Source organism: Bradyrhizobium frederickii (genome assembly GCF_004570865.1).
GTDB classification, from domain to species: Bacteria; Pseudomonadota; Alphaproteobacteria; order Rhizobiales; family Xanthobacteraceae; genus Bradyrhizobium; species Bradyrhizobium frederickii.
Map to the genome: position 1 here is coordinate 1 of NZ_SPQS01000038.1, position 46,957 is coordinate 46,957.

General features: G+C 65.4%; 34 protein-coding genes and 3 pseudogenes. 24 read left to right on the plus strand and 13 right to left on the minus strand.

All coding sequences use genetic code 11. The annotated features are described in order from the left end of the window. Positions 1-373, plus strand: a pseudogene (locus E4K64_RS36050) (methyl-accepting chemotaxis protein); the annotation flags it as partial. 67 nt (positions 374-440) lie between these two features. Here E4K64_RS36050 and E4K64_RS36055 read toward each other — a convergent pair. Beyond that, complete coding sequence (locus E4K64_RS36055) at positions 441-4,259, minus strand: DUF3971 domain-containing protein (RefSeq protein WP_167772430.1); 3,819 nt, start codon at positions 4,257-4,259, stop codon at positions 441-443. Positions 4,260-4,282: 23 nt separating this feature from the next. After that, positions 4,283-4,486: a hypothetical protein gene (locus E4K64_RS40735; RefSeq protein ID WP_167772429.1), complete on the minus strand. Its 204-nt coding sequence runs from the start codon at positions 4,484-4,486 to the stop codon at positions 4,283-4,285. On the opposite strand from E4K64_RS40735, the gene E4K64_RS36060 reads away from it, so the two are divergent. Beyond that, positions 4,455-5,144, plus strand: a complete 690-nt coding sequence (locus E4K64_RS36060) for a peroxiredoxin (RefSeq protein ID WP_135167475.1) — start codon at positions 4,455-4,457, stop codon at positions 5,142-5,144. The two genes, E4K64_RS40735 and E4K64_RS36060, sit on opposite strands and share 32 nt — an antisense overlap. 111 nt (positions 5,145-5,255) lie before the next feature. After that, positions 5,256-6,608: a M23 family metallopeptidase gene (locus E4K64_RS36065; RefSeq protein ID WP_209312013.1), complete on the plus strand. Its 1,353-nt coding sequence runs from the start codon at positions 5,256-5,258 to the stop codon at positions 6,606-6,608. Positions 6,609-6,618: 10 nt separating this feature from the next. On the opposite strand, the gene E4K64_RS36070 is transcribed toward E4K64_RS36065, so the two are convergent. After that, positions 6,619-7,530 carry a DMT family transporter gene (locus tag E4K64_RS36070; protein ID WP_135167449.1) on the minus strand — a complete coding sequence of 304 codons (912 nt, stop codon included), beginning with the start codon at positions 7,528-7,530 and terminating at the stop codon, positions 6,619-6,621. Positions 7,531-7,886: 356 nt separating this feature from the next. On the opposite strand from E4K64_RS36070, the gene E4K64_RS36075 reads away from it, so the two are divergent. The 3 genes from E4K64_RS36075 to E4K64_RS36085 all read left to right on the plus strand — a co-directional run bounded on the left by E4K64_RS36075 (position 7,887) and on the right by E4K64_RS36085 (position 14,319). Continuing rightward, the gene (locus E4K64_RS36075) at positions 7,887-11,300 is read left to right on the plus strand and encodes an adenylate/guanylate cyclase domain-containing protein (protein WP_135167450.1); all 3,414 of its coding nucleotides are present in this window, start codon (positions 7,887-7,889) and stop codon (positions 11,298-11,300) included. Positions 11,301-12,077: 777 nt separating this feature from the next. Beyond that, positions 12,078-13,799, plus strand: a complete 1,722-nt coding sequence (locus tag E4K64_RS36080; RefSeq protein WP_235884908.1) for an adenylate/guanylate cyclase domain-containing protein — start codon at positions 12,078-12,080, stop codon at positions 13,797-13,799. Between the two features lie 37 nt (positions 13,800-13,836). Continuing rightward, positions 13,837-14,319, plus strand: a complete 483-nt coding sequence (locus E4K64_RS36085; protein WP_135167452.1) for an MAPEG family protein — start codon at positions 13,837-13,839, stop codon at positions 14,317-14,319. 137 nt (positions 14,320-14,456) lie between these two features. On the opposite strand, the gene E4K64_RS36090 is transcribed toward E4K64_RS36085, so the two are convergent. The 4 genes from E4K64_RS36090 to E4K64_RS36105 form a co-directional block, all read right to left on the minus strand. Continuing rightward, entirely contained in the window at positions 14,457-15,440 is a 984-nt protein-coding gene (locus tag E4K64_RS36090; RefSeq protein ID WP_347338649.1) for an NAD(P)-dependent oxidoreductase, read from the minus strand. Then, a protein-coding gene (gene prfB, locus E4K64_RS36095; RefSeq protein WP_126261623.1) for a peptide chain release factor 2 occupies positions 15,341-16,472 on the minus strand; the annotation gives its coding sequence in 2 pieces (ribosomal slippage) (positions 15,341-16,402 and positions 16,404-16,472; 1,131 coding nt in all). The genes E4K64_RS36090 and prfB overlap by 100 nt, the downstream gene beginning before the upstream one ends. Before the next feature lie 210 nt (positions 16,473-16,682). Beyond that, a complete protein-coding gene (locus E4K64_RS36100) occupies positions 16,683-19,184 on the minus strand; it encodes a penicillin-binding protein 1A (protein WP_135167454.1) in 2,502 nt (833 codons plus the stop codon). Positions 19,185-19,438: 254 nt separating this feature from the next. Then, positions 19,439-20,734: an N-acetylmuramoyl-L-alanine amidase gene (locus E4K64_RS36105; protein ID WP_135167455.1), complete on the minus strand. Its 1,296-nt coding sequence runs from the start codon at positions 20,732-20,734 to the stop codon at positions 19,439-19,441. Between the two features lie 706 nt (positions 20,735-21,440). Between E4K64_RS36105 and E4K64_RS36110 the strand changes: the two genes are divergently transcribed. From E4K64_RS36110 to E4K64_RS36120, 3 genes are all read left to right on the plus strand, one after another. Next, on the plus strand, positions 21,441-24,536 hold the full coding sequence (locus tag E4K64_RS36110) for an Rne/Rng family ribonuclease (protein WP_135167456.1): 3,096 nt from the start codon (positions 21,441-21,443) through the stop codon (positions 24,534-24,536). Positions 24,537-24,640: 104 nt separating this feature from the next. Further along, complete coding sequence (locus E4K64_RS36115) at positions 24,641-26,137, plus strand: amidase (protein ID WP_135167457.1); 1,497 nt, start codon at positions 24,641-24,643, stop codon at positions 26,135-26,137. Between the two features lie 37 nt (positions 26,138-26,174). Next, a complete protein-coding gene (locus tag E4K64_RS36120) occupies positions 26,175-27,407 on the plus strand; it encodes an NAD(P)/FAD-dependent oxidoreductase (RefSeq protein WP_135167458.1) in 1,233 nt (410 codons plus the stop codon). Positions 27,408-27,491: 84 nt separating this feature from the next. On the opposite strand, the gene E4K64_RS36125 is transcribed toward E4K64_RS36120, so the two are convergent. The 3 genes from E4K64_RS36125 to E4K64_RS36135 form a co-directional block, all read right to left on the minus strand. Further along, positions 27,492-28,826: a dicarboxylate/amino acid:cation symporter gene (locus E4K64_RS36125; protein ID WP_135167459.1), complete on the minus strand. Its 1,335-nt coding sequence runs from the start codon at positions 28,824-28,826 to the stop codon at positions 27,492-27,494. A gap of 81 nt (positions 28,827-28,907) precedes the next feature. Further along, positions 28,908-29,465 carry a biotin transporter BioY gene (locus tag E4K64_RS36130; protein ID WP_135167460.1) on the minus strand — a complete coding sequence of 186 codons (558 nt, stop codon included), beginning with the start codon at positions 29,463-29,465 and terminating at the stop codon, positions 28,908-28,910. 92 nt (positions 29,466-29,557) lie between these two features. After that, positions 29,558-30,745, minus strand: a complete 1,188-nt coding sequence (locus E4K64_RS36135) for a pyridoxal phosphate-dependent aminotransferase (RefSeq protein ID WP_135167461.1) — start codon at positions 30,743-30,745, stop codon at positions 29,558-29,560. A gap of 191 nt (positions 30,746-30,936) precedes the next feature. Here E4K64_RS36135 and E4K64_RS36140 point away from each other — a divergent pair, with 191 nt between their 5' ends. From E4K64_RS36140 to aat, 10 genes are all read left to right on the plus strand, one after another. Then, the gene (locus E4K64_RS36140) at positions 30,937-32,337 is read left to right on the plus strand and encodes a M48 family metalloprotease (protein ID WP_135167462.1); all 1,401 of its coding nucleotides are present in this window, start codon (positions 30,937-30,939) and stop codon (positions 32,335-32,337) included. A 95-nt stretch (positions 32,338-32,432) separates the two neighbouring features. Next, entirely contained in the window at positions 32,433-33,200 is a 768-nt protein-coding gene (locus tag E4K64_RS36145) for a DsbA family protein (protein ID WP_135167463.1), read from the plus strand. A gap of 210 nt (positions 33,201-33,410) precedes the next feature. Next, positions 33,411-34,289: a DUF1236 domain-containing protein gene (locus tag E4K64_RS36150; RefSeq protein ID WP_135167464.1), complete on the plus strand. Its 879-nt coding sequence runs from the start codon at positions 33,411-33,413 to the stop codon at positions 34,287-34,289. 228 nt (positions 34,290-34,517) lie between these two features. Then, positions 34,518-34,985: a type II 3-dehydroquinate dehydratase gene (aroQ, locus tag E4K64_RS36155; protein ID WP_135167465.1), complete on the plus strand. Its 468-nt coding sequence runs from the start codon at positions 34,518-34,520 to the stop codon at positions 34,983-34,985. 38 nt (positions 34,986-35,023) lie between these two features. After that, positions 35,024-35,512, plus strand: coding sequence for an acetyl-CoA carboxylase biotin carboxyl carrier protein (gene accB / locus E4K64_RS36160; protein ID WP_135167466.1), 489 nt, complete (start codon positions 35,024-35,026; stop codon positions 35,510-35,512). An 83-nt stretch (positions 35,513-35,595) separates the two neighbouring features. Further along, the gene (gene accC, locus E4K64_RS36165) at positions 35,596-36,954 is read left to right on the plus strand and encodes an acetyl-CoA carboxylase biotin carboxylase subunit (protein ID WP_135167467.1); all 1,359 of its coding nucleotides are present in this window, start codon (positions 35,596-35,598) and stop codon (positions 36,952-36,954) included. Positions 36,955-37,058: 104 nt separating this feature from the next. Then, positions 37,059-38,585, plus strand: a complete 1,527-nt coding sequence (locus E4K64_RS36170) for a sensor histidine kinase (protein ID WP_135167468.1) — start codon at positions 37,059-37,061, stop codon at positions 38,583-38,585. Beyond that, on the plus strand, positions 38,582-39,022 hold the full coding sequence (locus E4K64_RS36175) for a response regulator (RefSeq protein ID WP_128922005.1): 441 nt from the start codon (positions 38,582-38,584) through the stop codon (positions 39,020-39,022). Before E4K64_RS36170 ends, E4K64_RS36175 begins: the two co-directional genes overlap by 4 nt. Further along, complete coding sequence (locus tag E4K64_RS36180; protein WP_135167469.1) at positions 39,019-40,122, plus strand: sensor histidine kinase; 1,104 nt, start codon at positions 39,019-39,021, stop codon at positions 40,120-40,122. The genes E4K64_RS36175 and E4K64_RS36180 overlap by 4 nt, the downstream gene beginning before the upstream one ends. Before the next feature lie 56 nt (positions 40,123-40,178). Next, the gene (aat, locus tag E4K64_RS36185) at positions 40,179-40,859 is read left to right on the plus strand and encodes a leucyl/phenylalanyl-tRNA--protein transferase (protein ID WP_135167470.1); all 681 of its coding nucleotides are present in this window, start codon (positions 40,179-40,181) and stop codon (positions 40,857-40,859) included. Positions 40,860-40,871: 12 nt separating this feature from the next. Here the strand turns inward: aat and E4K64_RS36190 are convergent, their stop codons facing one another. Beyond that, positions 40,872-41,906, minus strand: coding sequence for a DUF2155 domain-containing protein (locus E4K64_RS36190; RefSeq protein WP_167772431.1), 1,035 nt, complete (start codon positions 41,904-41,906; stop codon positions 40,872-40,874). 212 nt (positions 41,907-42,118) lie between these two features. Between E4K64_RS36190 and E4K64_RS36195 the strand changes: the two are divergent. From E4K64_RS36195 to E4K64_RS36205, 3 genes and pseudogenes are all read left to right on the plus strand, one after another. Continuing rightward, positions 42,119-42,406: pseudogene (locus E4K64_RS36195) on the plus strand (alpha/beta hydrolase); the annotation flags it as partial. 36 nt (positions 42,407-42,442) lie between these two features. Continuing rightward, positions 42,443-43,450 carry a Na+-dependent transporter gene (locus E4K64_RS36200; protein ID WP_135167472.1) on the plus strand — a complete coding sequence of 336 codons (1,008 nt, stop codon included), beginning with the start codon at positions 42,443-42,445 and terminating at the stop codon, positions 43,448-43,450. A gap of 91 nt (positions 43,451-43,541) precedes the next feature. Then, positions 43,542-43,796 carry a PepSY domain-containing protein gene (locus E4K64_RS36205; RefSeq protein WP_135167476.1) on the plus strand — a complete coding sequence of 85 codons (255 nt, stop codon included), beginning with the start codon at positions 43,542-43,544 and terminating at the stop codon, positions 43,794-43,796. 71 nt (positions 43,797-43,867) lie between these two features. Here the strand turns inward: E4K64_RS36205 and E4K64_RS36210 are convergent, their stop codons facing one another. Then, positions 43,868-44,806: a GlxA family transcriptional regulator gene (locus E4K64_RS36210; RefSeq protein ID WP_135167473.1), complete on the minus strand. Its 939-nt coding sequence runs from the start codon at positions 44,804-44,806 to the stop codon at positions 43,868-43,870. A 95-nt stretch (positions 44,807-44,901) separates the two neighbouring features. On the opposite strand from E4K64_RS36210, the gene E4K64_RS36215 reads away from it, so the two are divergent. Then, on the plus strand, positions 44,902-45,588 hold the full coding sequence (locus E4K64_RS36215; protein WP_135167474.1) for a DJ-1/PfpI family protein: 687 nt from the start codon (positions 44,902-44,904) through the stop codon (positions 45,586-45,588). Between the two features lie 538 nt (positions 45,589-46,126). On the opposite strand, the gene E4K64_RS36220 is transcribed toward E4K64_RS36215, so the two are convergent. Then, positions 46,127-46,534: an NADH:ubiquinone oxidoreductase subunit NDUFA12 gene (locus E4K64_RS36220; protein WP_126261602.1), complete on the minus strand. Its 408-nt coding sequence runs from the start codon at positions 46,532-46,534 to the stop codon at positions 46,127-46,129. 243 nt (positions 46,535-46,777) lie between these two features. Between E4K64_RS36220 and E4K64_RS36225 the strand changes: the two are divergent. Further along, a pseudogene (locus E4K64_RS36225) lies at positions 46,778-46,957 on the plus strand (BA14K family protein); the annotation flags it as partial.

Sequence of the window (46,957 nt, forward strand, 5' to 3'; positions counted from 1 at the left end):
CGCAAGCCAGACCGCGGAAGCCACCCGCGAGATCGGCGACAAGATCGCCCAGATCCAGGGCGCGACCAAGGAGGCCGTGGACGCCATCGGCGGCATCACCGCCACCATCGAGGAGGTCAGCCGCATCGCCACCTCGATCGGGGCCGCGATCGAGGAGCAAGGCGCCGCCACCGCCGAGATCGCCCGCAGCGTCTCGCAGACCGCGGAGGCGACCAAGGAGGTCACCACCAATATCGGCGGCGTCTCGACCGCCGCGAACGAGACCGGCAATGCCGCCGGCATGGTGCTCGCCGCGGCCTCGAACCTCTCCAAGCAGGCCGAGCAGCTCTCCGGCGAAGTCGGGACGTTCCTGGCAGGCGTGCGCGCGGCGTAGGCTGTGCAAGATTCAATGCGATCGTCGTCATGCCCGGGCATGACGGCGGAAACGATCGCGCCCGCTCCTACCGCCGCGCGAGGCTGCAACCGCTCGAGAGTTGACGCGTCGAGCCGCTCGAGCCGTCGTTTGACTGCGAGGGGAATTCCTCGAACGGCGTGTTCTGCTTGCCGGTGTTGAACTCGAAGATCTTGCGGAACACACCCGGCACCATGGCCGAGACCGGATTGACGCGCATCACGGGCGCGGCCGGCGTGCCGATGACCTCGTAGGTCACGCCGATCAGTCCTTCCTTATCGCCACCGCCCAGGAACAGCCCGAGGACCGGAATCTGTCCGAACATGTTGTTCAACCCGTACATCGGCACGAAGGTGCCGCTCATGCAGACCTGGTTGCCGGGATAGTCGATCGAGCCTTCGATGGTGGCGCCGATCATCGGGCCCTTGACGACGCCGTCGCGGATCGTCAGCGCGCCGTTCTGCCGGGTGAACTCGGCGCGGAGCGCACTGAAGGAGACGCCGTTGCCGGTGCCGTTGGGCGCGCCGGCGGCCACGCGTTCGAGCTGCGCCTCGCCCTTCACCGTGAAGTCACGGACGTTGATGAGGCCCTCGCGCGAAGTGTTCGGCTCGGATGTCGGCGGCTCCATCGCCACCACCATCTGGCCGCCGACCGCCTTGGTATAGGTGTCGGTGAAGCGCAGCAGCGCGCCGGCATCGTTGGTCTGGAGATAGATCACCTCGCGGCTGCCCTGCGCACGACCGCCGCGCAGATCGGCCGCCACCGGCGTATCGCGGCCGATCTTGCCGCTCAGGCTGAAGGCCTTGATGGCGCCGTTGCGCTTCGACATCTTGGCATCGACGCTGCGCATCGCCTCGCCGTTGAAACCCGCGACGGCACCGAGCTTCACGTCGATGTCGAAATCGACGTTCTTCATCTTGTTGTTCTTGTCGTCCTTGGAATTGCCCGAAATCGCCGATTTCAGGAAGCCGCGGCCATCGAACACGTCGCCGCGTATCGTGCCCCTGATGACGCCGTCCTGGCCACGCTCAGCCTTCAATGCGGTCTTGTCGCCGTCGGACGGTGAATAGATCGGGAAGTTCGCGTTCACGAGGTCGCCGTTCGCGTCGACTTCGAGCGAACCCTTGATCGAGGCGCCGCCGCCTTCGATGACGATGTCCTCGAGACGCGTCGATTGCGCGGTCGGCACGACCTTGAAGCTGGCCTTGCCCGACTTGCCCGGCAGCTTGACCCAGCCCGGCAGGATGTTGTCGAGCTTGACCGACGTCAGGTCGGCCTCGACGCCGAGCTTCGTGGTCTGGTCGGGACCGCCGGCGATCTTGCCCGACAGCCTGATCGGCAACGATCCGCTGACGGCGGGGCTGAGATCAAATCCGAGGCGCGCGCGGCTCGCATCGTCCAGCGTCGCCTGCAGCCTGACGTCCGCATCGCCTTCGGTCGGCTTGCGATAGTCGAGCGAGGCCGCCTGCCCGTTGATCTTGACGTCGCCCTTGACCTGATAGCCCTGGTTGTTGGCGACGATCTTGAGGCTGTTGGCCTCCAGCTTCTGGTTCATCACCAGCTTGTCGGCGGCAAAGCCGTTGAGGTCGGCGGTGACGGCATAGATGGTGTCAGCCTTGGTCAATTCGCCCTTGACCGGCAGGCCGAGCTGGATGTTGGCCGTGAATGTCCCCTTGCTGGTGTTGGGATCGACCATTGTCGACGACAGATCGCTCAGGCGGTCATTGGCCAGCATTTCAGCCGCCGCGGGCACCGGACCATCGACGCGGAATCTGGTCCGCGACGGCGACGGCTTCGGCGCCATGTCGGGCACCTCGAAGACGAAATCGGAGATCGTGATCTTGCGGCCCGCAGGCGTATCGGCGATGCCCTGGCCGATCGTCACGGTCGCGGTGCGGCCGGTCACGCGCGCCTTCAGATCGGCATCGTGTACGACCGGCATGCCGTCCACAGGACGGACGGCGACGCCGCTCGCCACGATGTTGACCGACAGGCCGTCGTCGGGGATGGGCGGGCCCTTGCGCGGAAGATTCTTCGTCGGCGAGTTGATGCCGATCTCGATGCGCTGGAGCGTACCGCGCTCGATCCGGTCGATCACCCATTCGCGCAACTCGGGAACGACCAGCGTCGGCCACATCCGCTTCAGCGCGGAAGCCGACATCGGCGTTCCCGCAAAGCCCAGCGTCAGGCGCGGCTCGCTCGAATAGTCGATCGCACCGGTGCCGGCGACGCCGATCTCGCCGTTGCTGATGTCGGCCTGCGTCAGCAGGAAGCGCTTGTGGTCGGTGTCGAAGCGGAATCCGATCGCGATGCGGTTGAAGACGAGCGGCGGCTCGTTGTCGATGCCGCCGAGCAGGATCGACCCGCCGCTGAAGCCGAGCTGCCAGTCGTTGACGGTGCCGTTGGGCGGCTCGAGATGGGCCAGAAGCGTCAGCCGGTTCGCGCCCGACAGGACCTTGAACGGCGCGACCAGCACCCGCCGGTTGGCATCCCACTCGACATTGATCTCGGCCTGGTCGATCGCCATCGGATAGTCGGGCGTGTCGGTATCGATGATATTGCCCGCGCCGACCGCGACCTTGCCGCGGAAGAAGGTCGGCACGCCGTCGCGGCCGAGCTCGCCCTTGAGCTCGCCGGTCAGCGGCAAATCGGCGGTATAGGTGAGGTCCTTGACCCGCAGCGCCAAGAGGATGTTGGAGGTCGAGACCTTGTCGGCCTTGATGTCGACCGAGCGCACGCCGTTCTCGGCCGGACCGATCGTGGCTCGCAGCATCCAGGGCCGCGCGCCCTCCTCGCCGAGGCTGAGCGTGACGCCGCCGCGGCTCGGCCGGCGCAGGCTGAGCGTGATGTTCTCAAACGACCATTTGCTGCCGCGCTGCTGATCGTCGACGATCAGATTGCCGTTCTTCAGGCCGATCTCGTTGAGGTTCTGGCCGTCCAGACCGGTCATGCTGAGACTGTCGAGCCAGTCGAGGCCCTGAAGAATACCGCTCTGCGCGGTCGCCTGAGGCGCGGCCTGGGAAGCGGCTTGAGACGGATCCTGGCCCGCGGGCGCCGTGGCGAAGGGCGGCGGCGGGACGCCGTTGCGCGGGAATGTCGGCGGCAGGCCGGCATCCTTCTTCGAGGCGACGCCGGTGGCCAGCGGCTTTGCGGTGTCGCCGGCGGATACGGTGACAGTGCCGTCGGGCGCGATCCGGATCGCGAGTTCGGCATCGACGAGATTGAGGCTCTCGGCGCGCAGGTGCCCCATCAACAGGCCCGCCCCCGACAGCTTCACCTCGGCCTTCGGCGCGCTGGCGACGATGGCGTGGTCGCGGTCGCGGACGATGATGTCACGGATACGGACGGCGATGCGGACCCGCCCGGCCCGCTCGATCTGGGTGCCCCCGATCTCAACCGTATTGCCGTGACCGATATTGTCCTCGATCGCGGCGGCCAGCCACGGCGTTGCGATGTCGAGATTGATGGGACCGGCGCCGAGCCGCCACCACAGCGCAGCGAAACAGCCGACGAAGATGACGGCGAGAGTCCCGACGACAAGGACGAGGCGCTTCAGCCAGCGATCGGCGGCCAGCCAGCGGCGCAGCGCGCCAAACCCGTCGCCGAAGCGATGAAAGCCCGAGTTGGAACGCGCCAACAGCCGGCGCGCGCGATGGCCCGCGGCCGCCTCCTGATCCGGATCCCAATCGGCGTCGTCCCATTCCTGCGGCTGTTGACCGCCGCGCCGATCGAAGTCCCGATTGTAATCCTGGGGCGACTTATTCCTTGCCATTGCCTCTCGATACAGGCGCCCGTCGTGAGATTGAGCACCGCCGGGACCGCAGCCGCCCCCGGGAAGCAAAGCTCCCTGCGCCGGCACTGCAGCCATACTTCGAATATTCCTGCTGTTCGTCATTTCGCCCCGGGAGCGCGTTCAACGAGCAGTGGGGTGGTGCGTGGAATTCCTTGTAACCATACTCCGGCGTCGTCAGACTTGCCCAGCCAAGGGCGCCAGTCCGGCACACCGGACGAGAGCTGCAATACCGCTTCGGTTGACCCGCCGAAAGCGTCGAAAGGAAGGCGTATGTCCAAGAAATCCCAAAAGAAATCGTCCAAGGCGCCCTCCGGCGGTCCGACGGCTAAGAAGAAGACCCTGAAAGCGCGGGCATCGACTCAAGCAAAGTCCGCAACGACGCAGCGGATACCGGCGCGCAAATCAACCGGGACTTTAGCAAAAGCAGGATCACATAAGGCCGCATCGAAACAGTTAAATTCCTCCAAATCGTCATCCGCGCCCGTGACGGCGAAGGCCGGCCTGGCCGACGGCCAGAAGGCCCCCGCCTTCCGCCTGCCCCGCGACGGCGGCGACGTCGTCACACTGGCGGATTATGCCGGCCAAAAGCTGGTCCTGTTCTTCTACCCCCGCGCCGACACGCCCGGCTGCACCCGGGAGGCGATCGACTTCACCCGCCTCGCCGGCGCTTTCGCGGCCGCCGGCACCGCCGTGCTCGGGATCTCCGCCGATCCGTTAAAGGCCCAGGAGAAGTTCCGCGACAAGCACGCTCTCGGTGTCCCCCTCATCTCGGACGAGCAGCACGAGATGCTGGAAGCCTATGGCGCCTGGGGCGAAAAGTCCATGTATGGCAAGAGCTTCTTCGGAATTCTTCGCACCACGATCCTGGTCGGGGCCGACGGCAAGGTGGCCAGGATCTGGCGCAATGTCCGGGTCGACGGGCATGCCGATGCGGTGCTGGAAGCGGCAAGAAGCCTTTAACCAGTCCTTTAAATTCGTCTGTTCCTGTTTCCGGAAAATTAACCATGACCGGCCCAGATTGCTGCGGCAATTAGGGCCGTACGGACTCATCCGACCGGCGCGGGAGTGCCGATGTCGAAAAGTTCTGCCCAATATTCGCAGTACCCCCAACATCATCCGCACGACCACGGCCGGGGCTTCCAGCGCCGTCCCGCGGTCGCGGCCGCCGCAGCGATCCCCCTTCCCGCGACCGACGATGCCTACACCATCGTCCATGCCGGCAAGCAGGTCCGCTTCGGGCCCGTGGTGTTCTGGATCGTGGTTGGAACGGTGGTGCTGCTCGGTCTCTGGTCGGCGGCGACCGCCACCTATTTTGCCTTCCGCGACGACGTTCTGACCCGGCTGATCGCCCGCCAGGCCGAGATGCAATACGCCTATGAGGACCGCATCGCCGAGCTGCGCGCCAAGGTCGATCGCACCACCAGCCGGCAGCTGCTCGACCAGGAGCAGTTCGACCAGAAGCTCGACCAGATCATGAAGCGCCAGACGGCGCTGGAATCCCGGGCCACGGCGCTCGGGGCCATGCCCGACGTGACCGGCTCGATTCCCCGTGCGACCCCGCAGCGCGGTGATTCAAGCCAGACCACGCCAAAGCCCTCGCCGATCAGCGACACCGTGATCTTCGTGGCGCCGCCGGACCGTGAGGCGCGGCTCGAATCGCGCGCCCCGGCCGTCGTGGCTCCCCAGGCCAATCAATTTGCGAAGAACCACGGCTTCGACAACGTCCTGGTCCGGCTCACCACCTCGCTCGATCAGGTCGAACGTCGCCAGATGGCGGCGCTCAGCGCGGTCGAGGAAAGCATGGATTCACGCATGCGCCGGATGCGCGGCGTGGTCAGCGATCTCGGTCTCAATCTCGCCAGTCTCGAAGCCGCCGTGCCGCGCAGCGCGATGGGCGGACCCTTCGTTCCCATCAAGCTGACCGCCAATGCCGGTCCGTTCGAGAAGCAGCTCAATCGCATCAACATCACCCGCGCCGAGATGGATCGTCTCAACCGCACGCTGGCGCTGGTGCCCTACCGCAAGCCGGTCATCGGCGAGGTCGAGTTCACCTCCGGCTTCGGCGTCCGCAGCGATCCCTTCCTCGGCCGGCCCGCGATGCATACCGGGCTCGACTTCCGCGCCGCCAGCGGCGATCCGGTTCGCGTCACCGCCAACGGCAAGGTCGTTTCCGCCGGCTGGTCCGGCGGTTACGGCCGCATGGTCGAGGTCGATCACGGCAACGGGCTTTCGACCCGCTACGGCCATCTCTCCGAGATCAACGTCAAGGTCGGCGAGATCGTGAAGATCGGCCAGGTCGTCGGTCTGGTCGGCTCGACCGGTCGCTCCACCGGTCCGCACCTGCATTACGAAACCCGGATCGAGGGCGAAGCGGTCGACCCGCAGAAATTCCTGCGTGCCGGGGTGCGTCTCAGCGCGGGCTGAAAGCTATAAGCTATGTGCTGCGTCGCAGCAGGCTCAATGCGCGACCGTCGATCACCAGCAGCGCGCTGCCGATCGCGATCGCGCCCGCGATCTCGCGGACGGAGATCGGCTCCCCCAGCACCAGCCCCCCCAGCAGGATGGCGGTGACGGGAATGAGCAGCGTCACCAGCATGACGTTGCTCGCGCCCGAGCGCAGCACGATCTGAAAGAAGACGATGTAAGCGAGCGCCGTCGACAGAGCGGCAAGGCCAAGCACTGCGGACCACGTCATGCCGCCCGGCATTGCCAGCCGCCATGGCTGCTCCACCACGCCGGCGACGATCGCCATCATCACCGTCGACGCCATCAGCTGAAACGTCGCCGTGCCGAGCGGCGGTGAGTCCTTAAGCAATCGCCGCGCTGCCAGTGCGGCGAATCCATAGCTCAGCGCGCCGCCAAGGCAGAGCAGGATGCCGAGCCCCTGCCCTGGCTTCGTCTCGATGCCCCATCCGCGCAGGATGACGACACCGACAAGCCCCAGCGTTACGCCGCCCACACGACGGATATGCAATGTCTCTTCACCTGCTGCTGCCATCACGAGCACGGTGAACAGCGGCGTCGTCGCGTTCAGGATCGATGCTAGACCGCTCGGGATGAAGGTCTGGCCAATCACGATCAACGAGAACGGGATGACATTGTTGAGCAGCCCGATCGCAACGAACGGCTTCCAGCCCGTCATGCCCTTAGGCCAGCCGATCCCCTGCATGCGCAGCAGCGGCAGCAGAATGGCCGCACCGAGCGCGACGCGCAGGAACACCAGCGTCAGCGGCGGCAATTCCCGCAAAGCTGCGGCGTTGAAAAAGAACGAGCCGCCCCAGAGGATCGAGAGCACGGCGAGCAGCAACCAGTCTCGCGCGTCGATCCGGTTGTCACTCGAGGGCATGGGCTCTCACATCCGTGGCCGAGCCCGGGGGTCTAGGGCGACGGGGCGAACAGTGCCACCCGATTTCCGATGAAATGCCGGTTTACGAAACCGATGCCGGCAATGAATGGGGCTCGCTAATTTGTCCCACGCGATGCGCATGTACTCGTAAAGCCGATGAGCCCGCGCGAAGGCGGCGCCTTGTCCGTTCGTTTTCAATAGCGGAGATGGCCAGATCGCCCCAGCTGGTCGGCTAAGGGCCCAACAGCTGTCCTTCCTCCGCGCTCAGCTCGTGACGTTTCACCGCGCCCAGCGCACGCCATTTTGAGATAGACTGGAACAGCCTTAGCGCTGAAGACGAGAGCCGGGAGGAGCCCATGGATGTCGGGGCCTGGCTGTGTGATCTGGGGCTGGGACAGTACGAGCAGGCGTTCCGGGAGAACGACATTGATGCCGAGGTCCTCATGGACCTAACGGCCGAGGATCTGATCGGGCTTGGGGTCGTCTCGATCGGCCATCGCCGCAAGCTGCTCGCCGCCATTGCTGCACTGCGCGCCGGCTCAATGTCGGCTACCACCCTTATTTCGGCCGTACCTATTGTCACCTCTGGAAACGCTTCGCTTGCACCCGAGGCCGAGCGCCGCCAACTCACCGTGATGTTTGTTGACCTGGTCGACTCGACCGCGCTCGCGGCACGGCTCGATCCGGAGGAAATGGCCGAAGTCCTGCGGACCTATCAGAGCGCGGTGGCGGGCGCGATCGGAAGGTTCGAAGGGCACGTAGCGAAGTACATGGGCGACGGTGTACTGGCCTATTTTGGCTATCCGCGCGCCCACGAAGATGAGGCCGAACGCGCCGTGCGGGCCGGCCTCGCCGCGGTCGCGGCGGTACACAGCCTGGAATCGGGGCACGGCGAAACGTTGGCGGCCCGTGTCGGCATCGCGACCGGGTCGGTGGTTGTCGGTGAGTTGATCGGCGAAGGCGCGGCGCGCGAGGAGACGGTAGTCGGCGACACGCCTAACCTCGCGGCGCGCCTGCAAACCCTGGCCGAGCCCGGCACCGTGGTGATCTCTGCCCGCACCCGAGAGCTGATTGGCGGGCTGTTCGAGCTCGCCGAGCTCGGCCTGCAGATCTTAAAGGGATTTCCTGTTCCTGTGCGCGCGTGGCGTGTGGTCGGCGAAGGTGCCGCCGAGAGCCGGTTCGAGGCGTTGCACGGCGCGGGCCTGACGCCGCTTGTCGGTCGTGAGCATGAGATCGGCCTGCTGCTTGAGCAGTGGGAGCGCGCCAAGGAGGGTGAGGGCCAGGTGGTGCTGCTGGGGGGCGAGCCTGGCATCGGCAAGTCGCGCCTCCTGCGGGCGCTACGCGGGCGACTTGAAGATGAGCCGCATACGGTCCTGAGCCACTACTGCTCGCCGCACCATCAGACCAGCCCGCTCTATCCGGTGATTGGCTTGCTGGAGCGCGCGGCGGGTTTCGCCGACGACGATTCCGCCGCAACGAGGCTCGACAAGCTCGAGACGTTACTTGCGCTTTCGAGCGATGATGTCACCGGGGCGGCCCCGCTGCTCGCGGCATTGCTATCGCTCGAGACGAATGCGCGCTACCCGTCGCTCGACATGAGCCCGCATCGGCAGAAAGAGCGGACGCTCGAGGTGCTCGTCGATCAGGTCCTGGGCCTCGCAACGCGCCGGCCCGTCCTCGCCCTGTACGAGGACGTGCATTGGGCCGATCCGACCTCGCTCGAGCTGCTCGATCTCCTGATCGACCGGGTGCAAGGCGCTCCCGTGCTCGTCCTCATCACCTTCCGGCCCGAGTTCGCGCCGTCCTGGACGCGCTATGCCCATGCCACCTCGCTGAGCCTCAGCCGGTTGAGCCGCCGGCAGGGGGCGGCCATGGTCGCGCGGCTGAGCGGCGGCAAGGCGCTTCCCCCAGCGGTGCTCGACCAGATCGTGGCCAAGACGGACGGCGTGCCGCTGTTCGTCGAGGAGCTGACGCGGGCCGTGCTGGAGACCAATCTGCTCCGGGATGAGGGCGACCACTACGCGCTCGCCGGACCGCTGCCGCCGATGGCGATCCCGGCCACGCTCCAGGAGTCGCTGCTGGCCCGGCTCGACCGGCTGGCCCCGGCCCGAGAGGTCGCCCAGACCGGGGCCGCGATTGGTCGAGAATTCTCCTACGAACTGCTCGCGATTGCGGCGGCGCTGCCGGAGAGCGAACTGCACGCGGCCTTGGACGACCTCGTCGATTCGGGTCTGGTATTCCGGCGTGGGACGCCGCCTCAGGCGACCTACAGCTTCAAGCATGCGCTCGTGCAGGACGCCGCATATGCGACCCTCGTTCGCGCGAAGCGGCAGCGCCTACACGCCCGCATCGCCACCGCGCTCGAGCAGCATTTTCCGGAGACCGTGCAGGCGCAGCCCGAGCTTCTGGCCCATCACCACACAGAGGCAGGACTTGCCGAACCGGCGATCGATGATTGGCTGAGGGCGGGACAAGCAGAGATCGCGCGGTCGGCCACAGCAGAGGCGATCACGCAATTGACCAAAGGGCTCGACCTGATTCCTGCTCTCCCCGACGAGGCTCCACGATGGCGGCGGGAACTCGAGCTGCAAATCGCGCTCGGCGTCGCCTTGATGGCCGCAAAGGGCTGGGCCGCACCGGAGGTCGGGCGGGCCAACGCGCGGGCCCGAGACTTGTGCGAGCGCCTGGGCGAGACGTCGCGGCTCTTCCCTGTTCTCTATGGGAAGTGGGTTTTTCACGTCGTAAGGGCGGAGCTCGAGGCCGGTCGAATTGTAGGCGAGGATTTGCTCTGCCGCGCCCAGGCACAGCACGATGCTGCCGCCGAAACCATCGGCAATCGCATCGTCGGAACCACTGAATTGCTTCGCGGCGAGTTAATGGCTGCGCGCACTCATTTGGAGCGAACGCTCGCCCTCTACGATCCGACCGCCCATGGGTCGCTTGCCTTCCTGTTCGCGCAGGATCCCAGTGTGGCGGGGCTTTCCGTTCTATCCTGGGGACTGTTCGCCCTCGGCTACCCTGAGCAGGCCCAGGCGAGGAGCGAAGAGGCATTGAGCGGCGCGAAGGAATTGTCCCACCGCAACACCCTCGGCTATGCCCTCCTGTACGGCTGCATCCTGTCGCAGCTTCGCCAGAATCACGACGAGGCCGGCGATCGGGCGAATGCGCTGATCGCACTGGCAGCCGAGCAGGACTCCCCACACTTCCTCGGAGCCGGCATCATCATTCGCGGTTGGACGCTGGGCGAGGCCGGGGATCTTCGGGCCGGTATCGCGCAGATCCGGGACGGGCTTTCGATGTGGCAGGCCACCGGAGCGGGCTTCCTGGTGCCCTATTTCCGAAGTCTGCTTGCTGAGGTCCACGTCCGGTCGGGTGCAGTGAACGAGGGCTTGGATCTTGTTACCGAAGCGCTGCACCGAGTGGAAGAAACCGGCGAGCGATGGTTCGAGGCAGAGCTGCACCGGATGACGGGCGAGCTGATGCTACGGCTGCCTCATGCCGATGCGAGCGGCGCGGAAGCACGGTTCGGCCATGCGGCGGCAACCGCGCGCCAGCAGGGCGCCAAGCTCTGGGAGTTGCGCGCAGCGACCCGCCTTGCACGATTGTGGAGAGAACAGGATCGGTGTGCCGAGGCACGAGACCTGCTCACGCCAGTCTATAGCCAGTTCACCGAGGGCTTTGCGACACCGGATCTACAGGCTGCCAGGGCAATACTTCGAGAGATCACCGCTCGCTCCGAGCCGACGACGGATCCCAAATACCAGCAGTGATGCTGCATACACTAACAAGCGCTTGGCCAATTCGACCTCGACCGGAATCTCGTCGGTTTTAAGCAGTGGCGTGCCGCCTGTGAATGGCGGCTCAGGGTCACAGGCGGACGATCGAAGTTAGGCCAGCAACTCTCGCCTTGAAAGCGGACCATTGCTCCGCGCTCAGCCGGGGCAGCTTCGGGCCGGCCATTAGCGGACTAGATAAGTGATGGGCTGTATGGCGCAACTGCTGAATCCGGAGCGCAAGCTACAACTGATGGCCGCCCATTGTGTCGTCATCGAAGCTCATTCTCTATGCTGACGCAATAGGTGAAAGCCACTTTGAGCAACCTGACCAGAAGCCAACGCTTCAAGGGATTTCCTCCGCCCACCCCCTTCACGCTTCAGAGCCTCAAACAGCAGAAACATTCGTGATGCCCGCGCGAGCAACAAGCGGCCAAGTCCCGGCTGCACCGCTAAAAATCGCGAGTTCATCTGCTGCCCGGTGACTAGGATTTGAAAAGGCAACCGTAGCACTTTCCGATCTGGCCTTTAGGCAAGAATGATCCTCTCCGGGAGCATCCTCCTCAGGTCAGACCTAATATCCCTCGCGGCACAAGGTTCCTTCTGGCGAAAGCGGGCGCTCGCCAAGCTGATACCGCAGTGTACTTCGCGTCGAAAACACCGACAATGCCGATTTCCAGCTGGCGCTCTGGTGCTTCGGAATATAGCCTAAGTGGACGCCAATCTGCGGCTGAGGCTCAAGTGCCGAGAGAGCAAGCGATAGGGCGAAGACTTGTGGCTATTCTCGCCGCTGATGTCGTCGGCTACTCGCGTTTGATGGAAGCGGACGAGGAGCGCACACTGCAGTCCTTGAACAACTTCCGTGAAGGGCTGTTGGATCCGGCTATCCTTGCGAACAATGGGCGCATCGTAAAGCTGATTGGCGATGGAACACTTGCGGAGTTCCGAAGTGCTGTCGATGCGGTCAATTGCGCGGTATCGGTGCAGCGCGGAGCAGCCACGTTCAAGACACCGATTCCAATGGTGCAACGGATCGGGATCAACTTGGGAGACGTCATTGTTCAGGAAGACGACATTTACGGCGATGGCGTTAACTTGGCGGCGCGTCTGGAGGCACTTGCCGCTCCGGGCGGCATATGCGTCTCATCGATTGTCCATGAGAGCGTTGCCGATCGAATTGTTGTCCCGTTCGAGGACGCCGGGACAATCAATGTAAAGAATATTGCCCGTCCCATTCGTCTCTGGAAATGGCATCCGGATGCGACAGTGGCAGCAGCACAACAACCCTCGGCGGCACGCTCCACAGGAAGGATCTCGATCGCCGTTCTGCCCTTCGCGAATATGTCCAGCGACACTGACCAGGATTACTTCTCCGACGGCATCAGCGAAGACATTATCATCGATCTTTCAAAGCTGCGTGAGCTGATGGTGATCTCGCGTAACTCAAGCTTTGCGTTCAAGAGGCGCGCGATCGATGTTCGCGCAATTGCTCGAGAGTTGGGCGTTCGCTTTGTAGTCGAAGGATCCGTGCGGCAAGCAGCCGGTCGCGTCAGGATCACGGCGCGACTCACGAACGCAGATACAGGAGCCAATGTCTGGGCTGACCGCTTTGACCGCGATTTGACGGATCTATTCGCGGTCCAGGATGACGTCGTGCATAGAATTGTTGAAGCGTTGAAGCTCACCCTCAGTTCGGCGGATAAAGAGCGAATAGCGCAAGGAGGGACAAGGAATCTCGACGCTTACGACTATTTTCTGCGGGCGCGGCGGCTACTGCTCGGCGGCCGGCTCAATCGCGAGGTCCTGGAGCAGAGCAAATCATATCTCAAGCTCGCCATCGATCACGATCCGAACTATTCGCAGGCGTTTGCCCTTCTTGGGCTTGCGCACATGTACGACTACCAGAACCGGTGGACTGCGGGCGCTGATAAAGGATTGGAGCTCGCAAAATGGAATGCATTCACTGCAATCCAAAAAGATCCAAGGGAGCCTTTAGCCAGGGCCCTTGCCTCATTCACAGCGACCTTCGAGAGGGATTTCGAAGAGGCAATCAGCCATGCCAAAGAGGCACTCGCGCTGAATCCAAACCTGGCGGAGGCGTATGCTTGCCTCGGGAACGTCTACAACTTTCAAGGTCGCGGTAACGAAGCTATTTCAATGCTTGAACTGGCCCTCCGTCTAGATCCAGCTTACACGGAGCAATATCTGCATCTTCTTGGCGTCGCGAATGTGCTCGCAGGAAAATACGAAACTGCAGCAGCTGTGTTTCGACAGCGTATTCGGCTCGTACCAGAAACTGACTTTTCGCGGTCGATCCTCGCATCAGCATTGGGCCATCTTGGAGAGACGGACGAGGCAAGGCAAGTCTGGCTGGAGCTGAAGAAGATCAATCCGCAGTATTCATTTGAGCAGCATTTCTCGCGACTACCATTTGCCAATCCTGCCGACGTCCAGCGCATCGCAGATGGGCTAGCAAGGGCTGGATTGGCTCTTTGATTTTGTCGCTGTTTGACTCTTGCGACAGGAGCGTCCGATGGACCGATTGAGCTTGCAAGATCCACTGTTCGCCACTTATACAATCGCCGCAGCGCTGATGATTTTCAAGGCCGTGGGGATGTCGTGGCTCACCGTCTTCCGGATGATGAAGATCCGGGGCGGCTTTCGATCTCCAGAGGATCTTCGAAAGACGAGTATCAATCCGCATCCGGATCCGAGCCAGCTTGCACCGAACGAATACGTAGAACGTGTCCGCCGGATCCAGTTGAACGATCTCGAGAACCTGCCGTTCTTCCTTGTTGCGGCCCTGCTATTTGTCTTGGCGCGTCCACCGTTGTTGATCGCGCAATGCCTGCTCTACGGCTACGTGATTTCAAGTCTGTTACATTTCGCGGCCTATTTTACGGCTCAAACCCACGACATGCGCGCGACCTTCTGGACGGTAGGGTCGGTGATACTCATCGTGTTGGCCGCTTGGCCGTTTTATTGCGCGCTGCTGAGCGTGCTGTACGGCATTTGAGGTCAGGCCGAAAAGTCCCCCTCGGTGACGCTGATCACATAACTGCGCGTCTAGGTCCGCTCCGGGGTCACAAGCCGCCGAACACCTTCAAGGTCGGAGACTTCCGCTTTGCGTTGCTGAGCTGAAGTTTATGAGTCCTAGGACGGGCTCTTCGGCCGCGACACCAGCTCGATCATCCGGCCTTCGTCGTCATCCGGCATCGCCGCCTTGGCCTGCGCGTAGGCCTCGACCGCGGCGCGCGCGACCAGCGGCTTGCCGGCCAGGAGGCTCTCCGCCAGCTTCACGGCATAGGCGGCATCCTTGTGCCGCAGCGCCGCGGTGAAGGTCGCGCCGGAGAAATCGCGGGCGACCATGCGCTTGGAATGACGCGTGACCTGCGGGCTTGCGGCGACGCCCGCCTGGATCGACTCCAGCACCAGGTTCATGTCGAGCCCGGCCTGCTCGGCGATCGCGAGCCCCTCGGCGAGGCCGGCGATCTGGATCGCGCCCATGAGATTGTTGATGAGCTTGTAGACGGTGCCGGAGCCGACCGCGCCGAAATGGCGAATGGTCGAGCCGATCGGTTCGAGATAGGGCCGCGCGCGTTCGAGATCGGCTGCATCGGCGCCGACCAGCAGCGTCAGTTTCCCGGCGGCCGCCGCGTCCGGCAATCCCGTCACGGGGCAGTCGATGTAGATCAACCCGCGCGCATTCAGCTCGCGGCCCATCTCGCGGGCATGATCATAGGAGACCGTCGAGCATTCGATCGCGATGGTGCCGGACTTGGCGGTCTTCGCCGCGCCCTTCGGCCCAAGCCAGACCGCGCGCGAGGCCTCGTCGTCGGCGACCATGGTCACGACGGCGTCGGCATCGATCGCGGCATCCTCCGGCGAGGTCGCCCAATGCGCCCCGCGGGCGATCAGGTCTTCCGCTTTCGCCCTGCTGCGATTCCACAGCGTCACCGTGAAGCCGGCATCGAGATAGCGGCCGGCCATGCCGTGCCCCATCCGCCCCAATCCGATGAAGGCGACACGGGGCATGGCTAGTCCACGTCCTCGATCTCGCCGGTCGTGGTGCCGAACGCGCGCTGTGCCAGCGTCGCGGCCATGAACTCGTCGAGCTCGCCATTGAGCACGCCCGATGTGTCGGAGGTCTGCACGCCGGTGCGCAGATCCTTCACCATCTGATAGGGCTGCAGCACATAGGAGCGGATCTGGTGGCCCCAGCCGATATCGGTCTTGGCGGCCTGGTCGGCGGCGGCCTTCTCCTCGCGCTTCTTCAGCTCGATCTCGTAGAGGCGCGCGCGCAGCATGTCCCAGGCCTGTGCCCGGTTCTTGTGCTGGGAGCGGCCGGCCTGGCAGACCACGGCGACGCCGGTCGGAATATGCGTCAGGCGCACCGCGGATTCGGTCTTGTTGACGTGCTGGCCGCCGGCGCCGCCCGACCGCATCGTATCGACGCGAACGTCGGATTCCTTGATGTCGATCTTGATGCTGTCGTCGATGACGGGAAACACCTGCACGCTCGAGAACGAGGTGTGCCGCCGCGCATTGGAATCGAACGGCGAGATGCGGACGAGGCGGTGCACGCCGGCTTCAGTCTTCAGCCAGCCATAGGCGTTGTGGCCGGAGACCTGGATAGTCGCCGACTTGATGCCGGCCTCTTCGCCCTCGGACTCTTCGAGATATTCGACCTTGAAGCCGTGCGTTTCGGCCCAGCGCGTGTACATGCGCAGCAGCATCTGCGCCCAGTCCTGGCTCTCGGTGCCGCCGGCGCCGGCATGGACCTCGAGATAGGAATCGAAGCGGTCGGCTTCGCCCGACAGCAGCGCCTCGAGCTCGCGCCGCGCCACTTCCTTCTTCAGGTTCTTCAGCGCAGCTTCAGCCTCGGCGACGACGCCGTCATCGCCCTCGGCCTCGCCGAGCTCGATCATGCCGATATCGTCTTCGAGCTCCTGCTCGACCTTGCCGATGCCGGAGAGCGAATCCTCAAGCGAGGTCCGCTCCTGCATCAGCTTCTGGGCCTTCTGGGGATCGTTCCAGAGATTGGGATCTTCTGCGAGCTTGTTCAGCTCAGCGAGGCGGGCCGTCGATTTCTCGACGTCAAAGATGCCTCCTCAGCAGCCCGACTGACTGCTTGATCTCTTCTACCAACCGTTCGATTTCGGCGCGCATGTGGGTCTCTGGTCTCGCGGAATTGGTCCCGCGTGCAATTGAGATCGGGATGTAGCGGCGGCGGCTGCAAAGCGCAACCGCCGGAACCGCCAATCGCCTGCATTATCCGCTAAAGCGCGATGCGATCAGGATGAATCGTCATCACGCTTTAGGCCGTTGTATAAGCATGATCTTTTCGGAAAACCGCTGCGCACTTTTCCGGATCAAGCTTCAGTACAGCCCGCCGGTGCCGGGCCGCATGAAGAAGCCGGAATCAGGCTGCTGCTGCTGCGAGGCCGGCATGCGCCCGTCGGCGTCGGCGACGCCGATGACCGAATAATTGTCCGGCGGCGCCGTGCCCGGCTTGAAGGCTTCGAGGATGGTGCCGCCGGTCTCGCCGGGACCGGCGCGCATGCCGGTCTTGGAGGCGACGCGGACGAGCTTGATGCCGGCCGGCACCTTGAACGGAACCGCGGGCTTGTCGGCGAGCGCGAGCTTGAGGAAATCGCGCGCGATGGGAGCCGCCAGATGGCCGCCGGTTGCGGCATTTCCTTTGCCGAGCGGACGCGGCTTGTCGTAGCCCATATAGATGGCGACGGCGATGTCGGGCGAGAAGCCGACGAACCAGGCGTCCTTGGCCTCGTTGGTGGTGCCGGTCTTGCCGGCGACCGGCTTGCCGACCTCCTTGACCACGGTCGCGGTACCGGCCTGGACCACGCCCTCCATCAGCTCGGTGATCTGGTAGGCGGTCATGGAATCCAGCACCTGCTCGCGGCGGTCGATCAGCTGCGGCTCGGCCTGGTTCTTCCAGCCGCCCGGCGCGTCGCAGCCGCGGCATTCGCGTTGGTCGTGCTTGAAGATGGTGCGGCCGTAACGGTCCTGGATACGGTCGATCAGCGTCGGCTTCACGCGGCGGCCGCCATTGGCGAGCATCGAGTATGCCGTGACCATGCGCATCGCCGTCGTTTCGCCGGCGCCGAGCGCATAGGAAAGATAGTTCGGCAGCTCGTCATAGACGCCGAAACGGCGGGCATATTCGCCGATCAGCGGCATGCCGATGTCCTGCGCAAGGCGCACCGTCACCGTGTTGAGGGATTGCCGCAACGCGTTGCGCAGCGTCACCGGTCCCTGGAATTTGCCCGAGGAGAAGTTTTCCGGCCGCCATACGCCGGCGCCCTGCCCCTGATCGATTTCGATGGGAGCATCGAGCACGACGGTCGAGGGCGTATAGCCGTTGTCGAGCGCAGCCGAATACACGATCGGCTTGAACGAGGAACCCGGCTGCCGATAGGCCTGCGTGGCGCGGTTGAACTGGCTCTGGTCGAACGAGAAGCCGCCGACCATTGCGAGCACGCGGCCGGTCCAGGGATCCATCGCCACCATCGCGCCGGACACTTCGGGGATCTGGCGCAGGCGGTACTGGCCCTCGACCGGCTGGCCGTCCTTGTAGAGCGGATCGGCGTAGATCACGTCGCCCGGCTGCAGCACCTGCGATACTGCCGTCGGCGTCTTGCCCTTGGTTCCGCCTTGCGCGGCTCGCGCCCATTTGACGCCGTCGACCGTGATGATGCCGGTCTCGCGCTGCTTGCTGACGGCGCCGCCAAGCTCGCGGCTCGGCTGGAAGCCGATGCGCGCCGACTGGTCGCTGGTTTCCAGCACGACCGCCATGCGCCACGGCGAGATGTCGGAGAGCGACTTGATCTCGGCGAGCTTGACGCCCCAGTCCCCCGAGACGTCGAGCTTGCTCATGGCACCACGATAGCCCTGCTGCTCGTCATAGTTCACGAGGCCGGTGACCATCGCCTTGCGGGCCATGACCTGGATCTTCGGATTCAGCGTGGTGCGGACCGACAGGCCGCCTTCATACAGCTTCTTCTCGCCGTAGCGCTCGAAGATGTCTCGGCGAACTTCCTCGGCGAAATATTCGCCGGCGAAAGTGTGGGCGCCGTTGGAGCGGCTGGTGACGGCGAGCGGCTCCTTGCGCGCCTTGTCGGCGTCGGCCTGCTTGATCCAGCCGTTCTCGAGCAGACGGTCGACGACATAGTTGCGGCGCTCGATGGCGCGGTCACGGTTGCGGACGGGATGCAGGGTCGCCGGCATCTTCGGCAGCGCCGCCAGATAGGACGCTTCCGCCACGGTCAGCTCGTTCACCGACTTGTCGAAATAGACCAGCGACGCGGCCGCGATGCCGTAGGCACCGAGACCGAGATAGATCTCGTTCAGATACAGCTCGAGGATCTTGTCCTTCGAATAGGTCTTCTCGATCCGCATCGCCAGCAAGGCTTCCTTGATCTTGCGGGCGAACGAGACCTCGTTGGTCAGAAGGAAGTTCTTGGCGACCTGCTGGGTGATGGTGGAGGCGCCCTGCGGACGGCGGTTCGAGCCGTAGTTCTGGATGTAGACTAGGCCCGCGCGCGCCATGCCGGTGTAGTCGATGCCGCCATGCTCGTAGAAATTCTTGTCCTCGGCCGCGAGGAACGCGTTGATCACGAGCTTGGGCACCGCCTGGATCGGCAGATAGAGGCGCCGCTCCTTGGCGTATTCGCCGACCAGCGAGCCGTCGACCGCGTGCACGCGGGTCATCACCGGCGGCTCGTAATCCTGAAGCTGAGAATAGTCAGGCAAGTCCTTGGAGAAATGCCAGATCAAGCCTGCCACGGCCCCGACACCGACAAGGAACACCACTGTTCCCGCGGCGAACAGGAAGCCCATGAACCGCACCAGCAAGCGCATTATCTGTTTATCCGTTCAAAGTCTGGATCAGCCCAGTATCGACCCCTTGGCACCCCAAACTGGCACCAACCTCACGTCGCGAATTCGCCGGCTACACAATACCATCAAGTGCCGGACTTAAGACGCTTGCCGAGCGGGATTCTCGCCGATTCCGGAACCCCCTGCGGCGTTTTTTATAAAGCGCCCGCTGTGGCCAAACTAGGGCCTTTGCGAGGGGGCGGAAAACCCCTTTCAGTTCGAAGATCCCCGGGTCGTCAGTTTGACGATCCCGCCGTGGCCATCCGTTTGGTCAAGAACCCGTCGATCGCCTGCGCCATCGAGCCCACGGCACGGGACCGCCAGCCCTCGGAGACCAGATGCTCGAGGTCGCCCTTGTTGGAGACGTACCCGATCTCGACCAGCACCGACGGCACGTCGGGCGCCTTCAGGACCCGGAAGCCGGCCGACTTCAGGGGATGCTTGTGCATCCGCACCGTCGACTTCATTTCACCCATCAAGAGGCGGGCGAAACGGTTTGAAAAAGTGCGGGTTTCTCGCTGCGTGAGGTCGATCAGGATGTCGGCGACGTCGGTCGGCTCCTCGGCGAGGTTGAAGCCGGCGATCGCATCGGCCCGGTTTTCCGCATCCGCCAGCCGCTGGGCCTCGGCGTCGGACGCCTTGTCGGACAGCGTATAGATGGTCGCGCCCTGCGCATCGCCCTCGGCCCGCGGCAGCGCATCGGCATGGATCGAGACGAACAACGCCGCCTTGTGATTGCGGGCGATCTTGGTCCGGTCATTGAGGGGAATGAAGGTGTCGTCGTCCCGCGTCATGACCACACGGTACTTGCCGGCCTTCTCCAGTTTGTCGCGGAGCGCCAACCCGAAGGCCAACACCAGGTTCTTTTCGCTCTCGCCGCTCGACTGCGTGCCATTGTCGATGCCGCCATGGCCGGGATCGATCACGACCACCGGGCGGCCGTCGGCCTTCTGCTGCGCCGTTTCCGGGGCTGTGGTCGCGGGGGCCGTTGCAGGCTGCGCCTCGGCGATCGTGGGCCGCAGCTCGGGGCGGTTTTCTGGCGCGAGCGCCTGCACGAAGGCGGCACGGTCGGCCTCCTCGAGCTCCAGCACAAGCCGGGCCGGCTGGCCGTTGGCCGCCTCGACCACGTAGGACTTGGCGATCTTGGCCGGTCCCGTCAGGTCGAACACGATTCGCGAGCCGCCGGGCATGACGAGCCCATAGCGGAAGGCCTTGACCAGTCCGCGCCCCGCGGCCCCCGTGCCGGCAGGCAGCTGAAAATTGACCTGGGGCACGTCGACGACGACCCGGTACGGGTCAGCCAGCGTGACGGCGCGGAAGGTCACGGCCTGGTTGATGTCGAGAATGAAGCGGGTCTGCTTGCCGTCACCGGCCAGCCGCGCGGCCGAGGCGATTGGAAAATTCGCCGCCGCAACAGCGGGTTGTGGCTGGCTTTCCGCCGCCCGCAGGCGCGAGGAATCAGCCCATGGCAACACTGCAGCGCACAACAGTGCGCATCCCAGCAAAACCCGTTGATTTGTGCGGCTCGCCACCGATTCCGTGCCTCCGAGCAGCCCCTTTTAACGCAATAGAACCACAGGGTTAATCGGTCCCTAATGACGGAAGTGCGAAACTCTTCGACTGTGACCGCCGTGCGACGCTCCCTTGCACGGATGGCTCATTCCTCGTATGTACGGAATGCTGACGGCCGATATTTTCGGTTGCGTCGCATTCAGCCTCCCGGTGCAGCGCCGGAACTCTCAAGGTTTGGGAATTCCAGCGTTTTCCGTTTCCCTCTTAGGCCAGCGCGGTGCGCGGCAGCGGGTGGAACGGGTCAAGCGTCGGCGGCGGAACGGTCCCGGATTACCACTCACGTTGCCGGGACGGTTCTGACAGCGACGTAACCCAATACCCGGTCCCTTGATCCCAAGGGAGCGGTTCGTGATCCCCAAGGCGAGCGCGCTCGCGCCATGCCTGGCCAGCAGCAACTGATTGAAGGGCGGCCTCGCCGCCCAATGTTTCATACGGGCCGACGCTTGATGCGCCAGACTGTGCCGACGAATTCTGAAGGACCATTCGCGACGCTGCGGAGTGAAAATCCCGCGCGCCGCAATGGTCCTGAAGCTTCCGGTCCGGCAAGGCGCGAGAGACGGCGTTTCGGCCTTCCCCTCACCCCCGAATCAGGTGGACCGTCGCGTCACCCGGCGGCGCGATACGCGCCCACGGTGAATCGCGCCCGCCGCCGCCAAGAGTTAAGACATGCCCAACAAGATGTTGATCGACGCCACCCACCCGGAAGAGACCCGGGTCGTCGTGGTCCGCGGCAATCGCGTCGAAGAGTTTGATTTCGAGACTGCGCAACGCAAGCAACTGCGCGGGAATATCTACCTCGCCAAGGTCACAAGGGTCGAACCCTCGCTCCAGGCCGCCTTCGTCGAATATGGCGGCAACCGTCACGGCTTCCTCGCCTTCAGCGAAATCCATCCCGACTATTACCAAATCCCGGTCGCCGACCGGCAGGCGCTGATCGAGGCCGAGGAACAGGCCCATCGCGAGGCCGAAGAGGAGAGCGAGAACCGCTCGCACGGGCGCCGCCGTTCGCGCCACCGCAATGCCCGCCGCCGCGGTCATGGCGAGCGCGTGCGCAGCGACGTCGTCGAGGGCCTCGACGCCGGTGCCGATCCCGCCGCCCAGCCGATCGAGGGCGGGGCGCAGCCGGAGCATGGCGAGGATGCCCTGCACGAGGGCGAGCATCTGCATGCCGGTGCCGAGCATCACGGCGAGCACGAAAGCCACGACCACGACCATAACGGACATGATCATGGCGAGCACGATCACGACGATCGTCATGCCCATCATGACGAGCACGCCCACGATCACGACCATGGTCACGATCACGATCATCAGCACGACCATCACGACCACGATCATGCCGCCGAGACGCCCGCGCCTGTCGCGGCCGTCGGCGCCGAGCCCGTGGTCGCGACCGGGACTGTTGCCGAGCCGCTGGAGGCAGCTCCCTCCGAAGCGCATGCCGAGGCCCTCGCCGAAGCCGTGACCGCTGCCGCTGAGCCGGCCGACGCCGTGTACGGCGAGAGCACCGAGGCGCCCCATGCCGAAGCCGGGGACGCAGGCGAAGACGACGAAGACGAGGATGAGGACGAGGACGGCGAGGAAGCCGAAGAGGAAGTCGTCGAATCCGTCGGCGGCGACGACGTGCTGGAGGAAGTGCCGGAGCGTACGTTCCGCCCGCGCCGCCAGTACAAGATCCAGGAAGTCATCAAGCGCCGCCAGGTGATGCTGGTCCAGGTCGTCAAGGAAGAGCGTGGCAACAAGGGCGCTGCGCTGACGACCTATCTGTCGCTCGCCGGCCGCTATGCCGTGTTGATGCCGAACACCGCGCGCGGCGGCGGCATCAGCCGCAAGATCACGAGCGCCCAGGACCGTTCCCGCCTGAAGGAAGTGGTGCAGGATCTCGACGTGCCCGAGGGCATGGGAATCATCCTGCGCACAGCCGGCGCCGCCCGAACCAAGCCCGAGATCAAGCGCGACTTCGAATATCTGATCCGGATGTGGGAGACGGTGCGCGACCTCACGCTGAAGTCGCAGGCCCCGACCCTCGTCTACGAGGAAGGCTCGCTGATCAAGCGCTCGCTGCGCGACCTCTACAACAAGGAGATCGACGAGATTCAGGTGGCCGGCGAGTCCGGCTACCGTGAAGCGCGCGACTTCATGAAGATGTTGATGCCCGCCAATGTCAGCGCGGTGAAGCAATATCGCGACGGCCAGCCGTTGTTCTCGCGCATGGGCGTCGAGAGCCAGCTCGACGCGATGTTCTCGCCGACCGTGCAGCTGCGCTCCGGCGGCTACATCGTGATCAATCAGACCGAGGCGCTGGTCTCGATCGACGTCAACTCCGGCCGATCGACGCGCGAGCACCACATCGAGGACACCGCGCTGAAGACCAACCTGGAGGCGGCCGAAGAGGTCGCCCGCCAGCTTCGCCTGCGCGACCTCGCCGGCCTGATCGTCATCGACTTCATCGACATGGACGAGAAGCGCAACAACCGTGCGGTCGAGCGCAAGCTGTCCGACTGCCTCAGGCAGGATCGCGCGCGCATCCAGGTCGGACGCATCTCGCATTTCGGCCTGCTCGAAATGTCGCGCCAGCGCATCCGTGCCAGCGTGCTCGAGAGCTCGACCGATCCGTGCCCGCATTGTGGCGGCACCGGCCATGTCCGCTCGGTGTCCTCGGTGGCGCTCCAGCTGCTGCGCGGTCTCGAAGAAATCCTGATGAAGGGCGCGACCCATAATCTCGTGGTCCGCACCCGCACCGACGTCGCGCTCTATGTGCTCAACCACAAGCGCGGCCACCTCCGCGACCTCGAGAACGGCTTCAAGGTGACGCTGTCGGTGATTGCCGATCAGTCCGTCAGCGGACCTCAGGCTTACGTGATCGACCGCGGCGAGCAGGTGCATACGCTGGAAGCCGCCAAGGCGCTGCTTGTGGCGCAGGCGGCTGCGAGCCCGCCGCCGCTGCCCGAAGAGCCCTACGACGATGAGGAAGTCTTCGACATCGAGACCGAATCCGAGATCGAAACCGAGGAGACCGAAGGTCTCGCCGAGGAGCAGGCGTCCGGCGAAGCCGCGTCCGACCAGGACGGCCAGCGCCGCAAGCGCCGCCGTCGCCGCCGCGGCCGCGGTGGCCCGCGCGACGGCGAGTTGCGCGAGGATAGCCCCCCCACTCTTCCCGAGGCGGCCGTCGCGGCCGGCGAAGGCGAGGACGATGCCGAATCCGAGCAGGACGGCGAGGAAGGCGAGGAACAAGCAGCCCGTGGTGAGCAGCAGGGCAGCGGCGAGCGCCGGCGCCGGCGCGGTCGCCGCGGCGGGCGCCGCCGTCGCGGTGGCGGCGAGGAAGGTCTCGCCGGCTCGATCAGCGACGAACTCGGCACCAATCAGCCATCGGAAGCTGCCGACGCGGTCGCCGATTTCGACGGCTTCGGCAATGAGGCTGCGCCCTCGATTGCGCAAGCCGAGCACAGCACTGAACCGCAAGCCTTGCAGCCGGAACCGCGCGCCGAGGTGCAGACCGAGGTGTCCGCCCAGCCCGAGCCCGTTGCCGCGGAGGAAGAGCCCGTCGACGACAAGGCCGCACGGCGCCGCTCCACCGTGCGCGAAAAGGTGAGCTTCCTGTCGAGCAGCCCGAGCGAGCCGGCAACGCCGGTCGTGCAGGCGGCCGAGCCGGTCACGCCGCCCGCCCCGGCAGCCGAACCCGCGCCGCAACCGGCAAGCGAGACGCCCGCCGCCCCGCGCCGCGCCGGCTGGTGGTCCCGCCGTTTCGGCGGCGGCGAATAAGGCCGAACATCCAAATGCAAAACGCCCGGCACCGGCCGGGCGTTTTTATTTCGCCGTTGCGCCAATGTGCTAAGCCGTTTTCGCAATCTGAAAGGGGACCGGCATTGTCAGAGCTTTGCGATTCCAGCGCCGTCGAACTGCGCCGCCTGTTGGCCGCCCGGGCGATCTCGCCCGTCGACTTGCTCGACGCCTGTCTGTCGCGCATCGCCGCGATCAACCCCGCCGTCAACGCCGTCGTGACGCTGGACGAGCCGGGCGCACGCGCCGCCGCCAAGGCGGCCGAAGCCGCCATGCTGCGCGGCGAGGATCGCGGTGCTCTGCACGGGCTTCCCGTTCTCATCAAGGACACCCAGGACACCGCCGGGATGCGCTCCACCTATGGCAGCCCGCTGCTGAAGGATAACGTCCCGGCTGCCGACCAGGGCTCGGTCGCGCGCCTGCGCGCCGCGGGCGCCATCATCTTCGGCAAGACCAACACGCCGGAATGGGCGGCGGGCGGCAACACCCGCAATCCCGTATTCGGCGCGACCGGCAATCCCTTCGATCCCATGCGCTCGGCGGCGGGCTCCTCCGGTGGCTCGGCGGTGGCGCTCGCCTGCGGCATGGCTCCGCTCGCCTCGGGCTCGGACACCGGCGGCTCCCTGCGCAATCCGGCAGGCTTCGCCGGCATCGTCGGCATGCGCCCGTCCTACGGCCTCGTGGCCAGCGAGAAGCGTGCGTTCGGCTGGTCCAATTTGTCGACCGACGGGCCGATGGCGCGCAACGTCGCCGACACTGCGCTGATGCTGTCGGTGATGGCGAGCGATGACGCCCGCGATCCGCTCGCCTATACGCTGCCCGGCGAGCCCGTGCGCGCTTGCGCCGAGCGCTGGGCCGCTCCGCGCCCCGCAGAGCTTGGCAAGCTGCGCCTCGCCTTCACCGAGGATTTTGGCTTCGCCCCGACCGAGCAGGCGATCCGGCGCGTGTTCCGGGCGCGGGTGAAGAAGCTCGCGCCGCTGTTCGCGGAATCCCGCGAGGCGACGCCGGATTGCTCCGGGGCGGACGACGCCTTCGCCGTGTTGCGCGCCGGCCTGTTCCTGGCCATGCACGGCAAGAACTACAAAGAACGTCGCGAGATGCTCGGCCCCAATGTCCGCGCCAATGTCGAGGAAGGGCTCGGCTACACGCTCGAGGACCATGCGCGGGCCACGGCGACTCAGACGCGGATCTATCGCGCCTATCAGAGCTTCTTCGAAAGCTGCGACGTGCTGATCAGCCCGACCATTACGCTGAGCCCGCGGCCGTGGTCGGAGCCTCATCCGGCTGAGATCGACGGCGTGCCGACCCGGTCCTACTTCCACTGGCTCGCGCTGGCCTACGCCGTCACGCTCCCCGGTCATCCCGCGATCAGCATTCCGCTCGGCCTCGATGAAGCCGGACTGCCGTTCGGCCTCCAGATCATCGGACCGCGCGGCGGCGACGCCATCGTGCTCTCGGTCGCCGCGGGCATCGAGGCCGCGTTCGCAGGCGATGCGCAATTGTGCCGGCCCGTCCCGGATCTGGCGCGGCTTGCCGCGGCGCCGCCGCTGTCCGTTGCCCCCGGCTTCCTCACTTGGGAATAACTTGGGAACGCCCCGGTCCGACAGGAGAAGTCTTCCGATGCAAAGCGCAATGGTTCTCGGCGGCGGCATGATCGGTGTCAGCGCCGCGCTGCACCTGCGGCAGCGCGGCTGGGCCGTCACGCTCGTCGACCGCAGGGAGCCGGGTCGCGAGACCAGCTACGGCAACGCCGGCATGATCCAGGCCGAAGCGGTCCGCCCCTATCCGATGCCGCGCGACCTTGCGACGCTCCTGAAGATCGCGACAGGCCGCACCAACGACGTGCGCTACAGCCTGTCGTCGCTCCACCGCCACATCGAGCCCCTGCTCCGCTATTGGTGGCACTCGGCGCCGAAACGGCATCGCGACGCGATCGAGGCCTGGGCGCGACTGATCGCCTACGCGACTTCGGAACACGACATCCTAGTTCGCGAAGCTCATGCCGACAATCTGATCCGCCGCGCCGGCTATCGGGCGCTGTACCGCAACGCCGCCGACCTGGACCTCTCGATCAAGGCCGCGGAGGAAGACCAGCGCGACTTCGGCGTGAATTTTCGCGTGCTCTCCGGCAGCGAGCTCGCCAAAGCCGAGCCGATCCTCCGCGACGACCTTCCCGGCGCGATCCATTGGCTCGACACCTGGACCGTCTCCGATCCCGGCGCGCTGGTCACGTCCTATGCCCAGCTGTTCGAGCGCCTCGGCGGCACCATCGTGCTCGGCGATGCGCAGTCGCTGCAACAGACCGCGAGCGGCTGGTCGGTCGTGACGGACCAGGGGCGCCTCGACGCCGCCCACGCCGTCGTGACGCTCGGGCCGTGGTCGCCCGATCTGCTGCACAAGTTCGGCTATCGCATTCCGCTGGTGCGCAAGCGCGGCTACCACATGCATTACAGCGGCGGCGCCTCGCTCGACCTACCGCTCGTCGACAAGGGCGGCGGCTACGCCATGGGTCCGATGGCGAAGGGAATCCGCATTACCACCGGCGCGGAATTGACCGGCATGGACGCGCTCGCCACGCCCGTGCAGCTCGCCAGCGCGGAAAGCTCCGCCCGCGAGCTGATCGATCTCGGCAAGCGCGTCGAGCCGGATCCGTGGTTCGGCACCCGCCCCTGCACGCCCGACATGCTACCCGTGCTCGGGCAAGCTCCGCGTCATCCCGGCCTGTGGATGAATTTCGGCCACGGCCACCAGGGTTTCACCCTGGGACCTGCGACCGGACGCCTGCTCGCCGAAATCATGAGCGGCGAGACGCCGGCGATCGATCCGCTGCCCTATCGGCCGGAGCGGTTTTAGATCCAAAAAGCGAGGGCTGATCGAGGTTCTCGACCAGCCCTGGCACTTCGAGGTCTGACGGCGCGGCGCGCCGTCGAATCCAGCTCAGTCCGTCGTGATCGCCGTCTCCATATCGGTCGGATCGATCTGCTTGGCGAGGTTGGCGTTGAGCTTGTCGCGGTCGAGCTCACCCTCCCACCAGGCGACGACCACGCAGGCGACGCCGTTGCCGCACAGATTGGTCAGAGCGCGGCACTCGCTCATGAACTTGTCGATGCCGAGCACGATCGCCATGCCCGGCACGAGGCGCGGATCGACCACAGCCAGCGTCGCCGCCAGCGTGATGAAGCCCGCGCCGGTGATGCCGGAGGCGCCCTTCGAGGTCAGCATCGCCACGACCAGGATCGTGAGCTGCTGGCTGAAGCTGAGATCGACGCCGAGCGCTTGTGCGATGAACAGCGTCGCCAGCGTCATGTAGATGTTGGTGCCGTCGAGGTTGAACGAGTAACCCGTGGGTACCACGAGGCCGACCACCGACTTGGAGCAGCCGAGCCGCTCCAGCTTCTCCATCATGGACGGCAACGCGCTCTCCGAGGAGGACGTGCCGAGCACGATCAGCAGCTCGTCCTTGATGTAGGCCAGGAACTTGAAGATCGAGAAGCCGGCCAGGCGCGCGATGATGCCGAGCACGACGAACACGAACAAGGCCGCGGTGACGTAGAAGGTCGCGATCAGCCCGATCAGGTTGAGGATCGCACCGGTGCCGAACTTGCCGATGGTGTAGGCCATCGCACCGAACGCGCCGATCGGCGCGGCGCGCATCACGATAGAGATGACGCCGAAGACCGCATGGGCGGCGTCGTCGATGAAGCTGCGGATGGTGTGGCCGCGTTCGCCGAGACTCATGAGCGCGAAGCCGAACAGCACCGCGAACAGCAGCACCTGCAGGATCTCGCCTTGCGCGAAGGCACCGACCACGGTGTCCGGAATGATGTGCAGCACGAAATCGACGGACTTCTGCGCCTTGGCCTGGTCCGCAAACTTGGAAACCGCCTCCGCACTTGCCGCCGCATTGCCGAAGCCTGCGCCCGGCTTGACGAGATTGCCGACGACGAGGCCGAGCACCAGGGCGAAGGTCGAGACGACCTCGAAATAGACCAGCGCCTTGACGCCGATGCGGCCGACCTTCTTGGCATCCTGGATGTGGGCGATGCCGGAGACGACGGTGCAGAAGATGATCGGCGCGATCACCATCTTGATCAGCTTGATGAAGCCGTCGCCGAGGGCCTTGATCCATTCATTCGTAGCGACCGTAGGCCAGAGCCAGCCGACCAGGGCGCCGAGCACAATGGCGATCAGCACCTGGACGTAGAGAACCTTGTACCACGGCTTTGCTGCGGGCGGCGCGATCGGCGCCCCCACCATCGTTGTGGTCGTCATCGTTTCACTCCCCCTCAAACGCTGGGCCAGCCAAGATCAACTTGGCCGGCCCTGTCAATTGGAACCGCGAACTTTCGCGCTTTATCGACGGCGCTCGATCAGCCTGCGTGCCGCCGGCATCAACGTCGCGCCAAGCGCATTCTTGACCAGCGAAGCCGCAACGAACGGCACGATGCCGACCTGCCAGGCCTTCGCAACGCCGAGCCCGAGACCGAACGCCAGCCAGCCGAAGCCGGCGGCCAGAATGACGATATGGCCAACAGCCATGGCTGCAAACAGCAGCGCCACGCTGCGATCCCAGCCGCGCTCGGCGAGCCAGCCGGTCACGAAAGCGGCCGCAATGAAACCGAACAGATAGCCTGCGGTCGGGCCAATTAGCGGTGCAATTCCACCCACCGGTCCGGCAAAGACCGGCGCGCCAAGCGCGCCCTCGGCGAGGTAGGCGATCATGGTTGCGCTGCCAAGACGCCAGCCATAGGCCGCGCCGATCATCAGCACCACCAACGTCTGCAACGTCATGGGCACATAGGGCAGCGGCAGGCTGACCTTGGCCGATAGCGCCATCAATGCCGTGCCGAGTCCAACCAGCACGACGGCACGCACTGCGCCGACGGTTTCGCCCGGCCGGGTTGGCCACATCAAAGCGGCGAGAGAAAAATGTGGCGCAGCAGCAGTCGGGACGGATCGGTGGTCAGGCAAGTTGAACTCCGGAGCTGGTCGAAAACTGGCGGCTATTTAAGCCAGTGAGCGATCCGGTCAACTGCCTCGCGCATCTCCCCCGGCGAGCGTGCATAAGAAAAGCGAATGAACGATCGGCCGTGGACGGGATCGAAATCGAGGCCGGGCGTAGCCGCAACGCGTGCCTGTTCCAGCATCTGCTTGGCGAACTCGAAACTGTCGGAGGTGAAGTCGGAGACGTCGGCATAGAGATAAAATGCACCATCGGCCGGCAGGAATTTGCTGAGGCCCGCCTTCGGCAATCCCTCGATCAAAATCTGCCGGTTTTCCTGATAGCCGTGCTTGATCGCCTCCATCTCGGCCGCACCGTCGAAGGCGGCCTCCGCCGCGATCTGCGACAGCGCCGGCACCGAGATCGACAGGTTCTGCTGCAGCCGCTCGATCGGCCGCACCAGGATTTCGGGTACGACCATCCAGCCGACGCGCCAGCCCGTCATGCAAAAGTACTTCGAGAACGAGTTGATCACGAGTGCGTGCTCCGACAGCGCGGCGGCGGTGACGGCCGGAAACGCATAATCGAGCCCATGATAAATCTCGTCCGAGATGAAGCGGATGCCCGCGTCTTCGGCGGCCGCAATCAGCCCGGCGAGCGCTTCGCGGGACATCATTGTCCCCGTCGGATTGGCGGGGCTGCCGACCAGCACGCCCTTCAGCGGCGCCTTGCAATGGGCGGCGAGCAATGCCTCGCCGGTGAGCGCATGGCGCGTCTCGTTCGTGGTCTCGATCAGCACCGGCTCGCAACCGAGCGCGGTCAGGATATGCCGGTAGGGCGGATAACCCGGCACCGTCACGGCGATGCGGTCGCCCGGCTCGAACATCGACAGGAACGCCAGGATGAACCCGCCGGAGGAGCCGGTGGTCACCACGATCCGCTCGGGGCTGGCGTCGCAGCCATAGGCGTCGCGATAATGGCGGGCGATGCGCTCGCGCAAGGAGGGGATTCCGAGCGCGGAGGTATAATCGATCCGCCCGGTCTCGAGCGCCGTATGGGCGGCGGCAATCGCCGTCCTGGGCGCGCCGGCCGCAGGCTGGCCGACCTCCATATGGATGACGTGTCCGCCGGCGGCCTCGATTCGGGCCGCCGCGGCCATGACGTCCATCACCATGAACGGGGGAACATCGCTGCGGCGGGAGGGCACGAGCCACTGCCCCAACCGGTTCCTTAAAGTCGCATCGTGCATCGATTTCTGCTATTCGCTGGCGGGCCGGTGCGTCCGGTCCGGGAAACGGGGCGCTTGCGCCCCAGACTGGCCGCATTGTGCGGCTCATAAGGGGAACGGCTCACAAGGGCATATCGCGTATCCGGTCCGCCGCCAATCGCCAAAACCAATCACGAAAACTGCTTTCCAGACCGTTTGACCAAGACCGTTTGATGTCGCTCCAGATCGCATTGCGCCAGAAGGCTTCCGCCCTCACCGCCCTCGTCACGGCTGCGGCGATCGCGCTGACGCCGTTCTCCGCCGCGCACGCGCAAGCCAAAGGGCCGCCGGTCCTGCGCGACACCGAGACCGAGCAGCTGCTGCGCGAATATACGCGCCCGATCCTGCGCGCCGCGGGACTGGAGAAGCAGAACATCCAGATGGTGATCCTCAACGACAGCTCGTTCAACGCGTTCGTCGCCGATGGCCGCCGCATCTTCGTCAATTACGGCGCGATCCTTCAATCGGAGACGCCGAACCAGATCATCGGCGTGCTCGCGCACGAGACCGGGCATCTGGCCGGCGGCCATCTGTCCAAGCTGCGCGAGCAGCTCGCCGCCGCCCAGACCCAGATGATCATCGCGATGCTGCTCGGCGCCGGCGCGATCGCCGCGGGCAGCACCCAGCGCAGCAGCACAGGCAGTAACGGGCTCGCCAATGCCGGGGCCGCCGCGATCGCCGCTCCCCAGGAGGTGATCCGCCGGTCGCTGCTGTCCTATCAGCGTCAGCAGGAGGAGAACGCCGACCGCGCCGGCGTGCGATTCCTGACCGCGACCCAGCAATCGCCGAAGGGCATGTACGAGACCTTCAAGCGCTTCACCAGCGAGAGCCTGTTCGCCGCGCGAGGCGCCGACCCCTATCTCCAGTCGCATCCGATGCCGGCCGAGCGCGTTGCCGCGCTGCAGGAGTTCGCGATCTCCAGCCCCTACTGGAGCAAGAAGGACGATCCCGCGCTTCAGCTTCGCCACGACATGGTTCGCGCCAAGATATCCGCCTTCATGGAGCGGCCGGAGACGGTCTACCGCCGCTATCCGCAGTCGAACGACAGCATGCCGGCGCGCTATGCCCGCGCCATCAGCACCTATCTGCACGGCGATTTGCGCAATGCGCTCACCCAGATCGACGCGCTGATCCAGGTTCAGCCGAACAACCCGTATTTCTACGAGGTGCGCGGCCAGGCCCTGCTGGAAAGCGGCAAGCCGGCCGAGGCGATCCCGGCCCTGCGCAAGGCCGTCGCACTCTCGAACAATTCACCCCTCATCGAGATGTTACTTGGGCAGGCTCTGGTTGGAACCGATAATAAGGCCTACACCGACGACGCCGTTCGGATTCTCCGCGCCGCGGTGGCGCGGGAGCCCGAGGCCATCCTCGGTTACAGCCAGCTCGCGATGGCCTATGGCCGGAAGGGAGATTATGCCGAGGCGGATCTCGCATCGGCACAGGCCGCTTACTTGCGCGGCGACAACAAGACCGCCCGCGAGCTCGCCACGCGCGCGAAAACCCGCTTTGCCGTCGGCACGCCTGGATGGGTCAAGGCCGACGATATCGTGGCGGCGAAACCGCCGCGCAACTGACGAGAACGACGCCTGACAGCACGACGTCACGACACCGAGCTTTGACACCCCCCGGGACGTTTCCCGAAACCTGCTTTGGATAAGAGGATTTGCCTATGCCTTCGCTGCGCCTGCTTGCTCCTGCGTTGTTTGCGCTCGCCATGCTCGGCGCTGCCGCACCCGCCTCGGCCGACAGCTTCTCCGATACGCAGCGCACCGAGATCGAGAAGATCATCAAGAACTATCTCGTCAGCCATCCCGAAGTGCTCGAGGAGGCCATGGCCGAACTCAGCAAGCGCCAGGCCGCGGCTGAAACGCAGAAGCACGAGGCCAGCATCGCGCAGAATGCCGATGCGATCTTCAACTCGCCGCGACAGGTCGTACTCGGCAACAAGGACGGCGACGTCACCTTCGTCGAATTCTTCGACTACAATTGCGGCTACTGCAAGCGCGCGATGGACGACATGCTGACCATCATGAAGAGCGATCCGAAGCTGAAGGTCGTGCTGAAGGAGTTTCCGGTGCTGAGCCAGGGCTCGGTCGAAGCGGCGCAGGTCGCGGTCGCCGTGCGGATGCAGGATCCCACCGGCAAGAAATATCTCGACTTCCACCAGAAGCTGCTCAGTGGCCGCGGCGCCGCCGACAAGGCACGCGCGCTTCAAGCGGCCAAGGAAGCCGGCCTCGACACCGCGCGGATCGAGAAGGATATCGCCAGCCCCGAGGTGCGCGCCACCATCGAGGAGAACTTCAAGCTCGCCGAAGCGATGGGCATGAACGGCACGCCGAGCTACGTCATCGGCAAGCAGATCGTGATCGGCGCCGTCGGCGTCGAAAGCCTCAGGGAGAAGATCGGCATCGCCCGCTGCGGCAAGGCAACCTGCTGATCACACGTTTTGCGATACGAGGAAAACGCGACAAGGCCGGCTGCAAAGCCGGCCTTTCTTCTTGCACCGGACGTTGGCGTCTTCGTGCAAAGTCATTCATCTGGCGTTCAACAAACAAATGCCGCGGAACAGACGAAGTTCCGGAACAACTCAAATCTCCTTTCGTTGTCGGCGCGGGCAATGACGCAAAGAACACGTGAGGAGAATTCGATGTTGAACCGCTTTATGATCTCAGTTGCCGCAGTCGCCCTCGTCGCGGGCGCCGGTCTGGCGAACGCACAAGACAAGGGCCGCGACAGCGGCGCTGGCTCGCAGCAGATGCAGCATTCGCAGCCGTCAGGCGGTGCCGCCGAGCGCGGCGGCTCGATGGGCCGCGACTCCATGAGCCATGACAAGGGTACCGTTGGCCAGGCCGGCGGCGCCAGCAACATGAAGTCCGATCGGACCTCCGACGACAAGTCGGGCGCGATGAAGGACGAGCGGTCTTCCGGCGGTGCGATGAACAAGAACGCGGCGGAGGACAAGGCTGGCGCGACCAAGGGCCAGCGCACCGACGATCGCGCGCAGGGTCAGATGGACAAGTCCCAGCAGGACAAGCCCAAGAGCATGACCCAGGACACCAGCAAGGACACCACCAAGTCCGGCAAGGACCAGAAGGACATGAAGGCTGAGGGCAGCAAGAGCGGCACCTCGACCAACAGCGCCGAGACTCAGAAGGGCACCGGCACGAGCACCAACCAGAACGCGCAGGGCCAGACCGGCACCAGCAGCACCCAGAACGCGCAGGGCGGCACCTCGTCCTCGACCACGGTCGGCCAGGCCGGCGCCGCCGCGAAGCTTTCGACCGAGCAGCGGACCCAGATCACCTCGGTGATCCGCGAGGAGCGCGTGGCCCCAGTGACCAACGTGAACTTCTCGATCTCGGTTGGCACCCGCGTGCCGCGTGAGGGCATTACCCTTCACGCCCTGCCGTCCCGGGTCGTGACCATCTATCCGGAGTGGCGGAGCTACAAGTACATCCTGGTCAAGGAAGAGATCGTGATCATCAATCCGGACACCTACGAGATCGTGGCGGTCCTGAACGTCTAAGGCCGCGACACCGGCAAGCTCAGGGGGCGGGCAGCAAAGCCCGCCCCCTTTGCGATTGCCGGCAGCCATGGTTCGGACTGGTTAACAAGCAATTTCCGTAGCTTCCGCACAGATTTTTGCAGCCAGGATGAGGTACCTGAAGGCCCTTCGGAGGTCCTTCAAGGCTTCCCCTGGGACGCTTTGTTACCTATAACCCCGCCACGCCGAAGCACCTCTTCCGGGATTGGAATGGCAGAACCCGCAACCGACACGATCCTCGTCCTGAACGGGCCGAACCTCAACATGTTGGGGACGCGCGAGCCGGAGAAGTATGGCCACGCGACGCTGGCCGACGTCGAGGCGCTGTGCCGGGAGACGGCGGCGACGTTCGGTCTCACGGCCGATTGCCGGCAGTCCAACCGCGAGGGCGAGCTGATCGACTTCATCCACGAGGCGCATCGGCGCAAGATGAAGGGCATCATCGTCAATGCCGGCGGCTATTCCCACACCTCGATCGCGCTGCACGACGCGCTGCTCGCGGTTCAGATCCCGACGGTCGAGGTGCATGTGACCAACATCCACGCCCGCGAGAGCTTTCGTCACCACTCCTATACGGCGCGCGCGGCCTTCGCCTCGCTCTGTGGTTTCGGCATCGAGGGCTATCGCCTCGCCATCCAGGGCCTTGCCGCCAAGCTTGCCATCAAGCCCAAAGCCTGAAGCTCCCTCATCAAAACAGAACATTCGGATCAAACAACATGGCGCGCCAGCCAGACGACAAAGCAGCCGCAAAGTTTTCCAGCGAGGATTCCGCGCTCGTCCGCGAGCTCGCGCTCCTGCTCGATGAGACCAGCCTCAGCGAGATCGAGATCGAACGTGCGGGCCTGCGCCTGCGCGTCGCCCGCAACATCAGCGTTGCTGCGACCATGCCCGTGCCGATGGCTGCGGCTGCCGCCGCCCTGCCGGGCGTCCCCGCCGCGACGGCCGCCGCCGGGCCCGACCTGTCGAAGCACCCCGGCGCGGTGAGCTCGCCGATGGTCGGCACCGCTTATTGGGCGCCCGAACCGGGCGCCAAGCCGTTCATCGAGGTCGGATCCAAGGTCTCGGTCGGACAGACGCTGCTGATCATCGAAGCCATGAAGACCATGAACCAGATCCCCTCGCCGCGCGCCGGCACGGTGACGCAGATCCTGGTCGAAGACGGCCAGCCGGTCGAGTACGGCGAGCCGCTCGTCATCATTGAGTGAGGGAGTGGCGAATAGCGAGTAGCGAAGAGCTGCTCCTCCTCCCTATTCGCCATTCGCTATTCCCCATTCGCCCCTGAGGCACCATGTTCGACAAGATCCTCATAGCCAATCGCGGCGAGATCGCCCTTCGCATCCTCAGAGCGTGCAAGGAGCTCGGGATCGCCACCGTCGCCGTGCACTCCACCGCCGACGCCGACGCCATGCATGTGCGCCTGTCGGACGAGAGCGTCTGCATCGGCCCGCCGGCATCCAAGGACAGCTATCTCAACGTGCCCGCGCTGCTCGCGGCCTGTGAGATCACCGGCGCCGATGCCGTGCATCCCGGCTACGGCTTCCTGTCTGAGAATGCGCGCTTCGCGGAGATTCTCGCCGAGCACAATCTGCATTTCATCGGCCCCAAGGCCGAGCACATCCGCCTGATGGGCGACAAGATCGAGGCCAAGAAGACCGCCAAGAAGCTCGGCATTCCCGTGGTGCCCGGCTCCGACGGCGCGGTCGGCCCCGACGACGACGCCCTGGCCATCGCAAGGAAGATCGGCTTTCCGGTGCTGGTGAAGGCGGCGGCCGGCGGCGGGGGCCGCGGCATGAAGGTCGCGCACAGCGAGGCGGATCTCCAGGTGGCGCTGTCGACGGCGGCCAACGAGGCCAAATCCGCCTTCGGCGATGCCTCCGTCTACCTGGAAAAATACCTCCAGAAGCCACGCCACATCGAGATCCAGATCCTCGGCGACGGCCGTGGCGGCGCGATCCATCTCGGCGAGCGCGACTGCTCGCTGCAACGCCGCCACCAGAAGGTCTGGGAGGAAGGCCCCTCGCCCGTGCTCGACGCGGCCGCGCGGGCCAAGATCGGCGAGACCTGCGCCAAGGCGATGCGCGAGATGAAATATCTCGGCGTCGGCACGATCGAATTCCTGTTCGAGGACGGCGAATTCTACTTCATCGAGATGAACACCCGCATCCAGGTCGAGCACCCCGTCACCGAGAGCATTACCGACATCGACCTCGTGCTGGAGCAGATCCGCATCGCCGCCGGCGGTGACCTGCCGGCCAGGCAGGAAGAGATCCAGGTCATCGGCCACGCGATCGAGTGCCGCATCAACGCCGAGAATCCCCAGACCTTCCGCCCCTCGCCCGGCCGCATCCTGCAATACCATCCGCCTGGGGGACTGGGGGTGCGGATCGATTCAGCCGTCTACCAGGGCTACACGATCCCGCCCTATTACGATTCCCTGGTCGGCAAGCTGATTGTGCACGGCAAGACCCGCGCCGAATGCCTGATGCGGCTCCGCCGGGCGCTGGACGAGATGGTGGTGGAAGGCATCGAGACCACGCTGCCGCTGTTCCGCGCCCTGGTACGCGAAGGCGATATCATCAACGGCGACTACCACATCCACTGGCTGGAACAGTATCTGGCCGGCAAGGCGGAACCAGCCCCGCGATAATCCCCTTCGCCGTGGAACCCTTTGGCCCCGATCGCGTTCTGGTCGCGGGTCAGGTTCCAAGGGGGCGTTTTGACTTCCGCGAGATGTGACAGAGCGAGGCCGTCGTGACGGCCGAGGCCCTACGACGGCGGGCATTTTGGCAGATCCTGCTGATCGCGGCGGGCCTTCTGGTGCTGACCGTGATCAGCGCCGGCTCGGTCTACCTCGTCAACAAGGCGCGGGAAGACAGCAAATGGGTGCTCCACACCATCGAGGCGGAGAGCCAGATCAACGCCCTGCTGCTTGAGATCCGCCGTGCCGAGAGCAGCGCCCGCGGCTTTCTCCTGACGCAAGGACCGGATTTCCAGTCGGAGCACGAGAAGGCCGTCGCCGCGATCATTCCCGCGCTCGACAAGCTCACGCGCCAGATCGGCGACAATCCGGCGCAACGCGACAGTATCGAGAAGCTGAGCGCGGCGATCGAGACCCGGCTCGACCAGTTCTCGCGCGAGATGTCCTTCGTCAAGCAGGGGCAGTTCGACCGGGCCATCGAGCTCGTCCGCGAGGCCGCCCGCGGCAACACCACGACCACGATCACCAACCAGGCCAACGCGATGATCCGCGAGGAGGAGCGGCTGTTTCGGCTCCGCACCGCCAACTCCGACCACAGCCAGACTCTCGCTGCATCGATGACCGGCATCGGCTCCGGCCTCGTCGTGCTGCTGGCCATGATCTCGACCTGGCTGGTGCGGCGCTCGGCCCGCGCCCGTGACGAGGCCGAAGCGCGCCTGCGCGACGCCAATATCAATCTGGAGTCCGTCGTCGACGAGCGCACGGCGGACCTGCGCGAGGCCAACGACGAGATCCAGCGCTTTGCCTATATCGTCAGCCACGATCTGCGCTCGCCGCTCGTCAACATCATGGGCTTTACCAGCGAGCTCGAAGAGCTCGGCGGCGACATCTTCCGCCGCATCGGCGGCCTCGCCCATGTCTCTGCGGACGGTGCACCGCTGGCCCCCGCCGGGCCCGGCGAGATCGCGCTCGAAGGTCCGGACAAGCAGCTCCAGGAGGATTTCTCCGAAGCGCTCGGCTTCATCAAGACGTCGATCGCCAAGATGGACCGTCTGATCTCGGCGATCCTCAACCTCACCCGCGAGGGCCGGCGTGAATTCCAGCCCGCGAAGATCGACACGACCGAGCTGATCGAGGCCGTCGTGTCGACGCTGGCGCACCAGGCGGCCGAGGCGCAGGCCGAGATCCACCTCGAGCCGCTGCCGAATGTCGTGAGCGACCGGCTCGCGCTCGAGCAGATCTTCTCCAACCTGATCGACAATGCGATCAAATATCTGAAGCACGGCGTGCCCGGAGAGATCAGAATCCGGGGGCGGACCAAGCTCGGTTACGCCATCTTCGAGATCAGCGACAACGGCCGCGGCATCGATCCGAAGGACCACCAGCGGATATTCGACCTGTTCCGCCGCGCGGGAACCCAGGACAAGCCCGGCCAGGGCATTGGTCTTGCACATGTGCGTGCACTTGTGCGTCGCCTCGGCGGCACCATGTCGGTATCATCGGAACTGAACGCGGGCAGCACCTTCACGATCACGCTGCCGATCGCCTGGAACGTGAGCAACCGGAACAGAGATCGATGACCCAGCCTGTCACCATCATCATGATCGAGGACGACGAGGGCCACGCCCGCTTGATCGAGCGCAACATCCGCCGCTCCGGAGTCAACAACGAGATCGTCTCGTTCGCCAACGGCACCGACGCGATGCAGCACCTGTTCGGCGCCGACGGCAGCGGCCTCGTGCAGAAGGGCAATGCGCTTCTGATCCTGCTCGACCTCAACCTGCCCGACATGACCGGGATCGACATCCTGAGGCAGATCAAGGAAAACAAATATCTGAAGGCTTCGCCCGTGGTGGTCCTGACCACCACCGACGATTCCCAGGAAATCAAGCGCTGCTACGAGCTCGGCTGCAACGTCTACATCACCAAGCCCGTCAACTACGAGAATTTCGCCAATGCCATCCGGCAGCTCGGCCTGTTCTTCTCGGTCATCCAGGTCCCGCCCGCCGCCCCATGAACCAGCGCACGCCAACCCTGCTCTACATCGACGACGACGGTGCGCTGGCGCGCCTGGTCGAACGCGGCCTGACGCGGCGCGGCTACAGGGTCGTCCATGCCGCGAGCGGCGAGGAAGGCCTCGAGCGCATCCGCCGCGCTCGTGCCGAGGGCGGCATCGACGTGGTCGCGCTCGACCAGTACATGCCGGGTCTCGACGGGCTGGAGACGCTCGAGCAGATCATGGCGATCCCGGACGCACCGCCCGTCGTGTTCGTCACGGCCTCGCAGGATTCCAACATCGCCGTCACCGCGCTGAAGGCGGGCGCGGCCGATTATCTCGTCAAGGACGTCACCGGCGATTTCATCCCCCTGCTCCACGTCGCGACCGAGGGCGCGCTGCGCCAGGCCGAATTGCAGAAAGCGCGCGAGGAAGCCGAAGCCGAGATCCACGCCTCGCGCGACCGCTACGCGGCTCTTGCCGCCGAACGCGAGCTGCTGCTGCGCGAGGTCAACCACCGCGTCGGCAACTCGCTCCAGATCATCGCCTCTCTGCTGCACCTTCAGGCAAGCTCGGCCGCGCAGGAAGAGGTCAAGGCGGCGCTGACCAATGCGATGGGCCGTGTCGCCGCGGTCGCGCAGGTGCACCGACGCCTCTACACCTCGCAGGACCTGAAGAGCGTGGTGCTGAACCAGTATCTGGATTCCCTGCTCGAGGATCTCCGCCGCTCGGCCGAAGGCAACCGGATGTCGCGCCTGACGCTGAAGGCCGAACCGATCGAGATCGATCCGGACCGCGCGGTCGCCGTCGGCATCATCGTCAACGAGCTGGTGATGAACGCCGTGAAATACGCCTATCCCGACGGCGCCGGCCCGATCCATGTCGAGCTGACCGCGACCGGCGACGAACTCCTGCTGACGATCACCGACAACGGCGTCGGCGACGCCGTCAAGGCCGATCCGCGCTCCACCGGCATGGGCCAGCGCATCGTCGCGGCCATGGCCGCCAAGCTCGACGCCTCGGTCGAGCGCGACCCCGCGCATTCCGGAACCCGGATCGTGCTGAAGTTCGCTCGCGTGCCCACAAGTCCGGGCAAGACCGGCACCGCTGCCGTCGGCTGACCTCGCGCTGCGCACCCCATCGCAACCGCATCGCGATCCTGCTATGATCGCGAACCATGACTTCTCGCGACTCCGCTCCGTCTGAAATCACCCCGGCCGTGCTGCTGCGCGCCTATGCCTGCGGCATCTTCCCGATGGCGGAAAGCGCCGACGATCCGACCCTGTTCTGGGTCGAGCCGGAATTTCGCGGCGTCATCCCCCTCGACGGATTTCGCGTCGCCTCGCGGCTTGCGCGCACGGTGCGCTCGGACGTGTTTCGCGTGACCGTCAACACCGCATTCAAGGCGACGATCGCGGGCTGCGCCGCGCCGCAGATCGGGCGCGAGGACACCTGGATCAACAAGCGCATCCGCGACCTCTATGGCGGCCTGTATCAGCTCGGCCATTGCCACAGCGTCGAAGCCTGGCAGGGCGATGATCTCGTCGGCGGGCTGTACGGCGTCAGCTTGGGACGGGCCTTCTTCGGCGAGAGCATGTTCCACACCGCGCGCGACGCCTCGAAGGTCGCGCTGGTGCATCTGGTCGCGCGGCTCATCCATGGTGGCTTCGAGCTGCTCGACACCCAATACGTCACCGAGCACCTGAAGAGCTTTGGCGCGGTCGAAATCTCGCGGCGGCGCTACACCGCGCTGCTCGACAAGGCGCTGACCGGCGAGCCCGGCGATTTCCTCAGGCTCTCATCCGGCGAGGCCATCCCGGGCGCGCGCGCACTCGAGATCATCGCTTCGCGGCAATAGTCGATCGCCGGCTTACCGGCCGAAGCCGGGAATACCGAACAGACCCGGCCGCTGCTCCGGCGGCGGGGGCGGCGGCGGTGCCGGTTGCTGCTGCTGGATCGGCGGCAGAGGTTGCGGCGGACGCTGCTGCACCTGCTTCGGCGCAGCCTTCTTCTGCGCCGGCGGCGGTGGCGGCGGCGGCTTGGCCGCAGGATCCGGCGCCGCGGTCGCAACCGTTTGCTGCGGCTCTTTGCAGTCGGTCAGCCAGATGTCGTAGATCGGGTGCTCGACGCCGTGCAGGCCCGGGCTTGCCGCGTACATCCAGCCGGAGAAGATGCGCTTCACCTCGCCCTGCAAGGTGATTTCATCGACCTCGACGAAGGCATCGGTGTTGGTGGCCTCCGTCGCCGGCCGCGTGTAGCAGGCGTCGGTCTTGACCCTGAGCGCGCCGAACTGAACGGTCTCGCCGATCTCCTCGTCGAAATTGATGATGCGGCCGGTGATCTTGTCGAGGCCCGAGAAGGTCGCCTTCTTGTTCACGATCTTCTGCGCCGGCGGCTCGGTGACGACCTCGTCGCCCGGCTGCAGACTTGCCGGGGTCTGCGGCACGGCGCCCGGAGCGCCCTTCTGCTGCGGCTGACGCCCAGGCGCGCCCGGGGCGCCTTGCGGACCGGGCGGCGCGATCGCCGCGGAAGGCGGCTGATTTGGCGGAGCGACGGTGGAGCCCGGCGGCGGCGCCAGCGGCTGGGTTTCGACCGGCCCCGGCATCACGTTCCCCTGCCGGCCCGGCGGCGGAGGCATCGGACGCGACGGCAGCACGCGGCCCTGCGGCGGCAGCTCCGGCACCTCTTCGTCGTCGTCGGGGATCGGCTGCGGCTGCGGCTGGCCGCGCGGAATATTGCCGGGCGGCCGCAGCGGCGGCGGATCGGAAAAGATCGTGCCGATTTGCGCCTGAGCCGGCGTCGCAACCGTCAGCGCGGTGGCGGCCAAAAGCGCCGCAAGACCAGTCAGGGTAATGGTTCGAAACATCTCGCGCGGCTTCAACAGCGAATCGGGCTTGTTGGACATTTTATAGGGGTTACCGCCGCTCGCAGGCCATCCGGTTAACACGGCGAATACGGCGGGGGAAGGGCGGCAGCCCCGCCCTTCCCGGCCCCGTCTGGCCAGATCGGCTTCCGAATGGGATAGTCAAACAGCCCCCCGAGGGGCCCGGGGCCCGGCATCGCCCGCCCAAATAAGACGCCCAACCTGACTGGAAACCCCGAGGTCGCCCCCGCATCATGCCCGTTGTGCTCGATCCCGATGCCGCCGCCGTCTCCAAGGCCTTCCAGGACGCCGGCCGCCCCGCCTGCGAGACCCTGACCGCGCCGGAGGCCCGCGCCTCTTACGCGCAGGCGCGCTTTGCCACCAACCCCGAGCCGCCCGAGCTTGCCCGCGTAGCTTCACTCTCGATCCCGGCCTCGCACGGCGCAATTGCCGCCCGCTTCCATAGGCCCAAGGAGCCGCGCCGGCCCGGCGGCCTGTCGCCCGCGCTGGTGTTGTTCCACGGCGGCGGCCGGGTGACCGGCGCATGGTTGAAGGGATTGGGCTGAACGCCGTTCCGCATGGCTTCTCCGCTCCAAACCATCGCCGCCCTCCCGCTGCGCGTCCTGAGCTGGCTGGGCAGCCAGGGCACCCGCGGGGTCGCCGCCATTGTGTTCATCGCCGCCGCGGTGCCACCGCTCGGCGCGTTGCTGCGTCCCTATCTCACCGAAGCCATCCTTGGCCTGCTTTGCATCTCCTTCATGCGGGTCGATCTGGCCGCGCTCTACAGCCATTTGCGCAGGCCCGCGCTGGTCGCGACCGCCACGGCCTGGACCACGATCGGCGTGCCGCTGATCGTCGGGTTGATCGCGCACGCAACCGGCCTCACCGTCCGCGCGCCCGGGCTGGCGCTCGCACTGATGCTGCAGAGCATGGCCTCGCCGATGATGGCCTCCCCGGCCCTTGCCGCGCTGATGGGTCTCGATGCCACGCTCGTCCTGATCACGCTGGTGACCTCGACCGCGCTGGTGCCCTTCACCGCCTCGATGTTCGCAGGCCTCTTCCTCGGCGACATGCTCAGCATCACGCCGCTGGCACTGGGCCTGAAACTGCTCGGCATCCTTGCCGCCTCGCTGCTCGCCGCGACAGCCATCCGGTGGATCTTCGGCGCGGAGGCGATCCAGCGTCACAAGACGCCGATCGACGGTCTCAACATCATCATCCTTTTCATCTTCGCGGCGGCGATCATGGGCGACGTCGCGAGCGACCTCCTCGCGCATCCGCTGTTCACCATCAGCCTCGCAGCCCTGTCCTTCGCGATCTACTTCACCCTGCTCGCCATCACCACGCTGTTGTTCCGCCGTATCGGCACCGAACGCGCGCTGGCGCTCGGGCTGATGGTGTCACAGCGCAATCTCGGCCTGATGCTGGCGGCAACGGCCGGCGCCTTGCCGCCGACCACCTGGCTCTATTTCGCGATGACGCAGTTTCCGATTCATCTCGCGCCCTACATGCTGATGCCGATCGCGCGGCGGCTGACGGGGCGCGCGGATGCGTCGAGGGCTACAGCGGCAGACAACGTCGCTTAGGTATGTTCCCGTGGTTTGCATCGCTCAGACGAAGTGAAGGAACATCAGTTCAGAGATCTCGTTGAAGCCGTTCATCGAATGGAGATTGGCGATGAAGTTTGCCGCAATTCTGGTTCTCGGTTCCCTTGCCATGGGCTCAGCAGCAAGAGCAGATCAACCCGGACCGGACTGGATGCCGATGGAGCAAGTGAAGGCCAAGGTCATGGAATCTGGCTATTCGCAGGTGACCAAGCTTGAAGCCGACGATGGCCAGTGGGAGGGCGAAGGCATCAAGAACGGACAGAAGATGGAATTCCATGCCGATCCCAAAACCGGCGCCATCGTGCGCGAAAAGCCGGACAAGTGACCATCGGCGACGTCCAAATCTGAACAACGCAGACGTCGCCATTTCGCACGCGCCAGTTCAAGCGTACACGCCTATCCCGCCCTTGCCGCGCGCCGCAGTGCCTGTGGCGGCTGGCCGAAGGCGCGGATGAAGGCGCGGCGCATGCGCTCGGGATCGCGGAAGCCGGTTGCTTCCGCAACCAACTCGATGCCCTCGCGCGAAGACTGCACGCGCTCGCGCGCGACTTCGAGCCGGAGCCGCTCGATCGCTTTTGAGGGCGTCGTGCCGGTCTCGGCGGCGAAGGCGCGGGCGAAATGCCGCGCGCTCATGCCGGCGCGATCGGCGAGATCCTCCACCGTTAGCGGCGCGTCGAGATTTTCACGCGCCCAGGACAACAGCGCGCCGAAGCGGCCGTTCGATCCTTTCAGCTCCAGCAGCGATGAGAACTGCGACTGGCCACCGCTGCGGCGATGATAGAGCACGAGCTGGCGCGCGGCCGCTTGCGCGATCTCCTCGCCATGGTCCTCAGTCACCATCGCGAGCGCGAGGTCGATGCCGGCGGTGATGCCGGCCGACGTCCACACATTGCCGTCGCGGGTGAAGATCTGGTCGGGCTCGAACTTTACTTTCGGATAGCGCGTGACGAAGTCGCGCGTCCGCCCCCAATGCGTGGTGGCGCGGCGGCCGTCGAGCAGCCCCGCCTCAGCCAGCACATAGGCGCCCGAGCAGACGCTCGCGACCCGCACGCCGCGCTTTGCCAGCCGCTGCACGAAGGCACGCGTGACCTCGCAGCGCGCGGCATCCGCAACGCCGACGCCGCCCGCGATCACCAGAGTGGTGATCGCATTCGCCGACTTGAAATCGCGCGCCATCATCTCGACGCCCGAAGAGCTGCGCACCGGCCCTGCATTCAACGCCAGCACCCGTAGCGCCAGCGGCTTGTCGGCGCAGCGTGCCGCGACCTCGAACACCGAGATCGGACCGGCGGCATCGAGCAGCTGGAAATCCGGGAAGATCAAGATGCCGATCATAGCCTACGTCCGAAATAGTGGGAATTATGCCATTCCGGACACAAAGGCAGCATGCCAATCTTCGCCCGTCAAGCTCATCTTTGGAGGATCCGCCGATGTCGTCACCGCTCCAGATCGGTCTTCTGATATTTCCGCGCGTCACCCAGCTCGACTTCACCGGCCCCTTGCAGGTGTTCGCCATGGTGCCCGGCGCCAAGCTGCATTTGATCTGGAAGCGGATCGAGCCGGTGCCGAGCGATTCCGTGCTGACGCTGACGCCGACCACGACATTCGCCGACTGCCCGCAGCTCGACGTGATCTGCGTGCCCGGCGGCGCCGGCACCAACGACCTGCTGGGCGACGACGAGGTGCTCGACTTCCTGCGCAAGCAGGCCGCGGGCGCGAAGTACGTCAGCTCCGTCTGCACGGGATCGCTGGCGCTCGGCGCCGCCGGTCTGCTCAAGGGCTACCGCGCCGCGACCCATTGGAGCGCGATGGAGATGCTCGGCCAGTTCGGCGCGACGCCAACAAAGACGCGCGTCTGCATCGACCGCAATCGCATCACCGGCGGCGGCGTCACCGCCGGAATCGATTTCGCGCTGACGCTGGTGTCGATCCTGATCGATCGCACCACCGCGCAAGCGATCCAGCTCCAGATGGAGTACAACCCGGCACCGCCGTTCAATTCGGGCTCGCCCGAGACCGCGCCGGCCGAAGTGTTGACCCTGCTCCGGGAGCGCGGCGCGCAAAACCAGGCGCGGCGGCTTGAAGCCGTCAAGCTCGCAGCCGAGCGGATGGCGTAGCGCGGACCTCGCTCTCATGTCCCGGACGCGGCGCGGCACGCAGTGACGCTCCGCAGAGCCGGGACCCAGAACGCAACACGGCACACGGTGAGATGGGCCCCGGCTCTGCAGCGCACCGCTGAACCGGACGATGCTGTGCATCGCCGGGGAAGCGCTGCGCTGCGTCCGGGGCACGCGCCAGGACGATAACAACAGAAGACGACAGCAACAGAAAAAGGCCGCTCGGTTTCCCAAGCGGCCTTTCCTGTCTTACGGCGGCTGCACATTCACATCGAGCGATGTCGGAGCTTCCAGACCGGGGGCCTATCTCCCGATCGAGTCCATACTCGGCGGCCGCTGCATCTCGGGACAGTCGCGAACTGTTGCCCGAACCGAACGCGATGGTCTCCCATCTCCGTAAGATGGGATCATTGGACTGCATTGCTGGCGCGGCCGCAACGGCCGCGCAGGCGCCGTCCCCGCTGTTCCCGTTGTCCACAGCGGCGTGAGGCGGATGCGGCTGCATCCAGTTGAACGATGAAGATCGCGGGCCGAACGTCTAGCCAGGGGTCCAGGGCTGATAGTCGCCGGTCGCCTTCGGGCGCTTGCCGCTGGCGAGGGTCGATCCCGAGGGACGATAGGCCTTCGCCGTGCCGGTGAGATTCGGCTGGTGCGGCTTCTCCCACTCGCGCGGCTGGTAATTGTCCTCGGTCGGCGGCACATCGACGGTGTGATGAATCCAGCCGTGCCATGACGGCGGGATCCGGCTCGCTTCGGCATAGCCGTTATAGACCACCCAGCGCCGCTCGAAGCCCAGGGTCGGATCGACCGCGCCGCCGCGGGTGCGATAGTAGAGATTGCCCTGCTCGTCCTGGCCGACCAGCTCCCCGTACCGTTTGGTCCAGAGTTGGGTGCCAAAAGTCTGGCCATTCCACCAGGTGAAGAACTTGAGGAAGAATTGTTTCATGCGGCAAGGGCCCTGCTTCGTCGGGCCCTGATGCCATCCGGCCGGCGAAATGTCCAGTTCGGCGGCGCGGTGGTGCCCTCGGCAGACGCGCAGCCGCGACCCAGGCGTTGCCGCAAATCGGACGCGATCCGTTCATGCCGGGTACAGCGGCCACGAGTGAGGCTCCCCTTCACGCGCAAACCGGCGTGATCCCAGGAACCATAGCTCTTTCATAGGGTTTGCTTCCGGGAAAGGAGTTTACCCATGAACAGTCTGAGAGTTTTGAGTGCAGCCGCTACGCTGGCGCTCGTTCTACCCATGACCGCACCGAGCTTCGCGCAGGATCGCGCCGCCCGTGGTGGCGGGGGCGGCGTGCACATCGGCGGTGGTGGCGGCGGTGCGCATGTCGGCGGCGGCGGCATGGGGGGTGGAGCCCGGATGGGG

What these genes read in the sequence shown, in the direction of transcription:
- E4K64_RS36055 (WP_167772430.1), bottom strand. Translation starts at nt 4,259, where the DNA reads ATGGCTGCAGTGCCGGCGCAGGGAGCTTTGCTTCCCGGGGGCGGCTGC.
- E4K64_RS36060 (WP_135167475.1), top strand. Translation starts at nt 4,455, where the DNA reads ATGTCCAAGAAATCCCAAAAGAAATCGTCCAAGGCGCCCTCCGGCGGT.
- E4K64_RS36065 (WP_209312013.1), top strand. Translation starts at nt 5,256, where the DNA reads ATGTCGAAAAGTTCTGCCCAATATTCGCAGTACCCCCAACATCATCCG.
- E4K64_RS36070 (WP_135167449.1), bottom strand. Translation starts at nt 7,530, where the DNA reads ATGCCCTCGAGTGACAACCGGATCGACGCGCGAGACTGGTTGCTGCTC.
- E4K64_RS36075 (WP_135167450.1), top strand. Translation starts at nt 7,887, where the DNA reads ATGGATGTCGGGGCCTGGCTGTGTGATCTGGGGCTGGGACAGTACGAG.
- E4K64_RS36085 (WP_135167452.1), top strand. Translation starts at nt 13,837, where the DNA reads ATGGACCGATTGAGCTTGCAAGATCCACTGTTCGCCACTTATACAATC.
- E4K64_RS36100 (WP_135167454.1), bottom strand. Translation starts at nt 19,184, where the DNA reads ATGCGCTTGCTGGTGCGGTTCATGGGCTTCCTGTTCGCCGCGGGAACA.
- E4K64_RS36110 (WP_135167456.1), top strand. Translation starts at nt 21,441, where the DNA reads ATGCCCAACAAGATGTTGATCGACGCCACCCACCCGGAAGAGACCCGG.
- E4K64_RS36120 (WP_135167458.1), top strand. Translation starts at nt 26,175, where the DNA reads ATGCAAAGCGCAATGGTTCTCGGCGGCGGCATGATCGGTGTCAGCGCC.
- E4K64_RS36125 (WP_135167459.1), bottom strand. Translation starts at nt 28,826, where the DNA reads ATGACGACCACAACGATGGTGGGGGCGCCGATCGCGCCGCCCGCAGCA.
- E4K64_RS36130 (WP_135167460.1), bottom strand. Translation starts at nt 29,465, where the DNA reads ATGTGGCCAACCCGGCCGGGCGAAACCGTCGGCGCAGTGCGTGCCGTC.
- E4K64_RS36135 (WP_135167461.1), bottom strand. Translation starts at nt 30,745, where the DNA reads ATGCACGATGCGACTTTAAGGAACCGGTTGGGGCAGTGGCTCGTGCCC.
- E4K64_RS36140 (WP_135167462.1), top strand. Translation starts at nt 30,937, where the DNA reads ATGTCGCTCCAGATCGCATTGCGCCAGAAGGCTTCCGCCCTCACCGCC.
- E4K64_RS36145 (WP_135167463.1), top strand. Translation starts at nt 32,433, where the DNA reads ATGCCTTCGCTGCGCCTGCTTGCTCCTGCGTTGTTTGCGCTCGCCATG.
- E4K64_RS36150 (WP_135167464.1), top strand. Translation starts at nt 33,411, where the DNA reads ATGTTGAACCGCTTTATGATCTCAGTTGCCGCAGTCGCCCTCGTCGCG.
- aroQ (WP_135167465.1), top strand. Translation starts at nt 34,518, where the DNA reads ATGGCAGAACCCGCAACCGACACGATCCTCGTCCTGAACGGGCCGAAC.
- accB (WP_135167466.1), top strand. Translation starts at nt 35,024, where the DNA reads ATGGCGCGCCAGCCAGACGACAAAGCAGCCGCAAAGTTTTCCAGCGAG.
- accC (WP_135167467.1), top strand. Translation starts at nt 35,596, where the DNA reads ATGTTCGACAAGATCCTCATAGCCAATCGCGGCGAGATCGCCCTTCGC.
- E4K64_RS36175 (WP_128922005.1), top strand. Translation starts at nt 38,582, where the DNA reads ATGACCCAGCCTGTCACCATCATCATGATCGAGGACGACGAGGGCCAC.
- E4K64_RS36180 (WP_135167469.1), top strand. Translation starts at nt 39,019, where the DNA reads ATGAACCAGCGCACGCCAACCCTGCTCTACATCGACGACGACGGTGCG.
- aat (WP_135167470.1), top strand. Translation starts at nt 40,179, where the DNA reads ATGACTTCTCGCGACTCCGCTCCGTCTGAAATCACCCCGGCCGTGCTG.
- E4K64_RS36190 (WP_167772431.1), bottom strand. Translation starts at nt 41,906, where the DNA reads ATGTCCAACAAGCCCGATTCGCTGTTGAAGCCGCGCGAGATGTTTCGA.
- E4K64_RS36200 (WP_135167472.1), top strand. Translation starts at nt 42,443, where the DNA reads ATGGCTTCTCCGCTCCAAACCATCGCCGCCCTCCCGCTGCGCGTCCTG.
- E4K64_RS36205 (WP_135167476.1), top strand. Translation starts at nt 43,542, where the DNA reads ATGAAGTTTGCCGCAATTCTGGTTCTCGGTTCCCTTGCCATGGGCTCA.
- E4K64_RS36210 (WP_135167473.1), bottom strand. Translation starts at nt 44,806, where the DNA reads ATGATCGGCATCTTGATCTTCCCGGATTTCCAGCTGCTCGATGCCGCC.
- E4K64_RS36215 (WP_135167474.1), top strand. Translation starts at nt 44,902, where the DNA reads ATGTCGTCACCGCTCCAGATCGGTCTTCTGATATTTCCGCGCGTCACC.
- E4K64_RS36220 (WP_126261602.1), bottom strand. Translation starts at nt 46,534, where the DNA reads ATGAAACAATTCTTCCTCAAGTTCTTCACCTGGTGGAATGGCCAGACT.